At 44.8% G+C, this 57671-nt stretch carries 48 protein-coding genes and 1 CRISPR repeat array (1 of these 49 running past the window's edge); of the genes, 36 read left to right on the top strand and 12 right to left on the bottom strand.

Features of this window, described 5'->3' with window-relative positions; all coding sequences use genetic code 11:
- Window positions 1-190, top strand: the end of a protein-coding gene (locus tag BK127_RS26300; RefSeq protein ID WP_076234501.1) for a helix-turn-helix domain-containing protein. It extends 2129 nt beyond the left edge of the window; only the last 190 of its 2319 coding nucleotides appear in the window; its start codon lies off the left edge, out of view; the stop codon is at window positions 188-190.
- A gap of 42 nt (window positions 191-232) precedes the next feature.
- Here BK127_RS26300 and BK127_RS26295 read toward each other — a convergent pair whose 3' ends face one another.
- A complete protein-coding gene (locus BK127_RS26295) occupies window positions 233-1045 on the bottom strand; it encodes an HpcH/HpaI aldolase family protein (RefSeq protein ID WP_076234500.1) in 813 nt (270 codons plus the stop codon).
- A gap of 239 nt (window positions 1046-1284) precedes the next feature.
- Between BK127_RS26295 and BK127_RS26290 the strand changes: the two genes are divergently transcribed.
- From BK127_RS26290 to BK127_RS26270, 6 genes are all read left to right on the top strand, one after another.
- Window positions 1285-2907 carry an ATP-binding protein gene (locus tag BK127_RS26290; protein ID WP_076234499.1) on the top strand — a complete coding sequence of 541 codons (1623 nt, stop codon included), beginning with the start codon at window positions 1285-1287 and terminating at the stop codon, window positions 2905-2907.
- Window positions 2908-3216: 309 nt separating this feature from the next.
- A complete protein-coding gene (locus BK127_RS26285; RefSeq protein WP_076234498.1) occupies window positions 3217-4638 on the top strand; it encodes an RtcB family protein in 1422 nt (473 codons plus the stop codon).
- 6 nt (window positions 4639-4644) lie between these two features.
- A complete protein-coding gene (locus tag BK127_RS43890; protein ID WP_179097605.1) occupies window positions 4645-4809 on the top strand; it encodes a hypothetical protein in 165 nt (54 codons plus the stop codon).
- Window positions 4790-5590, top strand: a complete 801-nt coding sequence (locus BK127_RS26280) for a TatD family hydrolase (RefSeq protein WP_076234497.1) — start codon at window positions 4790-4792, stop codon at window positions 5588-5590. The genes BK127_RS43890 and BK127_RS26280 overlap by 20 nt, the downstream gene beginning before the upstream one ends.
- A gap of 110 nt (window positions 5591-5700) precedes the next feature.
- Entirely contained in the window at window positions 5701-6282 is a 582-nt protein-coding gene (locus BK127_RS26275) for a bifunctional transcriptional activator/DNA repair enzyme AdaA (RefSeq protein ID WP_076234496.1), read from the top strand.
- On the top strand, window positions 6269-6820 hold the full coding sequence (locus BK127_RS26270) for a methylated-DNA--[protein]-cysteine S-methyltransferase (protein ID WP_076234495.1): 552 nt from the start codon (window positions 6269-6271) through the stop codon (window positions 6818-6820). The genes BK127_RS26275 and BK127_RS26270 overlap by 14 nt, the downstream gene beginning before the upstream one ends.
- 134 nt (window positions 6821-6954) lie before the next feature.
- Here the strand turns inward: BK127_RS26270 and tlp are convergent, their stop codons facing one another.
- Window positions 6955-7170 (bottom strand): small acid-soluble spore protein Tlp, encoded by a 216-nt coding sequence (gene tlp / locus BK127_RS26265; protein ID WP_076234494.1) that lies wholly within the window; start codon window positions 7168-7170, stop codon window positions 6955-6957.
- Between the two features lie 232 nt (window positions 7171-7402).
- Between tlp and BK127_RS26260 the strand changes: the two genes are divergently transcribed.
- Together BK127_RS26260 and BK127_RS26255 are read left to right on the top strand one after the other, a co-directional pair.
- A complete protein-coding gene (locus BK127_RS26260; RefSeq protein ID WP_076234493.1) occupies window positions 7403-8020 on the top strand; it encodes a DNA-3-methyladenine glycosylase family protein in 618 nt (205 codons plus the stop codon).
- A 16-nt stretch (window positions 8021-8036) separates the two neighbouring features.
- Window positions 8037-8720: a DNA alkylation repair protein gene (locus tag BK127_RS26255; RefSeq protein WP_076234492.1), complete on the top strand. Its 684-nt coding sequence runs from the start codon at window positions 8037-8039 to the stop codon at window positions 8718-8720.
- Between the two features lie 34 nt (window positions 8721-8754).
- On the opposite strand, the gene BK127_RS26250 is transcribed toward BK127_RS26255, so the two are convergent.
- The 5 genes from BK127_RS26250 to BK127_RS26230 all read right to left on the bottom strand — a co-directional run bounded on the left by BK127_RS26250 (window position 8755) and on the right by BK127_RS26230 (window position 12568).
- Window positions 8755-9573 carry an SPL family radical SAM protein gene (locus tag BK127_RS26250; RefSeq protein ID WP_076234491.1) on the bottom strand — a complete coding sequence of 273 codons (819 nt, stop codon included), beginning with the start codon at window positions 9571-9573 and terminating at the stop codon, window positions 8755-8757.
- 18 nt (window positions 9574-9591) lie between these two features.
- Entirely contained in the window at window positions 9592-10305 is a 714-nt protein-coding gene (locus BK127_RS26245; protein WP_076234490.1) for a 2OG-Fe(II) oxygenase, read from the bottom strand.
- Complete coding sequence (locus BK127_RS26240; RefSeq protein WP_076234489.1) at window positions 10298-10846, bottom strand: methylated-DNA--[protein]-cysteine S-methyltransferase; 549 nt, start codon at window positions 10844-10846, stop codon at window positions 10298-10300. Before BK127_RS26240 ends, BK127_RS26245 begins: the two co-directional genes overlap by 8 nt.
- Window positions 10797-11426, bottom strand: a complete 630-nt coding sequence (locus BK127_RS26235) for a bifunctional transcriptional activator/DNA repair enzyme AdaA (protein ID WP_076234678.1) — start codon at window positions 11424-11426, stop codon at window positions 10797-10799. Before BK127_RS26235 ends, BK127_RS26240 begins: the two co-directional genes overlap by 50 nt.
- Window positions 11427-11599: 173 nt before the next feature.
- The gene (locus tag BK127_RS26230) at window positions 11600-12568 is read right to left on the bottom strand and encodes a GntR family transcriptional regulator (RefSeq protein ID WP_076234488.1); all 969 of its coding nucleotides are present in this window, start codon (window positions 12566-12568) and stop codon (window positions 11600-11602) included.
- Between the two features lie 195 nt (window positions 12569-12763).
- Here BK127_RS26230 and BK127_RS26225 point away from each other — a divergent pair, with 195 nt between their 5' ends.
- From BK127_RS26225 to BK127_RS26165, 13 genes are all read left to right on the top strand, one after another.
- Window positions 12764-13252 carry an HPP family protein gene (locus BK127_RS26225; RefSeq protein ID WP_256711460.1) on the top strand — a complete coding sequence of 163 codons (489 nt, stop codon included), beginning with the start codon at window positions 12764-12766 and terminating at the stop codon, window positions 13250-13252.
- A gap of 14 nt (window positions 13253-13266) precedes the next feature.
- Window positions 13267-14157: a DMT family transporter gene (locus BK127_RS26220; protein WP_076234675.1), complete on the top strand. Its 891-nt coding sequence runs from the start codon at window positions 13267-13269 to the stop codon at window positions 14155-14157.
- Between the two features lie 592 nt (window positions 14158-14749).
- Window positions 14750-15769, top strand: coding sequence for a YiiG family protein (locus BK127_RS26215; RefSeq protein ID WP_076234486.1), 1020 nt, complete (start codon window positions 14750-14752; stop codon window positions 15767-15769).
- 31 nt (window positions 15770-15800) lie between these two features.
- Complete coding sequence (locus BK127_RS26210; RefSeq protein WP_076234485.1) at window positions 15801-16820, top strand: DUF3829 domain-containing protein; 1020 nt, start codon at window positions 15801-15803, stop codon at window positions 16818-16820.
- 206 nt (window positions 16821-17026) lie between these two features.
- A complete protein-coding gene (locus BK127_RS26205; protein ID WP_076234484.1) occupies window positions 17027-17755 on the top strand; it encodes a GntR family transcriptional regulator in 729 nt (242 codons plus the stop codon).
- A 128-nt stretch (window positions 17756-17883) separates the two neighbouring features.
- Complete coding sequence (locus BK127_RS26200) at window positions 17884-19125, top strand: extracellular solute-binding protein (RefSeq protein WP_076234483.1); 1242 nt, start codon at window positions 17884-17886, stop codon at window positions 19123-19125.
- Window positions 19112-19954: an ABC transporter permease gene (locus BK127_RS26195; protein ID WP_076234482.1), complete on the top strand. Its 843-nt coding sequence runs from the start codon at window positions 19112-19114 to the stop codon at window positions 19952-19954. The genes BK127_RS26200 and BK127_RS26195 overlap by 14 nt, the downstream gene beginning before the upstream one ends.
- A complete protein-coding gene (locus BK127_RS26190; protein WP_083689593.1) occupies window positions 19951-20811 on the top strand; it encodes an ABC transporter permease in 861 nt (286 codons plus the stop codon). Before BK127_RS26195 ends, BK127_RS26190 begins: the two co-directional genes overlap by 4 nt.
- 1 nt (window position 20812) lies before the next feature.
- A complete protein-coding gene (locus tag BK127_RS26185) occupies window positions 20813-21859 on the top strand; it encodes an ABC transporter ATP-binding protein (RefSeq protein ID WP_076234481.1) in 1047 nt (348 codons plus the stop codon).
- A gap of 49 nt (window positions 21860-21908) precedes the next feature.
- On the top strand, window positions 21909-22739 hold the full coding sequence (locus BK127_RS26180) for a metallophosphoesterase family protein (protein WP_076234480.1): 831 nt from the start codon (window positions 21909-21911) through the stop codon (window positions 22737-22739).
- Window positions 22740-23028: 289 nt separating this feature from the next.
- Entirely contained in the window at window positions 23029-24027 is a 999-nt protein-coding gene (locus BK127_RS26175; protein ID WP_144026560.1) for a hypothetical protein, read from the top strand.
- Window positions 24028-24201: 174 nt separating this feature from the next.
- A complete protein-coding gene (locus BK127_RS26170) occupies window positions 24202-24891 on the top strand; it encodes a response regulator transcription factor (protein WP_076234478.1) in 690 nt (229 codons plus the stop codon).
- Window positions 24872-26392: a sensor histidine kinase gene (locus BK127_RS26165; RefSeq protein WP_076234477.1), complete on the top strand. Its 1521-nt coding sequence runs from the start codon at window positions 24872-24874 to the stop codon at window positions 26390-26392. The genes BK127_RS26170 and BK127_RS26165 overlap by 20 nt, the downstream gene beginning before the upstream one ends.
- A gap of 236 nt (window positions 26393-26628) precedes the next feature.
- Here BK127_RS26165 and BK127_RS26160 read toward each other — a convergent pair whose 3' ends face one another.
- On the bottom strand, window positions 26629-30156 hold the full coding sequence (locus BK127_RS26160) for an Ig-like domain-containing protein (RefSeq protein ID WP_076234476.1): 3528 nt from the start codon (window positions 30154-30156) through the stop codon (window positions 26629-26631).
- A 38-nt stretch (window positions 30157-30194) separates the two neighbouring features.
- Window positions 30195-32066, bottom strand: a complete 1872-nt coding sequence (locus tag BK127_RS26155; protein ID WP_076234475.1) for an exo-alpha-sialidase — start codon at window positions 32064-32066, stop codon at window positions 30195-30197.
- 600 nt (window positions 32067-32666) lie between these two features.
- On the opposite strand from BK127_RS26155, the gene BK127_RS26150 reads away from it, so the two are divergent.
- The 6 genes from BK127_RS26150 to BK127_RS26125 all read left to right on the top strand — a co-directional run bounded on the left by BK127_RS26150 (window position 32667) and on the right by BK127_RS26125 (window position 39784).
- Window positions 32667-33419, top strand: coding sequence for an SDR family NAD(P)-dependent oxidoreductase (locus BK127_RS26150; protein ID WP_076234474.1), 753 nt, complete (start codon window positions 32667-32669; stop codon window positions 33417-33419).
- A 17-nt stretch (window positions 33420-33436) separates the two neighbouring features.
- The gene (locus BK127_RS26145) at window positions 33437-34114 is read left to right on the top strand and encodes an SDR family oxidoreductase (RefSeq protein WP_076234473.1); all 678 of its coding nucleotides are present in this window, start codon (window positions 33437-33439) and stop codon (window positions 34112-34114) included.
- A 43-nt stretch (window positions 34115-34157) separates the two neighbouring features.
- Entirely contained in the window at window positions 34158-34973 is an 816-nt protein-coding gene (locus BK127_RS26140) for a 6-carboxytetrahydropterin synthase (RefSeq protein ID WP_076234472.1), read from the top strand.
- Between the two features lie 31 nt (window positions 34974-35004).
- On the top strand, window positions 35005-37542 hold the full coding sequence (locus BK127_RS26135) for a putative bifunctional diguanylate cyclase/phosphodiesterase (RefSeq protein WP_076234669.1): 2538 nt from the start codon (window positions 35005-35007) through the stop codon (window positions 37540-37542).
- A gap of 303 nt (window positions 37543-37845) precedes the next feature.
- Window positions 37846-39135: a DNA methyltransferase gene (locus BK127_RS26130; RefSeq protein WP_076234471.1), complete on the top strand. Its 1290-nt coding sequence runs from the start codon at window positions 37846-37848 to the stop codon at window positions 39133-39135.
- Between the two features lie 79 nt (window positions 39136-39214).
- Window positions 39215-39784 (top strand): Uma2 family endonuclease, encoded by a 570-nt coding sequence (locus BK127_RS26125; RefSeq protein WP_076234470.1) that lies wholly within the window; start codon window positions 39215-39217, stop codon window positions 39782-39784.
- 118 nt (window positions 39785-39902) lie between these two features.
- Here the strand turns inward: BK127_RS26125 and uraA are convergent, their stop codons facing one another.
- From uraA to yhbH, 3 genes are all read right to left on the bottom strand, one after another.
- A complete protein-coding gene (uraA, locus tag BK127_RS26120; protein ID WP_372237377.1) occupies window positions 39903-41177 on the bottom strand; it encodes a uracil permease in 1275 nt (424 codons plus the stop codon).
- Between the two features lie 233 nt (window positions 41178-41410).
- Window positions 41411-42844, bottom strand: coding sequence for a SpoVR family protein (locus BK127_RS26115; protein ID WP_076234468.1), 1434 nt, complete (start codon window positions 42842-42844; stop codon window positions 41411-41413).
- Window positions 42841-44001, bottom strand: a complete 1161-nt coding sequence (gene yhbH, locus BK127_RS26110) for a sporulation protein YhbH (RefSeq protein WP_076234467.1) — start codon at window positions 43999-44001, stop codon at window positions 42841-42843. The genes BK127_RS26115 and yhbH overlap by 4 nt, the downstream gene beginning before the upstream one ends.
- A 371-nt stretch (window positions 44002-44372) precedes the next feature.
- Here yhbH and BK127_RS26105 point away from each other — a divergent pair, with 371 nt between their 5' ends.
- From BK127_RS26105 to BK127_RS26070, 8 genes are all read left to right on the top strand, one after another.
- Window positions 44373-46802, top strand: coding sequence for a CRISPR-associated helicase/endonuclease Cas3 (locus BK127_RS26105; protein WP_076234466.1), 2430 nt, complete (start codon window positions 44373-44375; stop codon window positions 46800-46802).
- A 246-nt stretch (window positions 46803-47048) separates the two neighbouring features.
- Complete coding sequence (gene cas5c, locus BK127_RS26100; RefSeq protein WP_076234465.1) at window positions 47049-47768, top strand: type I-C CRISPR-associated protein Cas5c; 720 nt, start codon at window positions 47049-47051, stop codon at window positions 47766-47768.
- A complete protein-coding gene (gene cas8c, locus BK127_RS26095; protein WP_076234464.1) occupies window positions 47765-49663 on the top strand; it encodes a type I-C CRISPR-associated protein Cas8c/Csd1 in 1899 nt (632 codons plus the stop codon). The genes cas5c and cas8c overlap by 4 nt, the downstream gene beginning before the upstream one ends.
- 15 nt (window positions 49664-49678) lie before the next feature.
- The gene (gene cas7c / locus BK127_RS26090) at window positions 49679-50539 is read left to right on the top strand and encodes a type I-C CRISPR-associated protein Cas7/Csd2 (protein ID WP_076234463.1); all 861 of its coding nucleotides are present in this window, start codon (window positions 49679-49681) and stop codon (window positions 50537-50539) included.
- On the top strand, window positions 50529-51188 hold the full coding sequence (gene cas4, locus BK127_RS26085; RefSeq protein ID WP_076234462.1) for a CRISPR-associated protein Cas4: 660 nt from the start codon (window positions 50529-50531) through the stop codon (window positions 51186-51188). Before cas7c ends, cas4 begins: the two co-directional genes overlap by 11 nt.
- The gene (gene cas1c / locus BK127_RS26080) at window positions 51185-52216 is read left to right on the top strand and encodes a type I-C CRISPR-associated endonuclease Cas1c (RefSeq protein ID WP_076234461.1); all 1032 of its coding nucleotides are present in this window, start codon (window positions 51185-51187) and stop codon (window positions 52214-52216) included. The genes cas4 and cas1c overlap by 4 nt, the downstream gene beginning before the upstream one ends.
- A 9-nt stretch (window positions 52217-52225) precedes the next feature.
- On the top strand, window positions 52226-52516 hold the full coding sequence (cas2, locus tag BK127_RS26075) for a CRISPR-associated endonuclease Cas2 (protein ID WP_076234667.1): 291 nt from the start codon (window positions 52226-52228) through the stop codon (window positions 52514-52516).
- A 180-nt stretch (window positions 52517-52696) separates the two neighbouring features.
- Window positions 52697-57268: direct repeats of the CRISPR family, unit length 32 nt; unit sequence GTCACATCTCATACGGATGTGTGGATTGAAAT.
- A gap of 136 nt (window positions 57269-57404) precedes the next feature.
- On the top strand, window positions 57405-57671 hold a 267-nt coding region (locus BK127_RS26070), incomplete at its 3' end, for a transposase (protein WP_144026559.1).

Here is a 57671-nt window from a genome sequence, read left to right as displayed (position 1 = left end):
GAATCTTATTGGGTACATCAGTAAGTATCGGATTGCGAAGGCCAAGGAGATGCTGGTGGAAACCGATTTGAATGTTAGCGAGATTTCCAATCGTGTCGGTATTTTCAGCCGTACGACGTTTATCCGTCTATTTAAAAAGTATGAGGGCACGACTCCGCTGCTATACCGGAATTTGAGCCGTAATAAATAAAAGACGGCAGAACCGTACACATTGGTACCGCTTAAATTGAGCTCATATATGAATATTATTATCCATATTTTGTGAACTATCACCTAATTTTAGTTTGATTTCATTGAGATCGCGTTCCATTTGGGCTATAAAAGCTGTCATATCGGAGGCATGAACAAACAGATTCAGGCCTTCTTGTCCCCATGCAATTTCTTGTTCCACGCCCCAGAAGTAATGTATGCCCGCCGCCACATGAGCGGCTCTTGCCTTACGAATGATCGTGCTGACAGCTTCCTTAAACACAGGGTGGTCATATTGTTCCGGTACGTTCAGACTGCATGATAAATCGTGGGGGCCGATCAATACACCGTCCAATTGTGGAACCTGCAGGATGGCATCCAGCGCCTCAAGCGCGGGTTCGCTCTCGATATTGACGATCAGTATGTTACCCGCATTGTATTGCTCCAGATAAGCTGCCAGCGGCTCCTCAGGCTCTTCGTGGCCTTGAACAATACGCGCTAATTTCTCGCCCTTGATCGGCCGAAGTTTGACCGCTCCCCTAAGCGCTTGTACCTGCTCCACGGTTTCGATATAAGGGGCAACAATACCTGCTGCTCCCGCATCCATAGCTTTACTTGCTTCATAAGGATCCGGGGAAGGAATGCGTACGATTGGCGCTAGTCCGAGCGCTGAGTAAGTTCGACACATCCAGGAGAGCATATCTCGGTCGATAGACATATGCTCGGTGTCAATAAAGACGAAATCAATACCCAATTTCCGTACTTCAACCGGCCATCGGGGTGAGGTGGATATAATCAGTGTGCCATAAACTCTTTGTCCGCTGCGAAGATGATTTTGCAATTGTACCTGATCCATGAAGGCTCCCTCATTTCTTATAACTTATCCTAACAATTTTAGGTTATCGTATGTAGCTGCAATAAGAAACGTCCACTTTCGGAACAGCCGTTTCAATTTAGGCGAGAGACAGATTTGTTGTTATTTTCCACCTTGTTTCAATTTTGCCGCGACTATTCAGATGAGAATTTGTGCAGAGACTTTACGGAGTTAGTTGTGGTATTCTAGAAGCAATGAAACTAACCCGAGGGGATTTACTAATGGAAGCTCATTATATTGGCGAATCCAAAAAAAGGTGTCAAGAAGCGGGGTTACAAGCAAACCAGCTCCCGTTTCCGAGAAACCGATTACATGTACATGAACTGCTGGAAAGAAAACATAAGTTCGCCGAAGCGATCTCGGTTATGGATTTTTTCAGTGACAAAACAACGAAGCTATTAGAAGGAACCCCGATACTCATCACACTGACTGATGATCTGGGGTATATTATTAGCTTCTTTGGGAATGAGTCCATAAGGGAATCTGCGGCGCAATTGGGTATACAAGAGGGCATTCGGTTTATCGAAAGAGACATGGGGACGAATGTAGTGGACATGGCGCTGCAGCACAAAATGCCCGTAGAGCTTCTTGGCACGGACCATTTTCATACTCATCTGCATACGACAGCCTGTTATTGTGTTCCTTTTGATTTTGCCGATATTGGTGGATTGACAGGTACGGTCAGCATGATGACATTACTCGATTTTCATAGTAAATTTGCATTGCCTTTATTAATTAATATGGTAGATTCCATGGAACGTGAAATGGTCCTGAGAAGGAAAAACAGGAATCAAAATATATTAAATCATATGACGCTTAACACGGTTAACAATGGGATTATTATAGCAGATAAGACTGGCAGCATTATCGAATTTAACCAATTGATAGAGAAGGTTACCCAACGTAAGAGAGAAGACGTAATTGGAACCTCGGTGCTTACAATTGACCTGTTTGCTCCTTATATGCTGGGAGTGCTAAACCATGGAGATCGAATAGAAAATAGGGAATGCACGCTCCCTAGTTCGTCCAATAAACGCATGACATGCTTGCTAGATGCTATCCCTATTGTAGACGACAATCAAGAAATTATTGGTGCTTACCTGCAAATTCGCGATATAACCGATCGTACTATGCTTGAGCAGCAAATTATTATGTATGAAAAATTTTCAGCGATAGGGAAGCTGGCTGCCGGAATTGCTCATGAAATTCGGAATCCACTTACCTCGGTGATGGGATTTATTCAGTTATTAAGAGAAAAGAAACCGAATGCGGACATCACGGCACGATATTTGGAAATCGTATTTAATGAATTACTTGATTTGAAAAAAATGGTATCCGATTTCGTACTTATGGCAAAACCGAGTTCTCCGGAAAAAAAGGAGCATGTGCTACAAAAGGTCATTGAGGATACGGTTCAATTCATGACCAGTGAGGCTAATCTTAAAAATGCCATTCTTACAACAAATTTATGCGCTTCGTTGATCCTGATATCGATAGATGCCAATCAAATCAAACAGGTGCTCATTAATCTCATACAAAATGCTTTTGAAGCCATGCCCGAAGGTGGAGGAGAGGTCGAAATCAGGCTCACCCCCAATGTGGATGAACATTGTGTGGAAATAAGTATTAGCGATAATGGAGTAGGTATTTCGGAAAAGCAAATCAATGAGATCTTTAATCCTTTTTTCACCACAAAGGAAAATGGTTTAGGATTGGGCTTGTCGATATGCTACAGAATTATTGAAAGTCATAATGGAAACATTCATATTAAATCAAACGCGGAGCACGGTACCCAATTTATTGTTTCACTTCCCTTAGCTTACGACATTCAGAATGATCATTAATTTTTATAGGTATGATTACTATAATTAATCTTTCCGTTGACAAATGTTGGGTAATGCCATTATGATATACCTAAATTACTTGAGAGGAGGCTGATGAATATGAATTCAATCCACATCCGATCTACACAATTACAGAAGAAAGTCCATTTCATCGGCCTTTACCGGGTCTGTGAATTTAACTAGGTTTACTCATTACAATTAATGAAGCTTAGATAATGAAGGCGTAAGTAAAGCCATGGACGATACAGGTCTATGGCTTTTTTGTGTTATCCACGATCCCAATTCACAATTGAAAGGAATCATAAACCTATGAAAGAAAACTATTATCAGAAGGTCCAGCTTCCTGCCGGACAGGTGCATGTATATGCAGGACCCTCGCTGTTTCAAGCTTTAGATTACAAGGTATTTGAAATGGCTAACAACAATCTGCAAATTCCGAATCAAGTCTATATGAGCTATACGCCTGATGTACATGTAGGTGTTGGAACCTGTATCGGTACTACGGCTGTGTGGAATACCCATGATGGCTATGTGTCTCCGTCCATTGTCGGCAGTGACATTGGCTGCGGGATGCGCGTTCACTTAACGAATCTGCATAAGGACGAATTGAAAGAAGTAAAGCTGCGTAGAAAGCTGGTCAAAACAATTGAGAAGTATTTGCCTGTTGAAGATCATGCCCGCGGGCATTTCTCTGATATTCGTCTGGAGCATGTGATCAAGAAGGGACTGCTCGGTCTCCCCAAAAAATATATCCCGGATGGCTACACGCCTCGTAAGGCGACCTCGTTAACCCATGTGGAGCGCAGCAAGTTTCATTTTGACGAAAATGCGCTGAACCTGTTTCCTGATCGGGTATGGCATCGTGCACATAGCCAACTCGGAACACTCGGGGGAGGTAATCATTTTGCAGAGATTCAGTACATTGAGATTGCTGAGGATAACCGGGAGGTAGCTGAAGCTTGGGGGTTATTCGATGGTCAAGTGATCCTTATGATTCACTCAGGTTCACGTTCGTGGGGAGGTTCGGTGAGTCAATATTGTGGTAGCCTTATGGCGAAGATGATGCGCGCTCAAGGGATAGGCACCGCAGACCCCCATTTATTATTCGGAGCACTTTCGGAGCCAGTGGCTCAAAGCTATGTAGATTTAATGTACTCTGCCCTCAACTATGCAGTTGTCAATCGGCATCTGATCGCGTATGCGATTAGGGAAGCGGGTAAGGATGTATTCGGGTCCAAATTTGAAATGTCGACGCTGTACGATCTTATGCACAATTATGCATGGGAAGAAGAGCATGAAGGAAATTCTTATTTTGTCCATCGAAAAGGGGCTACCCGTTCCCTGCCGCCGAACCATCCAGATAATCCTGAGCCGTATCGACTCACCGGACATCCTGCACTCATTCCAGGTTCGATGGGAACCTCCTCTTATATCATGGTGGGCTCTCCTGAGGGAAAAGCGAATTTCCACTCGATCTGCCATGGGGCAGGCCGTATTCGTTCGCGAAGCGCTACGAAACGTTTAATTACTGTAGACGAATTCGCTTCGTCCATGCGTGTAGGAACCGAGGATGAAGTTGTCGTGAATCAAAAATCACTCGAATCGATCATAGATGAATCTCCACAAGCCTACAAAGATGTAGATCAAATTATCGAAAGCGTCGTCGGTGCAGGCCTGGCCCAGGTCGTTGCCCGTTGTAAGCCGATGGCGACAGTTAAAGGGGCTAAGTAAGCATATATGAATAGAAATGAGGACGTGATCACCATGTTAAATGAAAAAACAGTCGTAAGTTTGAGCAAGCTGCTGGTAATGAAGTTTGGCTTGCGGATCAAGTGCCTGCTGAATGCTGCAGCTTATATTCGTACGATGGAGGTAAGGAATTATGAAGCCAAAGCTTATTGATATTGGTGTTAATTTAATGCATCGTTCATTCCATGAGGATCGGGATCAGGTTATGGCACGAGCGGAAGCGGAGGGGGTCTCGCCGCTTATCATCACGGGGACGTCGCTGAAAAATAGTGAAGAGGCCGCTCGATACGCGGGTAGATTTACTGGAAAATTGTTTACTACGGCCGGGATTCATCCACATGATACGAAGAACTGCCAAACTCATACGATAGAGAAGCTTCGTAAGCTGGCATTACTTCCTCAAGTGGTTGCTATTGGTGAATGTGGACTGGATTACAATAGAGATTTTTCACCACGGGATGTTCAGAAGCGGTGGTTTGAGGAACAGATTCGTTTGGCCTGTGAGCTGCAGCTGCCACTTTTTTTACATGAACGGGATGCCCATTATGAGTTTATGCAGACGCTTAAGCCGTATCTTCCTCGTCTGAATAAGGCTGTTGTTCATTGTTTTACAGGTTCGCTCCAGGAGCTGCAGGTTTACTTGAATATGGGCTTCTATATTGGCATCACAGGATGGATCTGCGACGAGCGCAGAGGTAAGCACTTGGCAGAGATCGTTAAGCGAATCCCGCTGGATCGACTGATGATTGAGACGGATGCTCCTTTTCTTACCCCACGTGATTTGGCTGTTAAGCCGAGTGAGGGTCGCAACGAGCCAGCCTTTTTACCTCATATTCTGAGAAAGGTTGCTTCATGCCTGGGTCGGAGTATCGAGGAGACTGCGGAAGCTACGACGAAGGTAGCTAGGGAGTTTTATGGGTTATCCATACATTAACGTCAGGTGAACATCGCTTCGGATTTAACTGTCGATATCTTGCTATTTTATTCATGCATACTACTGCCGGACTCAAGAATGGCTTATACTTGTATGGATGAGGTGAGGATATGGACCAAAAGTTATTTGACCTTGTATACCAATCCGTTGTTAATCGAGAATCGACCTACGATGGTGTCTATTATACGGCAGTAAGGACCACGAAGATCGTATGTCGACCTACTTGTCGGGCCAAAATCCCCAATGCAAGTAATGTGACGTTTTTCCACTCACTTGAAGGTGCGCTTCAAGCAGGCTATCGGCCCTGCAAACGTTGTAAGCCTGAAGCGAACGGAGCACTTCGACCGGATGCGGTATTGGCTGTACAGGTGGATGCGATCATTGAGACACAATACAAAGACAAACTGACTTTGCCGTTGCTGGCTGCTTCACTTGCTATAAGCCCTTATCATTTGCAGCGTGTATACAAGCAAGTGACAGGATATTCACCTGCCGAAAAAACCGAGCGTGTTCGATTAACGCACGCACAGAAGCTTTTAGTAGAATCCAGAGCCTCCATTGCGGAGATCGGAGCAGCTGTGGGCTACCGCAGTGCATCCCATTTCACTTCCTGGTTTTGTCGGAGAACAGGTATATCTCCCACAGCGTATCGATATGAACAAATAGGAGGAGAAACAATTGATAGCGAGTAAAAAATATCGTCAAACCGTAATCGGCTTGAATCAGTCATGGACCCTTATAGCCAGTGAGCACGGAATTAGCCAATTGCTATTCCCTCCTCATCTTGCTTCGTTGGCTGGGTTGAAGAAAGATATCACGGACGCTGAACAGATGATAGAGGATCACAGCCTTTTTGTACAATTCGGCATCATTGACCTATTGGAGCAGTACTTTGAAGGAATACCTGTCAGCTTCGATAAGGTCCCTCTGGATGTAGAAGGGACACCCTTTCAACAAAGTATGTGGAGGGCCCTAAGCCAGATCCCTCATGGAGAAACGTGGACGTATAAGCAGCTTGCCGACACGATTGGAAAACCTTCAGCGATGCGAGCGGTAGGTACAGCGATTGGGCGCAATCCATTACCGATTGTTTTACCTTGTCATCGGGTCGTAGGATCCAACGGTACGTTAACAGGATTTAGAGGGGGACTCCAAATGAAGAAAGACATCCTTGCTTTGGAAGGGGTAACCCATATGGAAGCCGCAGGGCATGAGCGATTCCAGTTCTGAGCTACCACTGCCCATCATTGGAGTGCTCATTCATTAAACCATGCCCAACAATGAATTTGTAAAAGAAAAGCAGCCTTTTCCAAACTGGAAGCAGGCTGCATGTGTTTTTGGATGCAGTAGATATATTACTTATTCTACTGTTCAGCCTCGTCTTTTTTTTCATCTATGAATCCTTTAATGCTTTCTTTGCGTCGGTGATTTTTATCTTCAATGGTTTGCCTCTCATTTACTGAAAGTTCATCTGCATGTTCATCCAGGTAATTTTCTGCTTCCTGAATATTAGCTTGAGTCTGGTCGATATGCTCTTGCAAGTGCTCCTCATTATCTGCGCGATTATCCGGTTTAGCCAAAGGTATCCCTCCAATTGAATTATTACTGCCAATGTATATTGACCTAAAACGCAGGATTCTATGCATCAATATCAAATTCAGATCGGAATAGCCACATATCATCAACTCCACGACGAACTTGAATTTCGCAATCTTGCTGTTATATTCGATTATCCGTACCTATCGAGCCTGGTGAGGTATATTATTAGTACAAGTGTTTAATCCTTGAATACATATACTGGGGGAGAGCTGCTTGGGAACCGTTACAACGAAGTATTTTGAATATGGACAAGAAGAAATGGATTACCTGCAGCGTGTGGACCCAACGCTTGGAGCAGCGATGGCGCGTATGGGCAAGGTGGAACGTGTCATCATTCCCGATCTGTTTGCGGCCCTCGTCCATGCCATTGTTGGTCAGCTCATATCAGCTAAGGCCGTCCACACAATTTGGGAAAGAATGCAGGATCAATTTGGAGAAATGACTCCGCATCATATGGCGATTCAGACTGCCGATAATATCCAAAAATGCGGGATGACGATGAAAAAAGCCGTATGTATCCACGACATCGCGCAAACGATTGCGCAGGGAGCCTTAAATTTGGAAGAGCTGTATGACTTGCCAGATGCAGAGGTCATCAAGAAGCTGACGGTGTTAAAGGGAGTCGGTAAATGGACCGCCGAAATGCTGCTCATCAATAGTATGGAGCGTCGCGACATTGTCAGTTGGGGCGATATAGCGATACGTCGTGGTATGATGAAATTGTATGGCTTGGATACTTTGCACAAAGAGCAATTTGAGCAATTCAGCCTTCGATATTCGCCTCTGGGCTCAGTGGCTTCCATCTACTTGTGGGCAATTTCATTTGAATAGACAGAGGAGGGTTAAGATGGAGACCACAATCAAGGAGCAATTAATTGAATTAGCTGAGGAGAAGTACCAAAAGTTTACTGCGGCATTGATTCCGAATATTAATAATGTTTTGGGTGTACGGCTCCCAGAGCTGCGCAAGCTGGCCAAAATGATAGCAAAAGGCGATTGGCGAACCTATTTGGAGCAGGCTGATAGTGAATACTTTGAAGAAGTTATGCTGCAGGGAATGGTCATTGGCTATATACAAACGGACAGTGCCGAATTTCTGCGTTATGTAGCTGATTTTGTGCCGAAAATTGATAATTGGTCCGTATGCGACAGTTTTTGTATAGGGCTTAAGTTTACTTTGACAAATAAAGAAATTATGTGGAATTTTGTGCAGCCTTATTTATTGTCGAAGCACGATTACGATATACGATTCGGTGTGGTGATGCTGCTGGACTATTATATTGAAGAAGAATATATCAGTAGAGTTCTAGAACTGTTGGACAGCATCAAGCATGAGGGATACTATGTGAAGATGGCGGTTGCCTGGGCTTTATCGATTTGTTATGTGTTGCTCCCAGAACCGACAATGATCTATCTGAAAAGCAATTCACTGGATAAAATGACGTACAACAAAGCGCTGCAAAAAATTACAGAGTCCTACCGGGTGGATCAGGAAACCAAAAGTTTGATTCGCAGCATGAAGCGCAAATAAAATAACAGCGTAATCATAAGCTCGTTCCTATATATTAAGGCTCAAAGCCCTTCTGGCTTACATAAATCTGATCCTCGGGAAAAACCTGCTTCAATCGATCATAGACAATTTGATAGGCTGCTGGGCCATACCATTCCTCCATACCGATTTGTTCATACTTGGCCTGAATGCCTAAATTCCGTGTTCGCTTTCCGCCGCTGCCGTCTCCCATAAAATAATCGTCCAGACAGACGCGATCCACCAATGGCTTCAGCAGCTGTGGAAATGCTTCACTGCTCGGCAGCATGGGAGCGATAGTGGCTTGTGTTGGTACTCCCGCGTCAGCCAATAGCTGTAGCGTCTTTAATCGGGCGGCAATAGGCGGGGCATCAGGGGAAAAATATTTACGGATATCCTCCAGATCCGTTTCTATGGTCATACTGACACGGACCTTCTCGCCAAGACGCAGCAAAAGATCTATATCTCTACGAACCAAGGGACTCCGAGTTTGTACGAACACAAAGTCGGGTGGTTCACTGACCATGACTTCCAATAAAGATCGGGTTATTTGTTCTTTATGCTCAATGGGCTGATAAGGATCCGTACTCGATGACATGAAGATGGTGACCGGTCCTTTGTTTTTGGCTCTTACCAGCTCTTTTTGAAAAACATTGGCTGCCCCTTGCTTGATATCGACCCACGTTCCCCACTCAGCGCCGCGAAAGGTAGAGACCGGCATTTGCCGAACGTAGCAGTAAGAGCAGCCAAAGGTACAGCCCGTATAGGGATTGAGTGAATGGCTATAGCCTGCAAGAAAACCAGTCCCTTTGTTCAGCAGCGTTTTTGGATGTTTGTATAAGTATTCGGTTTTCATAAGCATACTCCAAACCATTTATTTGGCATCATGAAAAATGATCCCCAGACTGAATCTTGTTCCTGATTTAACCGTGCTGACTCCATGCCGCAGCGTGGTTCTATAATAACCTCGTGTTCCTGATACCGGACGATGCTGGGTGGGGAAAATCAGTGCTTCTCCCTGCTCCAGCGTGATGACGTGACCTCGGCTCTGTGCCCGTGGACGCTGCTCTACCAATAGAAACTCCCCGCCTGTATAATCTTTTTCTCGTTGATTCAGGGCAAACACGGCCTGAAAGGGAAAGAACACACTCCCATACAAATCCTGATGCAGACAATTGTATCCACCTGCTTCATATTTCAAAATCAATGGGGTTGAACGGGTCTGTCCCTCTGCATGGCATCGATCCAAAAATTCCGTTAGCGTTACCGGATATGCAGCCGTATCACCCAGCAGTCCAAGCCAGCGATTGGCTGTTTGAGCAAGCTGTGGGTACAAGCCCTCACGCAGCTGCTGCAGTAAAGTGGGGAGCGGGGCACCGTAATATTTGTATTCCCCGATCCCAAAACGGTACCTGGCCATATCAATGGTGCTGCGAAAGTGGTCCTGCACCTCATAGGTGTCGATAATTTCCTGGCATTCCGATTGATTTAACAGTGCGGGAAGCTTGACATATCCGTGCTCATCCAACGATTGCTGGAGTGTCTGCCAATCCAGACCTGCTGCGCGTTCAGCGAGATCATCAGGCATGCTGTAAGCCTTCTTCAGCCCGCATACCATCCTGCTCCAATTGCAGCAGCTTCGTTTTCATGTCCATACCTCCACGATATCCGGTTAAAGCCCCGCCTTTACCGATTACGCGGTGACACGGAACGGTAATCAGAACGGGATTGGCGCCAATCGCAGCGCCGACTGCGCGAACTGCGGCAGGTCTTTGGATCTGCTGAGCAATATCCGAATACGATTTGGTTTGTCCATAAGGAATGCTGCAGAGTGCATCCCAAACAGCCATTTGAAAAGGCGTTCCACGATAATCGCGGGGCATCGCAAAGTTTTTGCGTGCTCCGTTCAAATATTCGATGAGCTCTTCTACATAAGGCAGCAGCCTCTCATCATCACGAATTAATGTGCTTCCCGGAAAACGAGCGTGGGCCCAAACCGATAATTCTTCAAAGGGATGATTCTGTGAGCCAACAAAACATAGACCTTCAGATGTAGCTGCAATGTGCATGCTCCAATCCTCATGTGTGATTATGGTCCAATAAAGTGGTGAATTCGTGCTGTTTACCATTTTCAAATGCCTCCTTCATGTTATGTTGCTGCAATTGGCGGTAGCTTGCCGGAGTATGACCGGTTTTCTTTTTGAACAGCGTTATAAAATATGGCGTATTGGACAGGCCAACGTCCACGCCGACTTCACCAACGGGCTTATTCGAAGAAATCAGCTTCTCCTTGGCTTGATTTATTCGAACTTGCTGGATGTATTCAACGGGCGTTATCCCCTTGACTCTCTTGAATGTTCGATGCATATGGTAGGGACTGCCGTGACAGATAACAGCCAGAATTTCCAGCGATAAAGCCTCAGCATAGTTTGTATCGATGTATTCGGTCACCAGAGCGACCCATTCGTCATCAGGCAAGCGCTGGCCGGTTGGCTTGCATCGTTTGCATGGTCGAAATTTGGCGGACACCGCTTGCTGGGAAGTTCGAAAATAACCGACATTTTTTTTATTAGGTGGTCTGGACTTGCAGGAAGGTCGGCAAAAAATGCCTGTCGTTGTTACCGCGTAAAAAAATTGGCCGTCATAAGACGCATCGTTGGTAAGGATGGCTTGCCACATTTCCTCTGTTAATGCTTCTGGGTTTGGCATCGTTACTGGATCGTTGCTGCTGCGGGAAGACAGCTCCGCATTCTGCTGTATAGGCTTCACCAAATTTGTTCACCTCCATACACACAGTATAACCCCAAAAAGGAACGTTTGTACGTTTTACGGAATGTAACAGCAAGATAACGAAACTCATATCAAAATACATAGTTGGCTAGTTATTTGGTTGGTTGGGAAAAATCGATGAGCAGCGTTTCGCTGCTTTTTTCCAGCAGCATGGGAAATCGTCTTACCTTATCTGGGGCCAACTCTCTAACCTTGCTGTATACGGCGGCAGAAGCATAGGTGTGCTCTGAGTTCTCCAGGCATGCAAGCAGCTGTGCATGATCATGAATGCCAACAGCGTAGGGCTTAATGGAATGAAGTCCCGCTTCATGAACGCGCTTCGCCATCCATTGGCCTCCGGCTTTTCCAAGGCAAACAAAAGTAACAGGACTACCCTCTACTAATCTTGCAATTTCGAGAAATGTAGAGGTTTCGACCTGAGCCCCAATGATACACAGCTTGACCTCCTTTCCAGTGAGCAGTCGTTTGACCTGATCGTGATGGTTAAGAGTCGTTACGACCATAGCCGAAAACTCCAGTGCATCCGTAAGAATGGTATCAGATGATTCGATATCCTCCAGAAAGATGGTTTTCACCTCGGCTCCTGTTACCCGTCTGATCTCATTGCTGTAAAAAGGATGGTCATGCTCCTTACACTCTACAAACAGGAGCTTCCTGGCTGTAGTCTGTTCCGATATCTGCATTAATCCGTAAGCAAGGGAGGCCGTGAAAAACGCTTCGGCGTTGATCGATTTGAGCCGTACCTCTTCGATTGTACGCTCAAGTAATTCATGCATGAGCATTCTGCTGCGCCGCAGCTCGTCTGTCTGTGGATTATCCAGCACAAGCGTGCCGCGGCCTTTGTGCATCGAAACAATTCCTTCTTCCTGGAGATGATGATAGACCCAATTAATCGTATTTCGATTGAGTCCAAGCTGAGCAGCGAGCACATTAGTCGAGGGCAGCAGCTCTCCAGGGGAAATATGACCGATGCCAATTAACCATTTGAGCTGTTCTTTTACCTGTATATTCGCTTCCAATGCCACAGTCGGATCGATTGTTAATTTTATAGGATAATCCACGTATACAACCCCGTTTCACCAAAATCCATTAATTTGACACTACACAACCCATCACTTTTTTTCAACCTCTTATTGACAATCTTATCATAAATCAAGTATTTTAGATACTAAAGTTACACAGTTAAGTGGTTATTATATAATTCGATGAAAGCTGAGGTTATGGAGATGGGAAGCTTACTGATTTTTTTGCGAAAAATGAAGGGGGAGGGCCATTCGCCACTTGTTATTCACATACGTAACGTCATAATGGGATTTGTCGGGGGGAGCTTGACGATAGCAGCTCTGGCATGGTTAACAGATATGAATGTCGGTCTTTGGATCATGGCACCCTTTGGTGCGAGCTGTGTTCTCGCATTCGGTCTGTGGGATTCACCATTGTCGCAGCCGAGAAATATTATCGGAGGACATCTTATCTCCACGGTGACAGGATTAACGGTCAACCAATTTTTGGGACACGGCATTACGGCTATGGCACTAGGCGTTGGCTTGGCTATCAGCTTGATGATGCTTACACGAACTACACATCCTCCAGCGGGTGCTGATCCACTTGTGGTCATGATGAGCGGAAGCACTTGGTCATTTATTGTCTCACCCGTGCTTGTCGGTTCGATTGTGATCGTCTTGATCGCGCTCATCGTGAATAACCTGAGCCGACAACGGGCCTATCCTAGATTCTGGTGGTAGAAAGGAAAGTGAAGTTGAAACCTTCGATAAGAAACGGATATACGCTGGAAGTACTTTTTATTGCGGGTATAGTGGCTATCTCGTTTTCCGCCATTTTTATCAAGTGGTCCCAAGCTGAGGTGTCCGTCATCGCCATGTATCGGCTGTATTTGGCCAATTTGATGCTGCTCCCGTTTATATGGAAATACAAACAGGAAATTGCCCGCCTTACTCTCCGACAATGGGGTTTGCTAGTGGTAGCGGGCGCTGCATTAGGTTTGCACTTTTTATTGTGGATGGGCTCGCTCCGTTTTACAACTGTAGCCAGCTCTACCGTTATTTTGACTCTTCAGCCGATTGTGGTCATGCTCGGCTCCTTTTATTTCTTTCGTTTGCATGCCAATCGGGCGATGATCATCGGAATGGGGATTGCTCTTGCCGGATCATTTGCCATTGGGATCGGGGATTTGCGTTTATCTGGAGCTGCTTTGTATGGAGATATGCTGTCCTTTTTAAGTGTGATCGCGATATCCATGCATATGCTGTTGGGCAAGCAGTTACGAGAGCATATCAGTGCTTATGTGTACAACTTTTGGGTGTTTGCTTTTGCCGCGAGCTTGATTGCGTTGTATAACGTCTTCAATGATTTTTCATTCGGGGGATATGCTCAGAGTGAATGGGGCTTATTTATATTGCTGGCTTTGATTCCAACGCTATTTGGCCATTATTTATTCAACTGGTTGTTAAAATATATGAATGCTTCAGCCGTATCCATGGCGATTCTGGGTGAGCCGGTTGTCGCTTCGGTATTGGCTTGGCTGCTGCTTAATGAGAAGCTGACACTTTTTCAGTTGGGCGCAGGTCTGTTCATTTTGCTGGGAGTGTGGATATTCGTACGTTATGGCAAGGAAACGAATCGAGAATAAAGCTTGGGACCGAACAATCTAGTTCCCTACGCTGATGAAGAAATAACAGAGATAACTTCCGGTAATGTAATTGAAGCTGGAGGTTATTTTTTGTGCCGATATGACTATTTATAGACGTGTTTGGACTCCATTAAGGTCCAGAATCTTTGTGAAATAAGAACTATTTTTTAGGGACTTGCTGGAACGGATCACTGCCCACGTATATCGAAGCCATGAATAACAGGGTGGAAACAAAAAGCACGATCGGTTACAGGCAGATGCTTACATAAGGGTGTCAATCATAAGGGCTGGAGACGATCCCAGAGCAAGGATTATAAGGAATTCAATCAGGTTCGACTGCCGAAATTATTTAACTCCCGGAAAAGTAAGTTTGGACTTCGATCTTCCCGAATAGGAACGCTTATTAGATAAAATGGTTGAAATAAAATGGGAAAAAGGTCCTTGGTTTGGTTAAATGATGGCAAAAGTTGAATAGTTGACAAAATTAAACAAAAAAAATTATGATAAGGCCTACGTGTTTAGGCGGGTCAGCAATGGCTGCTATCATGAAAAAATATTCGGGTCGAAATATGAGGGTTGGAGGCAGTTGGTTTTGAGAAAAAAGTTAATGGTATTATCGATGTGTGTACTACTAGCCATTGTATTAAGCTCTTGCGGTGGCAAGCTCATGAAAGGTGTCAAAGAGGCAGCGGGTTCCATGAGCACAGCAAATGAGGTCAAGGATACGGAAAAATACAATTCGTACATAGCTTTAAGCAACTATATAACCCAATGGCTGGATAATATGTTCACCAGTTATTTCAAAGAGTTTGGCGTGGACGAGGAAATCGTCATCAAGAAAAATTTTAATGGATTTAACACCTTTCCCGTTCTCAAAGGGCATCAGGATGACTTGGATAAAGCATTAAATTATGCCTCCCAAAAGCCTGCTTATCAAGCTACCGATGATTCCGTTAAAGCACTGGCTCCCAAAATGAAGCAATTGCTGGTTACGATGGATGAAGCGCAAAGCTACTATAAGGCCAAATCTTACTCCGACGATCAATTTGCCAAGGGCAAAGAATTGCATCGCCAAATCGTGGCGCAGTATGGGGAATTCACTGACCTGGCCGATACGTTTTTTGCTGAATTTGTTGTCATTACTGCTCAAAAGAAGCAGGAGGATTTAGAGGCGTTAAAGAAAGAGGATCAATTAATTCGATACCATGCGATGAGTATTGTGTTAAAATCTCAAGAAATTCAAAAGGTATTTTATGCAGCCGATATTGACGACGACAATATTTTGGATCTGGATGTGAATGTTTACATAGAGAAATACAATCAGTTGACCGAACATATTAACAAATTCATGGAATATTCCAAAGATCAGGACAGGATTAAAAAGGAGAAAATATCCATTACGCCTGTGTTTACGCTTAACGTGGAGCAAGTCAAGGTCGCGGCTACGGATTTGAAGGAAATCCTCGAAAAGAAGGATACGACGATCAACAGCACGACCAAAGGTAAAGTGACCACCGGGGGCAAGAAGGTTCCATTGAAGGAATACAGCAAAAAGGTTTCCAATTTAACCAGTTCTTACAATACGATGATCGGTCTTCAAACGACAAAGTGAGGAAGCTATGCTTAGAAAAAGTGTCTTTATAATGATGATGGGTATCCTGTTATGTGCTCTTTTGACTTCCTGCGGCAAACTCAAAACAGTATTCAATGCTGCATCGAGCCTGCAATCAGAGGAGAGGCCGGAGATTGCTGAGAAATCGACCAAGCAGCCGGCAGTGACACCTGAACAGAAATATGCGGCGTATACGAATTTGGATATGTTTTTGACAGGTAAGCTGCAGGAATCATTGGATGCCTACACGGCAAAGTTTGGCGAGGCCGACGTATTCAAGGTTAAGAAAAACGATAACCTCTATATGGGTATCCTTGTGGATACGATGAATAAAAAGGAGCTGGACGAAAGCTTCGACTACGCCTCCAGGCAGCCTGCTATGGATGAAGTGGACCAGACTGTCAAGGAATTGAATCCGAAGTTCAAGGCGCTTATCGCGACCTTGGAAGAAGCCAACACCTATTACAAGTTAAAATCATACGTCGATGATGATTTTGTCAAGGGCAGGATCTTGCATCAAACGATCCATGAACAAACCGCTCAAATGAAGCCGCAGCTCGATCAGTTTATTACTGCATTTGAAGCCAAGCGAGCTCAGAAATTGCAAGGTGATCTGGATAGCTTCAAGCAAAAGGATTATATGATCCGATTGTATGCTTTAAGCTTTATGTTAAAAGCCGGGGAGATTCAAGACGAGCTCAACCGTCAAGGCATCACTTCAAACAATATGAAGGCATTAAATGAAGGTCCCATTAAAGATAAGTACAGCTTGCTGGTCGCAGATATGAATCAGTTTCTGGAATATGTAAAGGATACGGAACGGATCAAGAAGGAGGGGTTGAATACCAACTTCACCCCTGTCGAGGTATATAAATCCAGGATCATACAGCTTAAGGCGTCAGCTACCGACTTATTGGCTAGAGCCGAGGAAGCCAGGAATGACTTGAGCTCATCCAAAAGCAAATTTACGAAGCAAAATAAAGACGGAACACCGGAAAATTACAGTAAAAAGCTAAAAGAGGCATGGTCCGATTATATGAAGATTAAGTAAATAATCCGAGATTTATTGCCCAGAAGACTACCATAAAAGGCTTTGCTACAGCGACTGCTTCTCCATAAGGGGGAGGCGGTCGTTGTCTTTTTTCGGTAATCTTGTAGAATAGAAGCATTGTAGAATAGAAGCATTGTAGAATAGAAGCATTGTAGAATAGAAGCAAGAATAAGGTCAATCCACAGCAGAGATAGGATGAAACAGTTATGGCCAAACAGGCAAAGGTCAGTCACTATATCATAATCAAGGAAAGTCTCGATAAGCTGATGAAGAGTGGGGAGCTTAAGGTAGGAGATCGTCTGCCTGCAGAGATAGAGCTAGCCCAGCAGTTCCAGGTGAGCCGGGAAACGGTTCGCTCTGCGATGAAGCAGCTGGAGCAGGAAGGCAAGCTCGATGTGCGAAAAGGCGTTGGGCGCTTTGTGAGGCAGCCTTTAAGCTCCATTGCAAGCAGTATCGACCGATTCAGCTCGACCGAGGAAATTATCCGCTCAGCGGGATTGGTGGAAGGTCAGCTGGAGCAGTTTATTCGGACGGAGCCTTGCAAGGAGGAATGGGCTTCTTTGTTGAAAATTCCAGCAGGTAGTCCTGTGATCATTAATGAGCGGACCCGTACGGCCAATGATGAGCCGGTTGCCCATAATATTAATATTATGCCGCTTGCCTTAGTGGAGCAGGCTTTTCAAAAGACTCCTCTTACAGGCTCCTTGCTGCGATTTCTGGAAGCAGAATGCGGAATTCGATTAACAGGAACCCATACGGAGCTGGTCGTTCCTCATCATACCGATCCGGTATGCCGCAAGCTGCAAGTGAAACCGGACACAACGGTGCTGATGATGAAGCAGCTCCATTACGACCAGCAGCATATGCCTGTACTATTTTCGTATGATTATTTTCGCAATGATGTGTTTCAGTTCTGGGTGAACCGACGAAGATAACGATAGCCATAGCCGTGATCTTAATAATTTCTTCGTATAAAGATGACATACCGTTAACAAGTCCTCCCTATAATAAGAATTGAAGATGTCTAGACAGCAGCTTCAATAATCCGAAAAGGGTGGGGAATATGAAGAAAATAATGAACGTGCTGTGCGCACTGACGTTCACGGCGATCGTGACGGCAGGCTGCGGATCGAATACTACTGCAACTGGCACTCCTGCTAATGGAACGAATACGGCTCCGAGTGGTACTCCTGCTGTCACGAATGGAACGAATACAGCAGCTCCTGCTGCGGCTGCACCGAAGAAATATGAAATCAATCTGGCAACAGCCGGCGATACGAACATGACCGATCTGCAGGAAAAAAATGTAGTCGGCGAGTTTCAAAAGAAATATTCCGGTTCTCAGGTTCGCGTTGTCAATTCAGGAGCAGGAGATGGCGGAACCCAAAAAATATTCGAGAAATTAAAGGCGCAAAAAGATGCCGGGAAGACGGAGTGGGATATCGATCTCGCGATTGTACATCAAAGCGGCATGCAGCAATTAATCGATAATAATCTTTTGGAGAAATGGGTGCCGCAATCAGCCAACAAGGAATTCGTAGTTTCCCCCGATAGCAAGAACAGCCTGGGCACCAATGTGGAGGGTTATGTCATTCCGCTGTTCCACAGTCAGGTTGCCTTTGCCTACAACCCCGATAAAGTCAAACAATTCCCTGCTAATTTTGAAGAGCTTACCGCGTGGATCAAAGCGAATCCCAAACGTTTCGGATATAACGGCATCCAAAACGGGGCTAGCGGAGTTGCTTTTGCCACCGCTTATACATACTGGAAATCAGGCGATTACAAAGCATTGAGTCAAGGCCCATTCGATGCAGCATTGGAGCAAAAGTGGCCAGCTATTATGAAAGAGCTTAAAGCACTTCCTGTTACCTATACGAATGGTAATAATGGGACACTGGATATGCTGAACCGCGGCGAAATCGATATGGGACCCGTGTGGGTGGATATGTTCAACCTCTGGGTGGATGAAGGCCGTATGAATCCCAATTATGGTCTGAAAATCGTCGATCCCGGCATGCCTGGCCAACCGATGTACGTGGTTATTCCCAAAAATGCTAAAAATAAAGAGGCGGCTATCCTGTATGCCGATCTGCTGACTTCCCCTGAGATTCAAACCAAAGTCATCGTGGAGAAAAATAGCTGGTACCCGGGTATTGACGCATCCGCCATACTTCCAAAGGTGAGTGAAGCGGGCAAGAAAAAACTGTTCAAGGATATTACAGCAGATGACCTGAACAAGCGAGGCCAGTCGTTCCCGATAAACACTTACTTTGATCATCTGAAAACCGCATATGAGAAAAACTAATTCTCCTTCCCTTGTCTTCTGGCATAAAACAGCAGGAGTGGGACTCGCCACTCCTGCTATTGCCGTTGTCGCGCTGCTTTTTGTATATCCGTTTGTGCTTTCCTTCATTTCCAGCTTGCGCTCACAGGAAGATGTCTGGACATTTGCCAATTATGTCGAGGCTTTCACCTTATATGGCGGCGATTTGGTATTTACCTTATGGGTTTGTCTGGCGAGTCTTGCTTTATTAATCGGAATTTCTGCGATGATCGGCGGCTTTTTGCGATTGGGTGCCTATCCTGTACTGGAATTTATATTCAAAATTCCATTATTTGTCCCGTTCGTTGTTGTCGGGCATGCGATGCGTGTATTTCTGGCGCCGCATGGTACGCTCAATTCAGCGATTGCAGTAACAGGCTTGTTTAATCCGGATATGCTGCCATCCTTTGCTTTTACTACGCTGGGTCTCATCGCCGCTTTGGTTTGGAAAAACCTTGGTTTGGCATTGCTTTTAGTGCTTGGCGGCTTTCGCTCCGTAAATGAAGGCATGCTGGAAGCAGCTAAAGGAATGGGAGCAGGCAAGCTTAGGCTGATCTGGCATTTTCTCGTACCGATGAATAAGAGCAGTATCGGAGTTATGGCGGTGCTGACCTTTACCTCCATGCTCGGCTGCTTTTCGATACCTGCGATGCTGGGCAACGCGGGGGGCCAGCAAATGCTGATGATGGATTTGTACCATCAAAGCGTCTATCAGCATAATTACGGATTGGCGAATGCAATAGGTGTCCTTACCTACGTGGCTTCTATGGGAGCTGCCATTTATTATTTAAAGGGGTTGTCGAAGAAATGAACAAATCCATTTCGGTAGCGGCTTCTAACGGTTCGCTGGGTCTGACAGACCGAAAAGCGCCTTTTGCCCGTATGACACGCCGTCTGTTGATTTATGCGGTGTCGATATTTTTCATTTTTGGTCCTCTATCCAGCCTTATTCTATGGTCAGTCGCAGAAAAGTGGTTCTGGCCTCACCCGTTCCCGAGCGCTTGGGGCTTCAAATATTGGCACCAAGTATTCGAGGGTAAAATGCTCTCCTCGCTGGGCTTAAGCTTTGTTATTGCAATTAGCGTCACCTTGATCTGTCTGGTGCTAACCGTACCGTTATCGTATCTGATTGCTCGTAATCGGCTTCCGTTAAAGCATTTCATCCTATTGCTGTTTTTACTTCCGCAGGCGTTTCCTCAGCTTCCGGTGTTCACGAATGCGATGGTTATTATGTATCGTTATGATCTTGTTGGTACGCTGTCCGGTCTGATTCTGATTCATCTGGTCGGTGCGATCGTATTTTCCGTATGGACATTGGTATCCGTATTCCAATCTGTTGCAGAATCGATGGAAGAGGCCTCCTATATGCTGGGTGGCGGAAAAGTGTACACGTTTTTTCATGTGGTGCTGCCGATGGCGGCTCCAGGAATCATCGCGGGCTCCTTATTGGTTTTTTTGTATTCGTTGGACGAATTTACGGGCAGCTTGTTAATTGGCGCGCCTTTTCATATTACGATGCCTGTCTTCATGTATAATGCTGCGAATGGCTACGAGATGCAGGTGGCATCAGTAACTTCGGTGCTGCTGATGGTGCCGGGAATCGTGTTGTTGTTTGTTCTACAGCGGTTTATGCGTTCAGAATATTTGGCTGCATTCGGGAGGGTTTAAGATGGGCATTACCATTCAAGGCTTGAATAAGCGGTACGGTAAAAAGAGGGGGATTACTGACATCAACCTGCAGCTGCCTGTTGGGGGATTAACGGCTATTGTTGGACCAAGCGGTTGTGGGAAAACGACGCTATTAAGGACGCTTGCCGGATTCCTATCGGCAGATGAGGGCCGTATTTTATTTGGCTCCCGAGATGTGACCCATACTACACCTCAGCAGAGGAAGGCGGCCATGGTTTTCCAGCATTATGCCCTTTGGCCGCATATGAGCGTTTTCGATAATGTCGCCTACGGTCTTAAGCTGCAAAAGGTAACCAAGCAGGATCGCGAAACCCGGGTGCGTGAGGTGCTGGAGAGGGTAGAGATCGATACGTCGGACGTGGCTGCCAGGTATCCGCAGCAATATTCCGGTGGACAGCAGCAGCGAATTGCTTTGGCCCGGGCTCTGGTGGTTCAGCCTGAGGTGCTGTTGCTGGATGAACCGTTATCCAACCTGGATGCGAAGGTTCGTCAGAGGCTTCGGGTCGGCATACGGAGCATTCAGCAATCTTTTGGCATTACAGCGGTCTATGTCACTCATGATCAGGAAGAAGCCTTATCCATGGCAGACTACGTTATTGTGATGAACGAGGGTCGGGTAGAGCAAGCGGGAACACCGGAGGAGATTTACCGGCAGCCCTCGACTTATTTTACGGCTCAATTTCTAGGTGAAAGTCACACGCTTTCGCTGTATCATCAAGGCAGGGTGCAAAAAGTCGTCATTCGCTCTGGCGAAGCGAGGATTGAACCAATCGTTGATGCGGAGCAGCACGAACACAAGGCACGACAGGCCCAACAGGCAGGAGAAAGCAAGCAGCAGGTATGGGGGCAGGATGAGTATTATGTAATGGAAGGCGTAATTTGCCATCATCTGTTTATGGGCTCATATTACCGTTATATGGTAGAGATTGAAGGCCAACCGATATTTGTTGATGATGATGCTTTTCTTCAAGCAGGTCCTTGTTTCGTGAAGATCCCTCAAGTGAAGTCTTATTGGTTTGACTTATAGAGGTACTTCTAGCTGATGTATACCTTGTATTAGAGGAGGTTTGATATGTATGCGATTGAATGTGATGGGTGACTTGCATTATTGTTTCATGGAAAATGGTACTGTGGAAATGCTGGAGGCCAGAGATAAGGTATATGCGGACATACTCGAACATTTCGTACGAGAGGATTCACAGTTCCATATTTCCATAGGTGACCTAACGCATGAAGGAATGCCAGAAGAGTTTGACTATGTTTTCAATCGGATTAACAACGATGGACGCAGCCTTATCCATGTACTTGGCAACCATGACACTTATTTGCTGCCCAAAGCTGAGGTTGTGGCGATTACCAAGCAGCAGCGATACCATGCCATTGATAGTGAAGAGGCTCTGCTGCTTTTTCTGGACACGACGAAAGAAATGAACCGGGATGATTGGGGCGGAGAAATAGATGCGGAACAGCTGGAGTGGCTGCAAGCCAAGCTCGAAGAGTCAGGAAATAAACCTGTGCTTGTGTTCGCTCACCATCCCGTATATGGCACAACTGCGCGATCAACCGAGGAAAAGATGTCGATTGATCCGCAAGTGAATATGATAGAGGTCCTGAATAAGAAACAAGGTCCCGGCTTCTATTTTTGTGGACATAACCATGTGAATTCGATCGTGCAGCAGGAGGGGTGGTATTTTATTCAGACCGCGGCCTGCCTGGATGTCCCTGCTTATCGGAGAGTTGAGCTTAATGAAAAAGAGATTTACATTGAGCTGATTACGATTGACCAGACCGATTTAGCCGATCATATTGAACTTTTTATTACGAAGATACCTGGCTTGACTCCTGTGCTGGAGGCATATGGTGAAGAAGCAGACGGGTATTTACGCGTTGTATTCAGCGATAACTGATTTCCATGCAGGGTGTGTATTCAGAACCATAATAAAATGAGAAGACATGCAGCAATGCATGTTTTTTGCCAATTATAATATCAGAATTTCTAAGTTTTCAGCAGAGCTGAATATTCTTATGTTTCAAGAAAACCTACCTCTGAACCGCGGTCGCTCATCTTTGAAAGGCCTCGATAGAGGTTTTCTTATAAAATATATGCGATTGTGTGGTTTCTACCATCTTGCTGCCACATTAGCCCTTTATATTGAAGTTGTAAGAAACAATTTCAAAAAAAGAGGAGCGAATTCAATGAAAAAATCAATGATTAGTATAGGACTCATCAGCTCACTGGCTCTGACGATTTTTTGTGGGGCCGTGGTAGTAGCCAAGGATAATGCCGATAATGCGTCTACACCACCACCGCCACCGCCTTCCGCTCATCACCAAGAAGGTGCTTCCCCGACTAACAATGAGGCTCTGGAAGCCTATCAGCAGCAGTTGGCTGGCCAATCCGAAGCAATCCTGAAGACCGCAGCAGATTTGGCTATAAATACGGAAGGTTTGGAATTAAAGGACATCGTAAAAGCTATCGGCGACAAGGATCGAGATAAAGTTCACGAGCTTGGACTGACACCGCCTCCACGTCCCAAAGGTAAAGGTCATACATCCAACAAACCAAATAATATACCGGCTGAGCCTGGCATGGAGAAGCCAGCCCCACGTCCAGAGCGTGGTGAAGCACCAGGAACACAGGGTCCAGCAGACCCGGCTGGCGGAAATAAGCCAGCTCCTGTAGTTGGTGGCAGTAATCCTGAACAAGCTGCGAATTCAGTCGTTATATCTGGGGGATTTAGTACAGATCCACAGGACAAAGGTAGACCGGTTGTGCTTATAGCTGCGGCTCTTGGGGTTCCTACAGAGGTGTTCAGAGAAGCATTCAGCGGCGTGACACCTGCTGGATTGGATAGGGGTCCAACTGACGATGAAGCTCAACGAAACAAGGCAGCCTTACTTAAAGTACTGGCCCCCTATGGGATTACCAATGAGCGATTGGATGAGGTATCCAACTATTATCGCTATAACGGTAGAAATGGCGGAACATGGCCAAAGACTCAAGCGACGGCAACGGTTAATGTAACAGACGGTGTTGTGACCGGTGTGACGATTACGAATCCGGGATCAGGCTATTCTTCAAATCCAACGATCACCGTAATGGGACCGAATGGTAAAATAACGGCAACCGCTACTTTATCGTACACCAAAGATTTCACAACAAATGGAAGTATATCAGCTATTACCATTCAATAGTTGTGAAATAAGAAAACTTGGATATGGAATAAGGTTCTTGCCATCATTGATGACATGAACCTTATTCCATAATGTCAATAAGCTGCGATTTATAGCTCTTGCAATCGGCCTTTTGTGTTAAAATATTCAAAGACAGAGTTGCTTCATGACTCTCACGGTAGAAGGAGTCTTGCTATGAAAACCATCATGATTGTGGAAGATGAGCCCGCCATTTCTCGGGTGCTGTCTGCTTATATAAAAAAGGCAGGTTATGATTGTGTCGTCTTCAGTCGGGGCGATGAGGCAGTCGATCAGCTTGGAACCGTTCAGCCTGTACTGATCTTACTGGATGTGATGCTGCCGGGAATGGACGGATGGGAGGTACTTCGCGAGGTACGAAGCCGTAACGCTTGCCCTGTCATTATGTTAACGGCCAGAGGAGACATAGGTGATCGCCTTGCCGGGTTGAACAGCGGAGCCGACGATTATATGACGAAGCCGTTTGAGCCGGAAGAAGTCGTAGCCAGAATCCACGCTGTGCTGCGCAGACCTTCACATGCCTTGATTGCAGAGGATCAGAAGCATTACGGCAGTCTGAGAATCCATTTCAAGTCGCGAACTGTCTATTTGAACGGAGTAAGCTTGTCACTGACGCCCAAGGACTTGGCGGTGCTGCTTTTTCTAGCGGAGCATCCGAACCAAATCTTTAGTCGTGAGCAGCTCATCGAACGGGTATGGGGGATAGACTACGAGGGGAGCGACCGCGCGGTGGATCACGCCATCAAACGTCTGCGGCAGGCGCTGCTTCATATGTCTCCGGAAGAAGGTGAAATTCGGACACTGCGGGGAACGGGGTACCAGTTCTATGCCAACCAGACAACCTAAACGAAGCACGCTGCTCCGATACTGGACGCTGCGTTATGTTCTGACTTTATTTATCGGTTTGCTCATCATTGGAGTCGCATCGGTTTTGTGGCTTCAGCATGAAGCTCTGACCAGTCGATTGGACAATATCCAGAACTTTTCACAACAGGCAGCGGATTATGTTACAAGCGATAACGGGCAAATTGTCATACCCGAGCAGTTCTATAAGTGGATTGATCTGAACCAAAGAAAATACAAGCTTCCCGGACAATTCGGTTTAACGGTATTCAACCAATCGGGCAGTGCATTGTTCTATAAATCTGCACCTCTCGATGCGGGACCACCCGCTCAAGAAGGCGGGAATCCGCCGCCCCCACCCCCCATGCCTAATACGGGGCAACTGGCTGCACCCTCAAACACCCCGAACAATATGCCAGGAGCTTCTGGAGCTGATCCGGCTTTTCCATCTCCACCGCCACTTGCAGACCGGGTCATTGTGAGCAATATCGGCAACCAATATACGATTGTTACCCCTATCTACAGATCGAATTCGGTTATTGGATCGATCGCCGTTTCTTATGCCAAGATAGAGCTAACCGATATTAGCCAGCAGTATGGATTGATCACCTCTCTGCTCCTCATATCAGGATTGCTCGGCTGGCTCATCCTTTATTTGCTGCTGCGTAAATTATCACAACCCATATATGCGGTTGTGAATGCATTTAAACAAATCCAATCGGGCAATTACACGTTGATGCTGCAGGACAACGTCAAGGAGCAGGAGATTCATGAGCTTCTGGTCTACTTTAATGCTATGGCTGCAAGGCTGGAGCAATTGGAGCATTTGCGCACAGAGCTGCTGGCCGGGGTAACTCATGAGCTGAGAACACCGGTTACCTCGATACGAGGTTTATTGCGTGCGATTCAAGATCAAGTCGTAACCGCAGACGAGGCCGATGAATTTCTCGATATTTCGCTAAAAGAAACGCAGCGCTTGGAACGGATGGTATCGGACTTGCTGGATTTCAATGCTTTTGCATCCGGTCATGTACGTAATCAATCGGAAGCCATCGATCTGGGCAAGCTGTTGGGAGAAATCGTATATCAATGGAGCCTGATCCACCAAGAAGACGATCTGGAAATACGGTTCGATATACCCAATCGTGAGCTGATTTCCCGTGGTGATGCCGGACGTATTCAACAAATTATTGTTAATCTGCTAAATAACAGCTGGCAAGCAGCCAAAGGGCATTGTATCATTTCGGTCTCCTTACAGGAATATTCGAGCGTGATGTATGAGGTTCAGGTAGCGGATAACGGTTCTGGCATACCGGCCGACGAGCAAGTCAACATTTATGAACGATACTACCGAGGATCTAACAAAAAGCTTGCAGTGCGCGGTTTGGGCCTAGGGCTTACGATAAGTCAGATGCTGGCGACTGCGATGGACGGTAAGCTGATCCTCAAGGACAGCTCATCGCAGGGAACGACGTTTCAGCTCCTGCTTCCTCGGGCTTCGTAATAAATAAGGGGCCGTCTCCAGATTGTTCTGAAGACGGCCCCTGCAATATAAGTAAGAGTTCAAAATGTCGCCTTTCAGCACCGAGAATGTTGCAAGAAGGTGAAGAAGGAGGAGCAGAGTTTAGGCAAACCTAAATGAGCACCGCACTTCGATCCTGAATGCAAGATTCGATGCCGAGTAGGCTTCCAGTGAGACCTCGTGATCAAAGGGGACTTTTTGAACTACCTCTATAAGTGTTATTTGAGATGATTCAGGATTCTAAATATAATGGCAGCCACCTCTGCCCTTGTTGCTTTGCCGTTAGGATTAATCATATTGTCGCTGCCTTCGATAATCCCTGCTTTTACAAGCGAAGCGATACTCTCGACCGCATAATCGGCAATACTTGAAGCATCTGTAAAAGCTTGCAAATCGTTGATCGTTCCTTTTGCAATTACATGTTGAGTCGTGTTTAAAGCTCTTGCAATAAGTACCATCAAATCTTGTCTGCTAATAGCCTCACTCGGAAGATATTTATTGTCGCCAACCCCGTTTGTAATCCCGAGAGCTTTCGATATCCCCAGTGCTTCATAGAAATAATCGTCTTTTTTGACATCATCAAAGTTGGAGGTAAACGCTGCTTTTAAACCCAATGCTCTTACCAGCATCGTCAAGATATCGGCCCTCGAAATGTTTTTGCCTGGATCGAAGGTTTGATCCGAGGTTCCATTCACAATCCCTTTGCTTGCTAGAGCTTGGATGGCTTCTTGCGCCCATGAATAGCCGATCAAATCTTTGAAAATAGGCTGTTGGTTTGCAGTTGGGTCAGGCTGCTTGGTTTCATCTGCTGGGGTATCCGTTGGCGTGGTTACAACAGTGGTTCCGCTCGGACTACTACCACTGCCACTGCTGCCACTGCTGCTGTTGCTGCGATACCGCACGGTTACAACAGCTGTACCCGCTGCCAGACTACCATCCTGTGCCGCGGCTGTAATAATGGCATTTCCTCTGTTAACGGCTGTCACAGTTCCGTCGTCGCTAACCGTAGCGACAGAGGCATCGCTGGTGCTCCAGACTAAGGCTTTAGAGCTTGTATCGTCAGGAGATATGGTAGCCTTCAAGACAGCTGTTTGGCCTGCAAGTAGGTTAAGCTCACTTGGGTCCAAGGAGACTTTTGCTGCCGCGATTTTAACTTCTACGGCAGCTGTTGCCTTGATGCTGCCATCCAGTGTCTGTACCGTAATAACGGCGGATCCTTTGCCTACAGCCGTTACGATTCCATCGCTAACCGTTGCGACATTGGCGTCGCTTGTATCCCAGATCAAAGATGTAGAGCTTGAATCGCCAGGAGATACGGTAGCCTTCAATACAGCTGACTGTCCAGCAAATAAGCTGATTTCACTTGGGTCTAAGGAAATTTTTACTGCCGCGATTTTAACTTCTACGATAGCGGTTGCCTTTATAGCGCCATCAACTGTTTGTACCGTAATAATGGCATTTCCTTTGTTCACGGCTGTCACAGTTCCGTCGTTAACCGTAGCGACATTGGGATCACTGGTACTCCATACCAAGGTTTTGGAGCTTGTGTCGTCAGGAGATACGGTAGCCTTCAATACAGCTGTCTGTCCAGCAAATAAGCTGAGCTCGCTCGGGTCCAAGTTGATGGTTGCTGCGGCAATCTTAACTTCTACGGTAGCTATTGCCTTCAAGCCGCCATCCAGTGTTTGCGCTGTAATAACAGCCGTCCCTTTGCCTGAAGCCGTTACGATTCCATTACTGACCGTAGCGACATTAGCATCGCTGGTACTCCACAGTACGGTTTTGTTACTTGCGTTGCTTGGAGATACGGTAGCCTTCACTATGGCAGATTGGCTTTTCACCAAGCTAATCGTATTATTATCCAATGACACGCCAGTTGCTGCGACGGCTGAGCTATCATTGTAGAAATACGCTTTTAGTGAAGGTTTAAAGACGGGCAGCATCTCACTTGTAATTCCTGCAGGCAATCGGGTTTCATCTACCGTGCCATTTAAATTATTACTAATATACGTGTTTAACTTATAATTCGTTTTTACTGCATTCAGGTCCCAATTAACAGGCAGGTCTACATAAGGCAATGTGGCATTCGCTGCACCTTTCTCGTAAGTCAGGTATGCTTTAATAGTGGAAGGCAGAATAGCCTTGATCGCACTATCCGAAGCGGTATTGATGTTGAATGAGGCAGGGACGGCAATGTCACGGTCGATGCTCTCATACTCGCGAACAAGCTTGTTAGCCGGATTTGTCCAATCGCCTTGCTTAATCCAGTCCTCGGTCAATCTGGAGAACACAATATTTTTGTAAGAAGCTAAGGATTCTCCTGAAGCGTTACGATCATCTCCCGTAAAAAAACGGCTAAACGTAACGAGGATATCTCCATTCTTACCTTGTGTCACCGCAGGATAATGATAGCTTCCTAAATTCGCTCTCGTATCGATAACCAGATGTCTTCTGTATTTCCAGGTTTTACCTTCATCATCGGATAGCGCTACAGCCAATGTGTTTCTGGTTGATTCCGTATCCACATGGACAAACACCCAATTGCCGTTTTTCAGCTGAAGCAAATCGTGGCCAACGCCTGGGTCCTGCAGCTCGGCGACATCTTTGGCAATGGTCCAAGTAAACCCGCCATCCTTGGATTCCGCATACAATACTCGATAAGGTCGCGGACCATTATCTCTCATATAGGCTACCAAGGTTCCGTCCTTTCTTTGGGCCATCGTAGCCTGAATGTTGGCGACGCCTACAATGGGCTCGCTAAATTCCCAGTGAATAGAATTGTCCTCCAGCGGTTGAGCGGGATTATATTCCGTGATCGCCATGATGCTGGTCTCCATGGTATCGGAGTATAACGGCAAGATCATACGCACCTTGCCTCCATCAAGTGGAATCACATAAGGCTTATCCTTGGTTTGCCAGCCAATACGGCGGGCGAGAGGATATCCTGAGCGACCTTTCCAGATCGAATCGGCCACGGTTGGAGCATATAAATATTTGTTCGGGTCCCCACCAGACAATTGCATCACTTCTGTTACAAGCGCATCGAACTCGGCACCCTTCACCCTTTGACTTACACCGGCTCCGCCTTGTTCAATGGGCTTAAAAATGTATGCTTTTTGCTCTTCAAATTTTGCCTTTAGCGTGTTGACGAACCCTTTTTGCAATCGGGGACTGATATAATCATCGGGGCTATTCGGATTAACCACATCCCCAATATTCATCCCTATTTTTACATTAATCACTTCGGAAAAAGTCCATACCGGCTTCTTGTTACCGATTTGATCATACTCATAACTTCCTTTTTCGGCATACGCATATCGGGTTTGTGAGGTCGACCATTTGCCTGCGAGCACAGGGTACCAAAAGAACCACAGCCGATCTCCGGAATCCATATAAACAACAGGATTAATATCAGCTATCCCTTGTGCATCCTCCACGACAAACGGAGTTTTCCACGTTTTCCCACCATCCAATGATCGGGCTCCCATAATTCTTGTCGTTGTCGCATCCCGCTCACCGTTGCCTTGAAACCATACCGAAAGCAGCTCTCCATTGGGCAGTTCCACAATACTGGAGCCATGAACATGATCGCCGGTATCGCCACTATCTTTCACGGGATCGAAAATGTTGGTAACCACATCTTCAACCTTCAGAACGCCGGCATTAGCCGCATATACGGGAATACTTGTTACAGCTAGCATGAAACATACAACAAGTAGTGAAAACAGCGTAATTCTTCTATTCATTATCATTACCCCTTTGAAATTAACTTCACAGAAATGGGTCATAAGGTCCCAACGGATACGAGACATTTATAGATAGTTCCATATTTTCTGCTTACAACGGTAATCAGTGCCGTGCCTGTTTTCTTGGCGATTACGTTACCTGCGCTGTCTATTGTTGCAACAGAGGTATCATCTGAGCTCCATGTCATTCCACCATCTGTTTTAACATCGCCATCCACAGTTAAAGTAAAGGTCAACTGCTTGGAATTACCGACTACGGGAAGGTTCAGCTTATTATTGATCACAGGCTGTTGTGCCCCATAGGTAGCATTGATGACGGAACCAAACAATTTCTCGATCTCAGGGGCTTCTGTTCTTGCGAAACCCATAACCTCAAACTTCGGAGAAGACGAGCTCAGTGAGTAGGTCATTAATGCATTGCCCAATTTGTCGACTAATACTCCCGGATATTGGTAGGTTTCATTCGTCGTAGGGTCAGATTCCATCAGGATGGACTTCCAGCTCTGTCCTTCATCCTTGGACAGCAGCAAGCTGTAGGTGCTTCTATGACCGCTTTGCTGAGCATCCCGCTTCGTTTCTTGATTGGTAGCTGCCAGCCAGTCGCCATTCGGAAGCTTGGCCACTTCGAAGCCTCCATCGTTTTTCAGATATGGATCTACAACAGGCACTCCCCAGGTAGCTCCACCGTCTTTGGATTCTGAATAAGTAGTATGCCAGGCAAGCCGCCCGTTTTTGCCATCGAGCTTACCGCTTCTAAAATAGGCGCGAATATGATCATTTTTTAACTGAATCAACGATCCTTGAATGGTACCTGACCCCACGATAGCATCGCTTATTTGCCAGGTTTCTCCGCGATCATCCGTATACACAACAACGGAATTGGACAAAGAATCGGAATATAACGGAAGTATCAATCGGGTTTTATTATTGTATTGAATTTCGATAGGTTTGTTTTTGGTTTCCCAGCCAAGTCTGCTGTAGGTCGGATTCCAGGGGCTAATATCATTATCTGCACCGGAAGCGCGCTCAATCGATTTTTGGATAATAGGGGGCTCGTATTTGGAATAGGTTGCACCTGATACTGTATAAATCCCATTTTGCAGCGAGTTAATAATTTCCTGGGTTCTTCCTGTGTACACATCATCATAAGGCTTATTCGTCCGCAAATATTGAATATATTGTTCATATTTCCGTTTCATAGAGACGACAAAGCTGTCTGTCACATACCGTTTATCACTTGAGTTAAACCACGAGGTAACCTCGACATATTTGGATGGATCCAGGTAGGTAGCTGCTGTAACCTGGCTCGGACTTAATGATTTGATTTCTGAGCCTTTGACCCTGTAAGTCCACTGCCCATTTGAATAGGAGCCTTTTCCTGACATGGCATCCCCAACATTCATATAAATCGTCTGTGGATAATGCCACTTGGGATTTCCTCCCGAGCGGTTCGTATACTCATAGCTGCCAATATCGGCATACATATATTTAGGCTGTGCAGATACCCATTGACCATTGAGCACGACGTTATAAAATAGCCATAGTCTTGACTGCTGGTCCACATAGACGACAGGATTAATATCAGGAAAATCGTGAGTATCATACACATCAAAAGGAGGCGTCCAGGTCTTCCCACCATCTTTGGACCTCGCTCCCATGATCTTGGTGGTATCACCGTCTCTTTCACCGTCGCCACTAAAAAAAACCATAAACAAAGTGCCATCATGCAGCTCTACAATGGAGGAACCATGGTTATGTTCGGTTGCAATGGGGCTGGAAGCTGGGAAAATTTGCGTTCTGGTGATCCCTTGCAGGGGATCGGTTGGAGCAGCAGATGCAATTGCGGACATCATCAGGCTGAAAGTCATCATAAAACATAGCATGAGAACAAAACGCTGTTTACATTTCATTGTGCTGAACTTCCTTTCATTCAAAGGTTTACTTAATTCAATATGAACTGGACCATGCCGTGGACAAGCTGTTCCCAACCCCCTTCAATTCCCATTTTAATTCCGAGAGGCTTTTGCGACGGCGTATTCTTAATAAGCCCTGAAATCAACGGGATTCCGTTCCATTCAAAGCTTCTATTAAGTAAAAATCAGGTTCAGCAGATGTTGCTAATACGATTAGCTAATACGTTTTTTCAATAGATTTATTCTATTTTAAAAGCGCTTTCATGTCAATTCATTTTGCTCGATTTGATTCGACAAACTCTAACAATATAACTGATTTTTCCTTGTTTATAAACGTACTATGTTGAAGTTACTTACGACCTATATAGGGTTGTATCGTTGGTCCTGGATGGAACTTCCAGATATGACTATTTGAACTCGCAGGTCCTATATTCAGCTCGATTTGGATCAAGTAAATTAGAGGAGGAGATGTAAACTCGATAAAAATAAAATTGTGCGAAAACGTTTGAAGGTTAATCTCATTTTTTGTCGAAGATTATAACAAGGGTTAAAATTATGCAGGATATGAATTTGTGATCATTATAGGAGTGGAGCCCCATGCAAATAGCTGTTGTGACTGGAGGAGGACGCGGAATTGGTGCGGCCATTACCGAGAAGCTGGCGTCAGAAAACTTTTTTGTCATTTTAATTGTCAACAAAAGTTTGGACCCGGCCAGAACCATCGTGGACAACATCCGCTCTAATGGGGGACAGGCTGAGATTATACAATGTGATGTTTCTAACGGCCATGATATTAAAGAGACTATGGCTGCGATTCAGGATCAATGGGGGACCACCTCCATCCTTGTTAATAATGCGGGAGTAGGCGGACCCTACCATGCAATAGATCAAGTCAGTGAAGAAGAATGGGATTGGATTATGAACACCAATGTCAAAAGCATGTTTTTATTTTCCAAATATGTGCTGCCCCAGATGAAGGAGCAAGGATACGGAAGGATCATTAACTTATCATCGATCTTCGGTGTATGGGGTGGTGCCAATTCAGCCGTCTATTCTACCAGCAAACACGCCATTCTGGGCCTGACTAAATCGATAGCGGCTGAGTGGGGACCTTATGGAATTACTTGCAATGCCATTAGCCCGGGATATGTAAAAACGGAAATGGGCATTCAGGAGGAACAGGTGACAGATCATCTGGCTCGTGTACTGGAAAGGTCACCCGTGAAAGCAATAGTCGGTACGAAGGATATCGCCGATATGGTTAATTACTTAGCCGGACCGTCCGGATCGATGATCAATGGCGCATCCTTTGTTATTGATGGGGGACTATCCGCTCATGCAGGCATTTAATACTAAAGGAGATTTTCATGAAAACAAAAATTGCATTGGTAACGGGTGGATTACGAGGTATTGGCGAAGCCATTAGTACAGACTTAGCCCAAAATGGATTTATTACATATACAGCAAGCCGCGGAGGCGGTGTACCAACCAGTGACAATCGGTTTCATCTGGAGATGGATTTGCAAGAAGAGGAATCGATTAGCGAAGCCTTTAAGTTCATCGAAGAAAAACACGGCTCACTCGATGTGCTTGTCAACAATGCTGGAGTCATGATCAATAAACCTTTTACTGAATTTGAGAAAAATGATTGGGAGCAAGTTTATCAAACGAACGTGTTTGGACCGATTTCTTGCTTACAGAAATCATTTCCTCTAATGAAGAAAGGCGGAGGGAGAATTATCAATATCTCGTCCATTATGACAAAAAGCCCTCTCCCGAATACATCCCTCTATACCTCGTCTAAACATGCTCTTAATGGATTAGGGGAAGCACTTGGAGAAGAATGGTTCAAAGATCGGGTGATGACGACGAATTTGATTTTGGGAGCTACCTATACCGATTTATGGAAAAACGTTGAAGGTTTTTCACAAGCAGATATGCTGAGTACCGAGGATGTCGCGCGTATGGTTGCTTTTATTGCGAATACACCTTTACATATCCGAATCGACAGAATAGAAATGACCCCGCCTAAAGGCGTACTATAATACCCCGAGTTTAAACGATTCTTTGATGAGGTGGGACACATACATGATTTATTTAAGTAGAAAGTTGCATTTCTCCGCTGCTCACTTCTATCGCGTCTCGACTTGGAGTGAAGAGGAAAATCAAAGAGTTTTTGGATTATGCAGCCATCAAAATGGTCATGGTCATAATTATGTTTTGGAAGTCATGATTAGAGGCAGCCTTGATACCAAGTCTGGTATAGTTGTCAATATTACCGATATTGATAGCGTTACTAAAAAACTTATAGAAGAAGAGTTTGATGGTAAATTTCTAAATCATGAGCATCCCTATTTCCAAAAGCATGTGCCGACAACGGAAAAAATCGTTGAATATTTATGGTATGCACTCGTAGATAAATTTCCGGATTGTGAATTATATAAATTGGTTTTACATGAAAATCATTATTTATCAGCTGAGAAGGGGTTGGACTCCATGGTGTCTATGACTAGAAAATATCATTTTTGTGCTGCACATCGCCTTCATAGTGATTTGTTAAGTGATGAAGAAAATAAACGCATCTTTGGCAAATGTAATAATTTATATGGTCATGGTCACAATTATTATCTTGACGTAACCGTTAAGGGTGAACCTGATGCACATACAGGGATGGTTATGAACCTTTCAGATTTGGATAACGTTGTAAACGATGTCATTATTCAAAAGTTTGACCATAAGCATCTTAATTTGGATGTAGAAGAGCTTAAAGATATGAATCCAACTTCCGATGTATTAGTTATGGTGATTAATGAGTTATTATCCGGGCAGCTTCCTAACTTGTACAAGGTAGGATTATGGGAGACAGAGAAAAATTACTTTGAATGCTTCACGCATGAGATTTAATTGTTAAATCGGATGATTTGGGGAGATGGATTTGACACTAAAAAAGAAGCTGGCAGGTATATTTATCATTGTCGTGAGCGTCATTATGATTTTGAACAATTTATTTCACTTCATCTCAACAAGAGAAAATTTGCAAAAGGACCAAGAGATGCAGATGGATCAGCTGGCCAAACAAATCGGCATATCCATCGAGCAAGCTCAATTTGGATCTCAGTATGTTGAAGATCTGATCGGTGATCAATTGCGTGTAGCTTCTTTAGCCGCGCAGAATGCGCTCAATCCGGACATTGATCAGGTAACGAATGAGGATCTAAAGGTACTTTCCGAAAAAATAGGTGTTTCTTACATTACCCTACTAAAGCAGGAAGGGGATGATATTAAGGGCGTACGCTCCTCTGATCCTAAAGAACGTAATTTAAGCACCAAGGAATGGGGGTATTGGTTTGATGCCTTCAAGGAACTGTTTGCTACCAAGAATGTAACGGTTTCCCAAGGACAGAAGCTTCCCAATTATTGGTCAGGTCCTGTTAATATATCTGCCTCCAATCCGGATCATGTAGATAAGTGGGGGTATTATTACGATGGAACCACCAATTATATCATCAGTCCCTATATGAGGGTTACGGAGATATTAAATGTCTCACAAATTCTTGGGCCGGAATCGACCTTGGAAAAAATCATGAGCAACAATAAGGCCATTTTGGAAATTACGGGTTTTAATCCTAAAGCCTTTGGCCAACCTCCCGTATATACAGAAGTAAACGGGCAAAAGTATATTGATTTGGTCAATAGAGATATACAATTTGGCAAATATACGTTTAAGAATCAGACGGATGTCCAAACGGTCAAGACGGCTTTCGAGACAGGGAAAATGCAAAACGTCATCTCGGTCATTAACGGAAAAAAAGTATTCAAAACCTTTGTGCCGATTGCTACCCCGCTTGCAAGTCCCTATATTGTTGGGATTGTAACCGACTATCGGGTTATCGAGGACATTCTTGATAAAGAAATATTAAACAATATTATCATTTCTCTATTCTCTTTATTATTCGTATCGATTATCGGGTATCTTTTGGCGTGTTACATTGTCAAACCGATCAATCGCATTCTTCACAAGGTGAATGAAGTTGCCGATGGGAATTTTGATGCAAGAATTGCCATTGATCGACATGATGAATTGGGTTTATTATCTGAGCGTGTTAATACGATGTCGATGAATCTGCAGATCAATACTCAAGAATTGGTTAATAAAAATAAAGAAATTGAATTCCATGCGAACTACGATTTCTTGACGGGTTTACCGAATCTTCGTTTATTTAGTGAGACGTTCCAGAACAGGATTGAATCTGCTGCCAAACATGATTCATCGATCGCCATATTATTTATCGATTTGGACCGATTTAAATGGATTAATGATACGTACGGCCATTCTGTAGGGGATTACTTTCTGAAGGAAACCTCCAATCGAATTACCCATACGCTAGAGGCTAATGAACTGGGCTCCCGCATAGGGGGAGATGAATTTATTTTGCTTTTACTGGGCTACAGCCAAGAAACGATTGCAGAGAAGGCCGAACAGATTTCAACGTTGCTTTCCCAACCGCTGCTTTACGAAGGCCAGGAAATATCGGTTACGCCTAGTATTGGCATTAGCTTATTCCCTGAGAATGGGGATAGTGTGGAAACCTTAGTTAAGCATGCTGATATCGCTATGTACCGCGCCAAGGAACAAGGACGCAATAATTATCAGTTTTATGCATGTGAAATGGAAGACGCCATAGTCAGAAGAGCCGTGTTGGAGAACGGTATTAGAAAGGCTCTGGAACGTAATGAGTTTATACTGTATTATCAGCCACAAATTGATTTGGAAACCAAGAAAATCGTTGGGCTAGAGGCGCTGGTCAGATGGATTCATCCCGAGCACGGTCTTATTTCTCCTGTCGAATTTATTCCTATTGCTGAAGAAACAGGATTAATTGTGCCCATTGGAGAATGGATTCTACAGACTGCCTGCGAACAAGCCAAGCTTTGGCAAGTTCAGGGTTTTCCTAAATTAAGGATATCCGTTAATCTGTCAGCTCGACAAGTCCAGCAAAAAAATCTGGTGGAAAAGATCAGCAGCATCCTTAAAACGTCAGAACTGGAGCCCGAGCTGCTTGAACTGGAAATTACAGAAAGCATAGCCATGTACAACGAGGAATATGTGATTAATAAGCTGCTTTCCTTGAAAAAGATAGGAATAAAAATAGCCATAGATGATTTTGGAACCGGCTATTCGTCCCTGAACTATTTAAATAAATTTCCGATTGATACCTTGAAGATAGACAGGTCGTTTGTCAATCAAATAAAAAACACAACGGATAATCAGGAGATTATTACAACCATCATTGTCATGGCGAGGAACCTGAAGTTGAAGGTAATTGCAGAGGGTGTAGAAACCGTCGAGCAATTACGTTTCCTCGAAGAGCAGCAGTGCAATGAGGTCCAAGGTTTCTACTTTAGCAAGCCACTAACCGTTGAAGGCATACAAGCTTTACTTAAACAACCTACATGGGAGGAAAATAATTAAACGATGTTTGGCATTTATCTGCCATGCAAAGCCTTCTTTCTGCGTATTTCTGTTGAAATGTGCAATAGAAGGTTCTTTATTTATTAGAAGTCCGGTGAATAAGTCCCGCTACGCGGCCAAATATCCTTCCAATCGCTGTTGTTTCCGTAATTTTTTTATTTTATAAATGATTTAGCGGTAAAAGTACGGAAACAAAGGCGAGCGCTGACGCTTCTCCAGGATCATTTGGCCGCTCCGCTCATTATTCACCAGACTTTTAGATTGTAGTTATGGCTTTGCAAAACGTATAGGAGGAAGGCTATTATGCATGTCGTCCCAAAAGAGCTATCTCCTGAGCGGGTCTTATTCCGGGGAGATAATCTGTACATCATGGAACAATTAGTAAAGGAAGGCTACAAAGGCAAGTTTGATTTAATTTATTTCGATGGACCCTTTAACTCTGGAATGATCTTCTCTATGCCGAATGATAAGCTTGGGGTCAACTTAATTAATCCATGGGACGAATTAGCAGGTGTGCGTCATTATTTGGATTCACAATTATTTATAAAGGATTATTTAAAGCGAATCCAATTAGCGAGGGAATTGCTCAGTGAAACTGGTTTGTTTGTACTGCAAATTTACCAAAAAGAAGGTCATTACGTAAAAGTGATGCTGGATCAAGAGTTTGGCCGGCACAATTTCCTTGCTGAGATTATCTGGAAAATGGAGAATAACCCACGACCTTTCCATTCACAGTTTGGCTTGTCCCATGAATGCCTGTTTGTTTATAGTCAAACGAATAACTATTTGAAAAAAGATGGACTTCTTGTGCCATCGGTGTGGGACGATATCGGCATTTACGAAACATTGGGTGATGAAAATACGTTCTACCCTTCGCAAAAGCCGGAAAAGCTCATGGAAAGAATTATTGATATGTCGACGAATGAACAGGCATTGATAGGTGATTTTTATTGTGGGAGTGGATCTTTTTTAATTGCCGCTGAGAAGCTGAACCGAAGATGGATAGCCAGCGATAACAGTCAGCTTGCGATCAAGGTAACGAAGGAAAGATTAGCTGGAATCGGAATTGCTGTTGAGGAGCATCTTGTGGTGGATCATTTTGATAATAGCTTAGTCCATGACGATACCTACAATAAACAGTCCAATATCCCATTTTCCTTATTTGAACTCAAGGAGTTACATACGGCTATAGGCGATAAGGTTAAGAGCATCAATGCCATCAAATTTTCCAACGATATCGATTTGTTCACGGACGCATCAATAACTTTCAATTATACGATGCCGCTTATTGATGATAAAGGTATCAGTGAACAAGAGGTTGTACTTGTGCCGCGGCCAAAGCCAAGACTAGGAAATGACGGTATTTACCTTGACGTACAAGATCCGTATATGTGGATTCTGTGCCAAATTCAACATGTTGAATTCGATAAAAATACAAATCAATATTTGTTTGATTGGGACGCCTTACAATTGAGCATTCAACAATTGATTGATTCCATCGGTAACCAATGGATTGATGAAATTCAGCACGGTGCTGAGTATACGGTTATCAAGGATATTTTTGGGAATTACTACAGCATAAAAGCAGTATAAACGTATGCATTAGCAACGATCCCCTTGACCATGATACAATTAGCTTAATGTGATTTGTAGAATCAAAAGGAGGTCAAGCATGGTGTCAAATCCGGACGAAAAGAAATTACATACGTATCAAGATTGGCTGACATGGGACGGAACGTGGGAGCTAATTAATGGAAAAGCCTATAATATGTCTCCGGCCCCTACTTCGCTGCATCAATTTATTGTTGGAGAGCTTCATTTTGCTCTACGGACGTTCTTTCAGAATCGGAGCTGCTATGTGTTTGTAGCTCCATTTGATGTTTTTTTCAGTGAAAACGAAAATTACCAATTACCCGATCAAGTGACTCAACCCGATCTTTCCGTTGTTTGCTCCAAGGATCAAATATCCAAGAAAGGTTGTCAGGGTGCGCCAACCTTGATCATCGAAGTGCTATCGCCATCCACCGCATTGAAGGACTTCAATGAGAAGTTTAACTTATATCAGAAATATGGTGTGCAAGAATATTGGATTATCGATCCTGGAAATCAAACGGTTCATGTGTACACGTTACAGGATGGAAGTTACGCGATACGTAATTTGTATGCGGAGCAGGATACCATCCATTCTTTAGTTTTTCAGGATTTTCAAGTATCCATGAACAGGTTATTCAGTTTGGAATAATTTGCTCAGAAGTCAACTCTCTTTTATTAGGGCTCACAGCTGTGGCTGAGCAATCTCATTGACAAAAAGATCTGAAGGATTAAATCCTCAGATCCTTTTTGTACAGGTCAGGTATTCCTTATACTTTTTCATTGGAAAGGTTAAGAGTTTCCAGCAGCTTGAAGAATAAGCTGAGTAAAATCGTAACTATGGTAGCCAGAGCCATACCTTTGAGCTCAAATTGTCCCCATTTCAGAGTCGCGCCGCTAAGTCCGATAACGAGCACTACTGTTGTTAGTATGAGGTTGATCGGCTTGGAATAGTCGACCTTGGTTTCTACCAGCATTCGGATCCCCGAAGCAGCGATAACTCCAAATAGCAGCAGTGAAACGCCACCCATTACGGGTGTAGGAATGGTCTGGATTAATGCCGAGATTTTACCGACGAAAGACAGGATTATGGCCAGCACCGCAGCCCCTCCGATAACCCAAACGGAATATACACGACTGATCGCCATAACGCCGATGTTTTCGCCATAAGTTGTATTAGGCGTAGAGCCTACCAGGGAGGATAACATCGTAGAAACACCGTTTCCAAGTAATGATTTACTGAGTCCGGGGTCCTTGGATAAATCTTTGCCAACCATGTTTCCGGTTACGATCAAGTGCCCAATATGCTCCGCGATTACGACCAGAGCTGCAGGAGCGATAATCAGGATGCTGGCTAAGTCGAACGTTGGGCTGTAGAAGGTAGGGAGCTTGAACCAATCAGCTGCCGCTACTATTTCTCTGATATGTACCAATCCAAGCACCGCAGCAAGCGCATATCCGGCGATAATGGCAATCAATATCGGAATGACCCTAAAGATGCCGCGGAATAAGACTGAACCCACAGTTCCTACTGCAAAAGTGAAAATCGATACCGTCACGGTGGTCCCGTCCGGCGTCCAGGCTGCAGGGGCACCGCTTGGCGCGATAAAACCAGCCATTCCGGCAGCTGTTGGAACCAGCTCCAGTCCGATAACGGCTACAATGGCACCCATCGCTGCAGGCGGAAACATTACGTCAATCCATCGAGTCCCGACAGCACGGATGAGTAAAGCAACGATGGTAAAAATTAAACCGACAACCAGAAACCCGCCTAATGCCGAGCTATAGCCTTTAGAGCCCAATACAACAAAGACTGGGGACAGGAAGGCGAAGCTTGAGCCCAGGAAGGCAGGAATTTTTCCTTTGGTCATATAAATGTAAAGCAAAGTCCCGATCCCGTTCATCAACAGGATGGTGGCTGGGTCGACCTTAAACAGAATAGGTACGAGCACAGTAGAGCCAAACATAGCAAATAAATGCTGTAAACTTAGCGGAATACTTTCGCCGAGCGGCGGGCGTTCATCAACTTGAATGATGCGTGACACAATTTGACCTCCTTTTATTTAACTTCCCGAACGATATTTTAACATATTTCGATTTGCAGGATACTCTTTTTTTCTACTATTTTCCCTATATATTCGGCAATAAAGCAATGGGAAATATTTTTGTTCGGATTGGAAAAGCCAAAAAACATTAGCTAAAATACGCTAATGTTTTTTGCTCTACGTAAGTTTCGTCAATTTACACATACTTATTTGGCTGCAATATTTGATTTATCTTACAAAAATTTTCTGTTGTGCTTCTTCCCGTCATAGCTGAACAGTACAGGCTTTGCCTCGACAATCGACTCCAGATGTACGGTTTTCCCCCACAGCTGTTGAATATAAGGCATCGTTCTTTCCACATACTTCAGATCCAGCTCCATGCCCTCGTAAGCATGCTTTAAGTATAACTCCCCGTTGCGGTCATAATTTCCATCCTCGACTACGATGTAGGGGAAGCCGCCGTTAACACGGGAATAAATCAACTGATCGCGGATGCTTTCCCACGATTTATCGGTTATTTTCCACTCCGGCCCCTTTTTCTCGAAGACGTACAGATCGAGCTCATCGACCAGCTTCTTGGTCATGTAGTTGCGGACGAACGAAATATCCGAGTCATATTCGCGGACATCGAACATTTTTTGCCGACCTTCGCCACCCTTGCGGCCCAGACGATCACGTTCCTCCTGTGTGGGCTGATCCCATCGTTTCTCGATATCCTCGAACATTTTCAAGCCCAAATAATATGGATTCAAGCTGTGCTGCGAAGGAACCACGACGGATGAATTCAGCTTCGCGTATTCAATGGTTTCTTCTACGCCAAGATCCAGCTCCCGTAAAATCCGCTGATGCCAATACGAAGCCCAGCCTTCGTTCATGATCTTCGTTTCCAGCTGCGGCCAGAAGTACAACATTTCATCTCGAAGCATGGTCATGATGTCGCGCTGCCATGGAGCCATGTACGGTGCATGCTCTTCGATAAACAACACAAGGTCCTTTTCAGGAGCGAGTGGGAACTTGGGCAGCTCTGTGTTCCGCGTTTCTTTCTCCTTGAGAGGCTGATCCAAATTCCACAAATCCTCATAGCCCAGCTTGCGATCGCGATTGTCCGGATCGGAGGATTGCTCCTTGTTCTTGCCGCCGCCGTATCGCCCTGCCTCATAGGGCTTGGAAATAATCGGGTCGACATGCTCCTGAATAGCGAGCACGGCATCGATAAAACGCTCAACCTCATCAGTTCCGTGTTCGACCTCATACTGGCGGATACGCTCAGCGGTTGCAGACATGCTTTCGACCATGTTGCGGTTGGTTTTGGAGAAGCGCATATTGTTTTTGAAAAAATCGCAGTGGGCCAGTACGTGCGCTACAATTAGTTTGTTCTGAATTAAAGAATTGCCATCCAGCAGGAAGGCATAACAAGGATCGGAATTAATGACCAGCTCATAGATTTTACTAAGTCCAAAATCGTACTGCATTTTCATTTTATTAAAGGTTTTTCCAAAGCTCCAATGGCTAAAGCGGGTCGGCATACCATAAGCGCCAAAGGTGTAGATGATGTCCGCGGGACAAATTTCATAGCGCATCGGGTAGAAATCCAATCCGAAGCCAGTGGCAATCTCCGTAATTTCAGCAATAGCCGTCCGAAGATCCTGCATATCCGTACCATTCATTGCACAGCCCTCCCGGCGGAGGCATTAGGGAAAAAGGTGCGCAGCGCTTTATATACCTCATTTTTCTCTTTGATTACATAATGGACGAACTTCGGATTATGAATATTGCGATAGGCAGACATCAGCGTACTGCTGCGATTATATTGATTGACCTCCCCATAGCCGAACAGATTGCACCGTGCTACCAGCTCGCCGATCAATCTTACGCAGCGGTCGTTGTCCGAGGTCAGATTGTCGCCATCTGAGAAGTGGAACGGATATATATTGTAACGGGAAGGTGGGTATCTACGATCGATCATATCCATCGCCAGCTGATAAGCAGATGAGCAAATGGTTCCGCCGCTCTCACCTTTGGTGAAAAATTCCTCTTCAGTTACCTCCTTGGCTTCGGTATGATGAGCAATAAATACAATCTCTACATGCTCATATTTGGTGCGCAAAAAGCGCGTCATCCAAAAAAAGAAGCTGCGCGCCATATATTTTTCAAAGGAGCCCATAGAACCGGACGTATCCATCATCGCGATAATCAGCGCGTTCGATTGCGGTGTCACCTTTTCGTCCCACGTTTTAAAGCGAAGATCGTCGGGATTGATATGGTGAATGCCAGGGTCGCCCGCTGTTGCATTACGCCGCAAGTTTTCCAGGATGGTCCGCTTCTTGTCGATATTGGACATGATCCCTTTTTTGCGGATATCGTTAAAAATCACTTCCTTGGAGGTGAGCACATCCTTTTCCTTCTGTTGTAGGTTGGGAAGCTCCAGTTCATCAAAGAGCATCGATTGTAATTCTTCCATCTCAACTTCCGCATCATAATAGTCATCCCCAGGCTGATCGCCAGCACCTTCACCCTTGCCGGGTCCTTTCGCAGGAGTCGGGTCCACACCTAAGACGTCTCCGACCTGACTATCTCCATCTCCCTGACCGACATGCTTGCTCTTGTTGTAGTTATAACGAAGGCGATACTCGTCGAGACTGCGAATGGGTACTTTGATGATTTGCTTGCCATCGGACATAATGATGCTCTCATCGCTAACCAGATCAGGCAGGTTCTGCTTGATGGCTTCACGTACTTTTTGTTGATGGCGGGTTTGATCCTGATAGCCTTTGCGATGCAGGGACCAATCCTCGCGGGATACGGTAAACAAGGGCTCTGTCATGACGGACACCTCCTGAGGGCTTATCTTTTTGTAAGTTGGCTGGCTGCAAAAGCAATGCAAGCAAAATTGCAAAGTAAGTAATATCTGAGATGGATTTGCTTGATGTAAACATTCGACGACATCAAAGAGGCAGGAAATAGAAAAGGTTTAAAAAAATGCTTGTTACTAAATATATTCAAGTCCCATGGGGATATGTGATAGGACTCTAGGCTATTTTTGTAATGTTATTTTTTAGCGTCTAATGTGACCCATCTTTGCGAAATTTTCAGGGGATCGAGGAAGGGAATATATGTTCCCTGACAACAAGTTGTCCTTATAATGGTGTATACTTACATTAGCTTAAGTAAAAGTGAAAATCTGGGAGAGATAACATGAATTACATCGCACATATCCGTGAAAGTGACAGTCAAATTCAAAGCGTTGAGGAACATTTGCTTGGAGTAAAAGCTTTGGCGGAATCATACGGTGAGAAGATTGGCGTCAAGCATATAGCAGGTCTTACGGGCATGCTTCATGATATGGGCAAATACACTCATGAATTCAGGGAGTACATATTAGAGGCTGTGAACAATCCAGATTCTCCGCCAAGAAGAGGCAGTGTCGATCATTCGACAGCAGGTGGAAAGCTGTTATATGAGCTATTTCACGAGGGGAATCCTTCCAGGTCATGGATTCTGGCAGAAATCGTAGGGAATGCCATCATATCGCATCATTCCTATCTTCACGATTTTTTGGATCATGAATTGGAATCCCCTTATTTGAATCGTGTTCGAAAACCGCAAGACCAGTTAAAAGAATTTGAAAGGTCAAAAACGTGTTTATTTGAATGGGTAATAAGTGAAACGGAGCTCCGGCGGTATGTCTCCCAGGCATTAGCTGAATTGGAAGCTTATCTGAGCAAACCATCTTCACTGAGCGGCGAAAGCAAGCTGATGTTCCTGACCAAATTTATTTTTAGCGCTTTAATCGATGCGGATCGAACGAACACGAGGTTATTTGAGGAGAATAAGGCTGTCGAGCCTGAGCAGAATCGAAGCAAGCTGTTTGATGCTTATTATAAAAGGGTTATGGCCAAAATCAATTCGTTTCAAGCACATCCTGCCGCTAAGTCACCAATTAATACGCTCAGGCAGGAAATGTCAGATCGGTGCGATCAATTTGCGGAGAAACCGTCGGGGATCTATTCCTTATCGATTCCAACGGGCGGCGGCAAAACATTGGCAAGTTTACGATATGCGCTGAAGCATGCCACCCGGGAAGGCAAGAAGCATATTATTTATGTGGTGCCTTTTACGACCATTATTGAGCAAAATGCCGAGGAAATCCGCAAAATTTTACTGGACGACGAGCATATTCTGGAGCATCACTCCAACGTTGTTGATGATGCGGATGATAACGATGAGGACCAGGATGGTTTAATCAGTAAGCGGCAAAAGCTGAAGCTGGCCAAGGATAATTGGGATTACCCCATTATTTTTACGACGATGGTGCAGTTTTTGAACGTGTTCTACGCCAAAGGAAGCAGGAATATTCGCAGGCTTCACAATTTAAGTGAGTCGGTCATTATTTTTGATGAGGTACAGAAGGTTCCTGTCTCCTGCGTATCGTTGTTTAATCAAGCATTGAATTTTTTGAAGAGTTATGCTTGTTCTTGTCTCATCCTTTGCACCGCAACCCAACCTACACTCGGCTATGTGGAGCAGCATAAGTTGGAATTGAACGGCGACGCTGAAATTATCCCTAACCTGGACCAGGTCATTGAAGCGTTTAAGCGAGTGGAAATCGTCGACAGAGCATCGGGTGAAACGTTTGATAACGAGAAGCTTGCTGATTTCATTAAGGAGAAGATGGATGAGGTTCGAAGTGTGCTTGTTATTTTGAATACGAAATCGGTTGTGAAAAAGCTGTACCGTCAAATGGAAGGGATCGACGCCCCCCTCTATCACTTAAGCACATCGATGTGCGCGGCGCACCGGAATCATATTCTGGGACAAGTGCGCGAACATCTTGTTAATAATGAAAAAGTGATATGCATCAGCACTCAGTTAATCGAAGCGGGAGTGGACGTAAGCTTTGATTGCGTGATTCGCTCTTTAGCTGGGCTCGATTCCATTGCGCAGGCTGCGGGCAGATGCAATCGTCACGGGAAGCGGGAGATTCAGCAGGTTTATGTGATTGATCATTTGGAGGAAAATCTGAATCATCTACAGGAAATTAAGACAGGGAAAAAGCTGTCCAAAAGAATTTTGATTGATCTAATGCGTGATAAGAATCATCATGGCGGCCATATGTTATCCGTTCAAGCCATGGACCGATATTTTAAGGAGTTTTATACGGAATTCAATTTGAAATTGAATTATTTTATCAAGAAATTAGAGAAGGACATGACAGAACTGCTTGTCGCTAACAGAAATGATAGCACCTATAATCAAGCATACAGGCATGCAAAGAGGGAGAATTTGCCGTTATGTATTGTGAACAGCTACGGGACGGCGGCTGAATACTTTCGAGTCATCGATGACCATACGACCTCGGTGGTTGTTCCTTATAACGAGGAAAGCAAAGAACTGATCGCCCAACTCAATGGCGACGAAACGATTGAGGACTTTTCGCGGCTGCTGCGAAAAACTCAGAAGTATACGATTAACCTGTTTCGTTACGAGCGAGATCAGCTGGCGCAAAGCAATGGATTGGTAAGCCTGCTTGAAGGGAAAATATTTGTATTGACTGAAAGCGCCTATCACAAGGAATTTGGTCTCGATCTCGACAATGATAGCCAGTTTGATTTGAGCATGTATTAACAAATTAAGAAAAAGAAACCTGTCTTATCTGAAAGATAGGTTTCTTTTCACACATAACACACTATATTTTTCAATCCACGCTATGAAAGCGACTTTAAATTATATCATAACCATAATAAATTTAAATAATTCATATAATGTGTATGATACAAATTATAATTCTAGTTTACAAATCCAAAAATATGAAATATTATGAAAATATAGGGAATTAGATCTATATGAATTTTATCGCAAGGAGGTGAATCAATGAGAAATTCGATAGAATTTGTCGTATATGGGGATTACGCCCTATTCACGGACCCCTTGACCAAGCTTGGCGGGGAAAAGCTTTCCTATCAAGTGCCAACTTATCAAGCGTTGAAGGGAATCGTTGAGAGCGTTTACTGGAAGCCAACCCTCATTTTCTTTATCGATGAAGTTCGCATTATGAATCCAATTCGTATGGAGTCCAAAGGCATTCGCCCGATGGATTATAGCGGAGGAAATACACTTGCCAATTATACGTATCTGAGGGATGTGCGGTATCAGGTACGCGCCCATTTTGAGTTCAACATGAACCGGCCGGAGATGACTTATGACCGAAACGAACATAAACATCACAATATTTTGAAACGCTCGCTCCAGGCAGGTGGTCGCAGAGATATTTTCCTCGGCGCCAGAGAATGTCAGGCGTACGTTGAACCTTGTGTGTTTGGCGAAGGGGACGGATTTTATGACCGCTATGGCGAAATTCATCTGGGAAGCATGGTTCATGGCATCAATTATCCGGATGAAACAGGCTGGAACGAACTGGAAGTACGTCTATGGAATCCGGTTATGCGGGACGGCATTATCCAATTTAGAAGGCCTGACCAATGCACGCAAGTACGTCCGATTACAAACATGGAGCCGAAACGTTTTGATGATTCGAATGTTGTATCCGCAGACGAGCTGTTGGCGCAATTGGCAGAGGGGGGGAATCCATGAGTTGGTTATTGAATTTGTATGAAACCTATGAAGCGAATACAGATCTTGTTGGCAAGATTGCAATGAAACATAACGAGCAGGAGTATACGCTGCTGCCCGTCTCTCATACTACGCAAAATGCGCATATCGAAGTCGATATTACCGAAGACGGGGAATTTCATTCGGCAGCCGTAATTGACAAGAGCGATGCGAGTACATTGATCCCATGTACCGAAAGCTCCGCAAGCCGTGCAGGCGCAGTCATCTCTCCCTATCCGCTGCATGATAAATTAAGCTATGTAGCGGGGGATTATGTTGCCTATGGCGGTGTGATCAAGAAGGAAGAGCCTTTTGTCAGCTACATTAAGCAGCTGGAGAACTGGGCAAATTTCCCATATGCCGTTTCCAAGGTTCAGAGTATTTACCGTTATTTAAGCAAAGGACAGCTTATTCGGGACTTGGTGGAGCACAAGATTTTATATGTAGACGCGGATCATAAGCTCCTCGACAAGTGGGACAAAAATGCTGAGGCGTTGGATGGAGCGAGGCCGCCGATTTTCTCCGTTATTGCCGGCGAGCAAACGAGCGCATTCGTCAGGTTCAACGTCTATTCGCCGAATAAGCTGTTGACGAAAGTATGGAAGGACCACGAGATGTACGATTCTTTCATCCGCTTTTACAGCAGTCAGCTAGGTGAAGATGATCTCTGCTATGTCTCGGGAAAGACGCTTCCAGCCACGGATAAGCATGCCAATAAAATTAGAAATGCGGGCGATAAGGCCAAATTAATTTCAGCCAACGATACCAGCGGCTTTACGTTTCGAGGGCGGTTCAATCTAAGTCATGAAGCAGCAAGCATTAGCTATGAGGTATCTCAAAAGGCGCACAATGCTTTGAAATGGCTTATTAACCGTCAGGGGAAAACGATCGATCAGCGCGTGTTTCTTGTATGGGGCAACGACGATCCTGATATTCCCGGCCTTACGGAGGACTCCTTTTCGATCGATCCTGTGCCTGTCGCAGCCAAAAAGAAAATAGCGTTTACTCATAAGGAGTTCGCCGATGACGTGGCAAAAGCATTGGACGGATATCGAAATCGGTTGGCGTCTTCGGCGAATAAGAAAGTGAATGTTAATATATTGATTCTGGATTCGGCGACAACAGGGCGCATGGCGGTGCTGTACTACCGGAATATGGACAAAGAGCTTTATTTGGACAAGCTTACGAAATGGCATTCAACCTGCGTGTGGCTGCACCGGTACCGCAAGGATGATGAAGGGAATTTCTTGGAATTTTATGGAGCGCCCGCCACGAAAGACATCGCTTATGCTGCATACGGGCCAAGAGCGAGCGACAAGATTGTCAAAGGGGTTATGGAGCGTATGCTGCCATGTATTGTCGACGACCGAATAGTGCCTTCGGACATCGTATCCAGCGCTATCCACCGTGCATCAAGTCCTGAGTCGATGGAGAAGTGGGAATGGGAGAAGACGCTTAGCATAACATGCGCGCTTATCAGCAAACAGAAGGTGGGATTCAATGTGGCATTAGATTCAGACAATCAGGACCGCGACTATTTATTCGGCCGTTTATTGGCTGTTGCCGATGTGCTGGAAAGACGGGCATTGGGGGACGAAACTAGAGCCACCAACGCTATTCGGTACATGAATGCTTTCTCCAGACATCCGGAAAGAACCTGGAAGACGATCCAGGCTTGCCTGCAGCCGTATCAGGCAAGGCTTGGAACGAAGGGAACCTATTGGTCCAAAATTATTGATGAAGTGGCATCCCGCATCCCGATCGATCAATTTAATAATAAGCCGTTATCCGGCTTGTATTTGCTTGGATTTTACAGTCAACGGCATGAGCTTTATCTGAAGAAAGAATCCAATGAAGCGGTGGAAGCACCCAATTAAGAAGGGGAGATCGACATGACTATTTTAGATCATAAAATCGATTTTGCAGTTGTTTTATCCGTGACCAAGGCTAATCCGAACGGAGATCCTTTGAATGGCAATCGGCCGAGGCAAAATTACGATGGCTATGGCGAAATATCGGATGTTGCGTTGAAACGGAAGATTAGAAATCGTCTACAGGACATGGGAGAAGCTATTTTTGTTCAATCTAATGATCGCAAATCGGATGAATACGGCAGCTTGAGAGAGCGCGCGGATGCGAATGTTGAGTTGGCGAAGATTTTGAAGGCAAAAACAGTATCCGGCGAAGGGTTTGCCCGAATCGCCTGCGCGGAATGGATCGATGTCCGAAGTTTCGGTCAGGTGTTTGCATTCAAGGCAGACAAGGGGGCAGGGGTTTCCGTCGGCGTTAGGGGACCTGTGTCCATTCATACCGCAACCAGCATTGACCCTATTGACATTACCAGCATGCAAATCACGAAAAGCGTCAATTCCGAACCGGGTGCGGCGAGGGGATCGGATACGATGGGGATGAAGCATCGCGTAGATTCGGGCGTTTATGTCTTTTGCGGCAGCATCAATACACAACTCGCTGAAAAAACCGGGTTTACGAACGAAGATGCCGACAAGGTTAAGCAGGCGCTCGTTACTTTGTTCGAGAACGACTTGTCCTCCGCCAGACCCGAAGGCAGCATGGAAGTCCACAAGGTATACTGGTGGGAGCACACATCCAAGCTGGGTCAATATTCTTCCGCCAAGGTGCATCGGTCTTTAACGTTTGAAAAACGTGTCGAAGAACCTAAGGCATTCGAAGATTATGAGTTTGGTGTTCAGCCTTTGGAAGGATTGAAAGTCGAGCTCATTGATGGACTATAGTGAGGACGACAACTATTTAATGTTGTCCGGCATACAGCATTTCCAGTTTTGTAAACGGCAGTGGGCATTTATTCACATCGAGCAGCAATGGGAAGAGAACGTGAGAACGATTGAGGGAGAGCATCTTCATCGTAATGCCGATCAACCGTTTACGAGGGAAAAGCGGGGCGATAAGCTTATCGTTCGCGCAATGCCTGTGAAGTCGGAGAGACTTAAAATAACAGGTATTTGCGATGTGGTAGAGTTTATAAGAAACGATAGCGGTGTTGAAATTAATGGCGCTGAAGGGCGATACATCGCCTATCCGGTTGAATATAAACGCGGGAAGCCGAAAATGAACGACGAGGATATTTTACAATTAGCTGCACAAGCCCTTTGTATGGAAGAAATGCTGCTGTGCAACATTGACACAGGCTACATGTATTATAACGAGATCAAACATCGAGTTGAAGTTCCACTAACCGCAGCCATTAAAAATAAAGTGAAGTTGATTGTCGATGAAATGCAAGACTACTATAAACGCAGACATACGCCTAAAGTGAAAACCGGACCTTTCTGTCGAAGCTGCTCCCTTCAAAATATTTGTTTGCCGGAACTTATGAATAAACGGACCGTTAAAAGTTACGTTGAAGGGAAAATCAAGGAATGAAAAAACTGCTTAATACATTATACATTACACAGCCTGATGTTTATTTGTCGCTGGACGGCGATAATATTGTTTTGCTTAAGGAACAAGAGAAGCTCGGCAGGCTACCGCTGCACAACCTGGAATCCATTATCACTTTTGGCTATACCGGAGCAAGTCCAGCGTTAATGGGATATTGTGCAGAGCGCAACATCCAAATCGTATTTTTCACTATGAATGGCAGGTTCCTTGCTAGAGTCATCGGGGAAAGCAAGGGCAATGTCGTACTGCGGAAGAAACAATATGCTGTATCCGAAGACACGATTCTGTCAGCAAAGATTGCGCGTAATTTCATAGTCGGCAAAATTTATAATCACAAATGGATCATTGAGAGAATGACCAGAGATTATCCTATGCGTATTGATGTCGCCCAGTTCAAAGCGATCTCGCAGCAGTTATCCGCTATCATTTTAGACGTAAGGGCGTGTGAAGATTTAGAAAGATTGAGAGGTTTGGAAGGACAAGCGGCAGTTAGCTACAACAAATTATTTGACTCCATGATCTTACAGCAGAAGGAGGATTTTTACTTTCACTCGCGTTCCCGCAGACCGCCGCTGGATAACGTAAATGCGATGCTCTCGTTCGCCTATTCGCTGTTAGCGAATGATGTGGCGGCAGCGCTGGAAGGCGTTGGAATGGATGCATATGTTGGATTTTTGCATCGCGACCGGCCGGGACGTGTTTCTTTGGCGCTGGATGTGATGGAGGAGCTGCGCGGTGTTTTTGCAGATAGATTTGTATTGACGTTAATTAATAAGAAGATTGTAAGTAAAGAAGATTTTTTGAAAAAGGAAAACGGCGCTGTTATTATGAAGGATGAGGCGAGAAAAACATTTCTGACCGCATGGCAAAATAAGAAGCAAGAGAAGATCACGCATCCCTATCTTGACGAGAAGATCTCTTGGGGATTAGTCCCGCATGCACAAGCTCTGCTATTAGCACGTTATTTGCGTAATGATTTAGATGAATATCCGCCATTTTTTTGGAAGTAGGTGAATGGGCTGCTGGTATTGGTCACGTATGATGTAAGCACAGTTAGCCGTACAGGGCAAAGAAGACTGCGCCAGGTTTCGAAAACATGCTTGAGTTATGGTCAACGTGTCCAAAATTCAGTGTTTGAATGCGTTGTAGATGCTGCTCAATTTGCTGCATTAAAGTTCAAGCTTCTTGATATTATTGACCAAGAGCAGGACAGCCTTAGGTTCTATCAATTGGGCAATAATTATAAGAATAAGGTAGAACATATTGGTGTGAAAGAATCATTTGATTTAGAAGGCTCTTTGATTTTGTAGTGCGAACTGAGGTGCGAATGTGTAGTACACACGGTATTACAGGGACATTCGCACCAATTAATTGGATGATAATACCAATTAATTCTCTGTTTTTTTCATGAATTCTAAAAAGTTTATATATTTATGTGTGTTTTTGATCACAAATATGGAGTTTCAGAAATATTCGTATCAAAAATCGCTGTCACATCTCATACGGATGTGTGGATTGAAATCGGTAGCGCCTGAGCCTGTTACCAGCTGGAAAGAGTCACATCTCATACGGATGTGTGGATTGAAATAGATTTCCCACGCTATACTGGTTTTCACTAATTAGTCACATCTCATACGGATGTGTGGATTGAAATTGCTTCACGCCCGTCCAGCCAACTGCAAACATGGTCACATCTCATACGGATGTGTGGATTGAAATAGTACACCCATGTTAAATCAGATCGAATGTTAAGTCACATCTCATACGGATGTGTGGATTGAAATCTTTTGATATGCGTTTTACTAGAGGTCGGGGTAGTCACATCTCATACGGATGTGTGGATTGAAATCCCTCAGCCTATGTATATCACACGAGCAGAGCAAGTCACATCTCATACGGATGTGTGGATTGAAATAAGATAAAACGCAGAATCTTCTCACCGAATATTGTCACATCTCATACGGATGTGTGGATTGAAATGTCCTCACCACCTCTCAAGCTATCCATTAGATACTGTCACATCTCATACGGATGTGTGGATTGAAATCCGTAGCGCTGATGCGATCATCGATAACAGGATCGTGTCACATCTCATACGGATGTGTGGATTGAAATAGGCGTATCCTTTATTTGCGTACGATTTTAACAGTCACATCTCATACGGATGTGTGGATTGAAATACCTTCGAATCTAACGGGTCGATAACGAACGGGTGTCACATCTCATACGGATGTGTGGATTGAAATCAGCAGTCGCGGCCCATGTGACCGCCTACGCTCGTGTCACATCTCATACGGATGTGTGGATTGAAATCACTCTTCGTCCACCTTCTTGATCATAATTGCACGTCACATCTCATACGGATGTGTGGATTGAAATCCAAAACGCTCCCATATGGTCCAATATCGTATCCGGTCACATCTCATACGGATGTGTGGATTGAAATACCATCCCAATTGATCACCCGAATCAAGGCGATGTCACATCTCATACGGATGTGTGGATTGAAATTATCGAGGGCTGGGGCGATGTGATGCAGGCTATTGTCACATCTCATACGGATGTGTGGATTGAAATCTGAATATGAAAAATTAATTATTAAGTACGGAAGTCACATCTCATACGGATGTGTGGATTGAAATAAGTATCATGCTCCCAAAGAAGGGCAACCAGAAGTCACATCTCATACGGATGTGTGGATTGAAATGTAGAGTCTGCGGAATTGACCGAGACGGAGCGCGGGTCACATCTCATACGGATGTGTGGATTGAAATGTACTCGGGTAGTTGAACGGAGCCGTCCGCATCGTCACATCTCATACGGATGTGTGGATTGAAATCGGAACTAGCGCGCGGATCGAACAAGCGTTTCAAGTCACATCTCATACGGATGTGTGGATTGAAATGGCGTGGGAAGACGGCGGTTATCGCGGAGAGAGGGTCACATCTCATACGGATGTGTGGATTGAAATCCGAATTGATACGTATTGAATGGCCATTTTTTATGTCACATCTCATACGGATGTGTGGATTGAAATACGCAGCTCCCGCCGATCCGCGAAGCTAGCTCAGTCACATCTCATACGGATGTGTGGATTGAAATGGCTTCGGCCCCGGCCCCGGATTGGTCGCAGGCGTCACATCTCATACGGATGTGTGGATTGAAATAAAAAGTGAGGCGATCACATGGACGAGCTTTTACGTCACATCTCATACGGATGTGTGGATTGAAATAAGCAGGAGATTCAGTGCATCATGTGCCATCAGGGTCACATCTCATACGGATGTGTGGATTGAAATAACAATATCTCAACAAAACTGAACAGAATCTCAGTCACATCTCATACGGATGTGTGGATTGAAATCACTGAGCCGCAGCAAAGCAATGATCATAAAGAGTGTCACATCTCATACGGATGTGTGGATTGAAATGCATTATGAAACGATAGAGAACGTGTTGGGAGAGTCACATCTCATACGGATGTGTGGATTGAAATTTTTTGGGAAGGCAATATAAGGGCGAATTAAACGTCACATCTCATACGGATGTGTGGATTGAAATTCTGTATAGATACGCCGATCCGTACCGCTACGTTCGTCACATCTCATACGGATGTGTGGATTGAAATAGGAGATCACAGATACGACTGAGGTTTACTCCGGTCACATCTCATACGGATGTGTGGATTGAAATGGCCAGTGGATGACAGACAATCAACCTCAGATTGTCACATCTCATACGGATGTGTGGATTGAAATAGCCGATGGAATCAGTACAGCTCGTGACGTTTCGTCACATCTCATACGGATGTGTGGATTGAAATATCCGGCGTAGCGCTCCATGGTGTATTGTCATGGTCACATCTCATACGGATGTGTGGATTGAAATGGTAGAGGGTTTTGAGGGCTTCAGCTGCTTCCGGTCACATCTCATACGGATGTGTGGATTGAAATGCAAACAACGGCAATAGAAATAACGCACAAGCCGTCACATCTCATACGGATGTGTGGATTGAAATTGCCTGTGACACACTTTTAGTCGTTTCATACGAGTCACATCTCATACGGATGTGTGGATTGAAATAACACTCGATCATACTCATTCAAAACGACATCGAGGTCACATCTCATACGGATGTGTGGATTGAAATGGTTACGACTTGGACAACAACGCGGTAAAAGGTTGTCACATCTCATACGGATGTGTGGATTGAAATATCAATGTTTGATCCAACACATCTAAATGCTTGCCGTCACATCTCATACGGATGTGTGGATTGAAATGGCTATCGAAGCTCCGGTGTGCTTCGTCCCACGATGTCACATCTCATACGGATGTGTGGATTGAAATTACTTCAAAGTCAAACGCAGGATCGTCAGTATCGTCACATCTCATACGGATGTGTGGATTGAAATCGCTTGTATCTGTTGCTGTGACTTGAAAACTGTAGTCACATCTCATACGGATGTGTGGATTGAAATACATTCGTGATCGTTGTTGTCGTAGCACTCACTTGTCACATCTCATACGGATGTGTGGATTGAAATTCAAGTTCTTTTACAAGCTGTGGATTGTACTCAGTCACATCTCATACGGATGTGTGGATTGAAATATCCAGCTGCACCATTGCACGTGCCATATACACGTCACATCTCATACGGATGTGTGGATTGAAATATAATCAGCCCTTATCCTTTCCCAAGGTTGAGATAGTCACATCTCATACGGATGTGTGGATTGAAATACAGTGGCCGTTCTTGATTGCCCAACAAACGAACGTCACATCTCATACGGATGTGTGGATTGAAATGCTTTGATATCGCCCATGAGTTCCTTGAGTGTAGTCACATCTCATACGGATGTGTGGATTGAAATCCCGTTATGCCTTTAATCAATTTAAAAATGCCGGAGTCACATCTCATACGGATGTGTGGATTGAAATAGACACGTGCGGAAGCAGACCGCCAGCGTTCGGGTCACATCTCATACGGATGTGTGGATTGAAATAGCTGTATAACGGGATGTTTGAGCATTATATACGTCACATCTCATACGGATGTGTGGATTGAAATTGTGGTATTGAGGTATTGCACATCCCCGTTCCAGCGTCACATCTCATACGGATGTGTGGATTGAAATCAACAAATGGAGGGGATCGAGGGTTGCCACAAGTAAGTCACATCTCATACGGATGTGTGGATTGAAATGTTAATGTCGATTACAGCATGAAAACTATCAAAGGTCACATCTCATACGGATGTGTGGATTGAAATCAATGCAAGGCAGACCCCCTTACGGGGGTGGACGTCACATCTCATACGGATGTGTGGATTGAAATACCTGTAAGATTGTTGTTACTTACTGAAATATAGTCACATCTCATACGGATGTGTGGATTGAAATACAATGGACCTCATTCAGGTCGTTAAAAAACCATCGTCACATCTCATACGGATGTGTGGATTGAAATGCTTGCGGAAGCTTCACGACCTCTTTGCAACCGTCGTCACATCTCATACGGATGTGTGGATTGAAATGGGTATCAGCGGGAAGCAACATGAACGCACCTACGTCACATCTCATACGGATGTGTGGATTGAAATGCGTTGTGCGCGAAGATATGTAAGTGCTCACGTGTCACATCTCATACGGATGTGTGGATTGAAATCAGTACGTAAACCAACCCGCCGCGGCTTTGAAACGTCACATCTCATACGGATGTGTGGATTGAAATTACCACAAAGGCGGCGCTCAATGTCCGACATGCGTCACATCTCATACGGATGTGTGGATTGAAATACACAGAAGATAATCGATGAGTTGGGTGTACCACGTCACATCTCATACGGATGTGTGGATTGAAATCCATATGCCTTTGCATTTAAGATTTAATTTATTGTCACATCTCATACGGATGTGTGGATTGAAATCAAGCTGCCGGCACTCTTTGATAAATCCCCAGGTGTCACATCTCATACGGATGTGTGGATTGAAATGGATACGATCTGTTTGGGGAATATCGTCTTACCCGTCACATCTCATACGGATGTGTGGATTGAAATTATCCGCAAGCGTAAGCTTGCTTATAAGATCCATGTCACATCTCATACGGATGTGGATTGTGGATCGGCTATAGTAAGTTGGACAGATAAATTGAGGGCTAGTAGAATAAAGATATCAGATAGGAGCGAATCTACGATGCCCAAAGAACGACGTACATTTACAGACGAATTTAAAAGCCAGATGGTTCAGTTATATAATAGCGGAAAGACTCGAGCCAACATCGCTCGTGAATACGACCTGAGTGCAACAGCATTAGATCGGTGGATCAAACAAAGTCAAACCTCCGGTTCCTTTTCGGAGAAAGCAAACCGTACCCCTGAGGAAAACGAACTTCTTGCTTTACGTAAAGAAAATCAGCGGCTTAAGATGGAGAACGACATTTTAAAGCAAGCCGCGCTGATC

This window comes from Paenibacillus sp. FSL H7-0331, assembly GCF_001956045.1.
The sequence above is the reverse complement of the archived record's forward strand: the minus strand, read 5'-3'. Positions and strand labels throughout refer to the sequence as shown.

Excerpts from the sequence above, each read along its gene's own strand:
- BK127_RS26125 (WP_076234470.1), top strand. The coding sequence starts at position 39,215 with ATGGTGTCAAATCCGGACGAAAAGAAATTACATACGTATCAAGATTGG.
- BK127_RS26235 (WP_076234678.1), bottom strand. The coding sequence starts at position 11,426 with ATGCCAAACCCAGAAGCATTAACAGAGGAAATGTGGCAAGCCATCCTT.
- BK127_RS26285 (WP_076234498.1), top strand. The coding sequence starts at position 3,217 with ATGAAAGAAAACTATTATCAGAAGGTCCAGCTTCCTGCCGGACAGGTG.
- BK127_RS26210 (WP_076234485.1), top strand. The coding sequence starts at position 15,801 with ATGATGATGGGTATCCTGTTATGTGCTCTTTTGACTTCCTGCGGCAAA.
- BK127_RS26150 (WP_076234474.1), top strand. The coding sequence starts at position 32,667 with ATGCAAATAGCTGTTGTGACTGGAGGAGGACGCGGAATTGGTGCGGCC.
- BK127_RS26140 (WP_076234472.1), top strand. The coding sequence starts at position 34,158 with ATGATTTATTTAAGTAGAAAGTTGCATTTCTCCGCTGCTCACTTCTAT.
- BK127_RS26175 (WP_144026560.1), top strand. The coding sequence starts at position 23,029 with ATGAAAAAATCAATGATTAGTATAGGACTCATCAGCTCACTGGCTCTG.
- BK127_RS26295 (WP_076234500.1), bottom strand. The coding sequence starts at position 1,045 with ATGGATCAGGTACAATTGCAAAATCATCTTCGCAGCGGACAAAGAGTT.
- BK127_RS26145 (WP_076234473.1), top strand. The coding sequence starts at position 33,437 with ATGAAAACAAAAATTGCATTGGTAACGGGTGGATTACGAGGTATTGGC.
- BK127_RS26170 (WP_076234478.1), top strand. The coding sequence starts at position 24,202 with ATGAAAACCATCATGATTGTGGAAGATGAGCCCGCCATTTCTCGGGTG.
- cas8c (WP_076234464.1), top strand. The coding sequence starts at position 47,765 with ATGAGTTGGTTATTGAATTTGTATGAAACCTATGAAGCGAATACAGAT.
- cas1c (WP_076234461.1), top strand. The coding sequence starts at position 51,185 with ATGAAAAAACTGCTTAATACATTATACATTACACAGCCTGATGTTTAT.
- BK127_RS26245 (WP_076234490.1), bottom strand. The coding sequence starts at position 10,305 with ATGCCTGATGATCTCGCTGAACGCGCAGCAGGTCTGGATTGGCAGACA.
- BK127_RS26275 (WP_076234496.1), top strand. The coding sequence starts at position 5,701 with ATGGACCAAAAGTTATTTGACCTTGTATACCAATCCGTTGTTAATCGA.
- cas5c (WP_076234465.1), top strand. The coding sequence starts at position 47,049 with ATGAGAAATTCGATAGAATTTGTCGTATATGGGGATTACGCCCTATTC.
- BK127_RS26200 (WP_076234483.1), top strand. The coding sequence starts at position 17,884 with ATGAAGAAAATAATGAACGTGCTGTGCGCACTGACGTTCACGGCGATC.
- BK127_RS43890 (WP_179097605.1), top strand. The coding sequence starts at position 4,645 with ATGAATAGAAATGAGGACGTGATCACCATGTTAAATGAAAAAACAGTC.
- BK127_RS26130 (WP_076234471.1), top strand. The coding sequence starts at position 37,846 with ATGCATGTCGTCCCAAAAGAGCTATCTCCTGAGCGGGTCTTATTCCGG.
- BK127_RS26105 (WP_076234466.1), top strand. The coding sequence starts at position 44,373 with ATGAATTACATCGCACATATCCGTGAAAGTGACAGTCAAATTCAAAGC.
- BK127_RS26160 (WP_076234476.1), bottom strand. The coding sequence starts at position 30,156 with ATGAATAGAAGAATTACGCTGTTTTCACTACTTGTTGTATGTTTCATG.
- BK127_RS26155 (WP_076234475.1), bottom strand. The coding sequence starts at position 32,066 with ATGAAATGTAAACAGCGTTTTGTTCTCATGCTATGTTTTATGATGACT.
- BK127_RS26180 (WP_076234480.1), top strand. The coding sequence starts at position 21,909 with ATGCGATTGAATGTGATGGGTGACTTGCATTATTGTTTCATGGAAAAT.
- BK127_RS26165 (WP_076234477.1), top strand. The coding sequence starts at position 24,872 with ATGCCAACCAGACAACCTAAACGAAGCACGCTGCTCCGATACTGGACG.
- BK127_RS26290 (WP_076234499.1), top strand. The coding sequence starts at position 1,285 with ATGGAAGCTCATTATATTGGCGAATCCAAAAAAAGGTGTCAAGAAGCG.
- BK127_RS26205 (WP_076234484.1), top strand. The coding sequence starts at position 17,027 with ATGGCCAAACAGGCAAAGGTCAGTCACTATATCATAATCAAGGAAAGT.
- yhbH (WP_076234467.1), bottom strand. The coding sequence starts at position 44,001 with ATGACAGAGCCCTTGTTTACCGTATCCCGCGAGGATTGGTCCCTGCAT.
- BK127_RS26190 (WP_083689593.1), top strand. The coding sequence starts at position 19,951 with ATGAACAAATCCATTTCGGTAGCGGCTTCTAACGGTTCGCTGGGTCTG.
- BK127_RS26195 (WP_076234482.1), top strand. The coding sequence starts at position 19,112 with ATGAGAAAAACTAATTCTCCTTCCCTTGTCTTCTGGCATAAAACAGCA.
- BK127_RS26225 (WP_256711460.1), top strand. The coding sequence starts at position 12,764 with ATGAAGGGGGAGGGCCATTCGCCACTTGTTATTCACATACGTAACGTC.
- BK127_RS26185 (WP_076234481.1), top strand. The coding sequence starts at position 20,813 with ATGGGCATTACCATTCAAGGCTTGAATAAGCGGTACGGTAAAAAGAGG.
- BK127_RS26115 (WP_076234468.1), bottom strand. The coding sequence starts at position 42,844 with ATGAATGGTACGGATATGCAGGATCTTCGGACGGCTATTGCTGAAATT.
- BK127_RS26280 (WP_076234497.1), top strand. The coding sequence starts at position 4,790 with ATGAAGCCAAAGCTTATTGATATTGGTGTTAATTTAATGCATCGTTCA.
- BK127_RS26240 (WP_076234489.1), bottom strand. The coding sequence starts at position 10,846 with ATGGTAAACAGCACGAATTCACCACTTTATTGGACCATAATCACACAT.
- BK127_RS26250 (WP_076234491.1), bottom strand. The coding sequence starts at position 9,573 with ATGAAAACCGAATACTTATACAAACATCCAAAAACGCTGCTGAACAAA.
- cas4 (WP_076234462.1), top strand. The coding sequence starts at position 50,529 with ATGGACTATAGTGAGGACGACAACTATTTAATGTTGTCCGGCATACAG.
- BK127_RS26255 (WP_076234492.1), top strand. The coding sequence starts at position 8,037 with ATGGAGACCACAATCAAGGAGCAATTAATTGAATTAGCTGAGGAGAAG.
- cas7c (WP_076234463.1), top strand. The coding sequence starts at position 49,679 with ATGACTATTTTAGATCATAAAATCGATTTTGCAGTTGTTTTATCCGTG.